The following is a 57,671-nucleotide window of genomic DNA, read 5'->3' as shown; positions in this document are numbered from 1 at the left end:
CCGCAGTGCCTGGCGCAAAAAAGGAAGAGGCTGTATCGCACATGCGATACAGCCTCTTTCAATTTCGACGCTCGAAAGAGGAGCGTTACCCGATATGTGTCTTGCTCGCGGCGTAGAGTTCGCGGAACGTGCGCCCTACGGGCGCCGGCATCTCGCGCGTATTCGTCCAGCCCGCGCCAAGTGGCAGCTTCGCAATCGACTTCCGGCTGCCGCCCATCCGCTCGAGAATCCGCACCGCGACCTTCGTGAAAAGACTGTACGCCGTCGGATGCATGGCCAGATAGCCCCAGACGGCGAGTCCGTAGCGCTCCTGCCACGGCCGCAGATGCCGCTCCACCTGGCGCTCGCGCAGCTTGCGCAGCAGATCCGACAGCGGAATGCCGACCGGGCATACGCTATTGCATTCACCGCATAGCGTCGCGGCCTGCGGAAGGTCGAGCGCCTTTTCGATGCCGACATAGCTGGGAGTGAGCACGGAGCCCATCGGCCCCGGGTAGACCCACCCATACGCGTGTCCGCCGACCTTCTGATACACAGGGCAATGGTTCATGCACGCGCCACAGCGGATACAGCGCAGCATCTCCTGAAAGTCGCCGCCGATCAGCCCGGTGCGCCCGCCATCGACCAGCACCACGTACATATGCTCCGGCCCGTCCTGGTCGCCCTCCCGGCGCGGCCCCGTCAGCACGGAGAAATAGTTCGACACGTCCTGCCCCGTCGCCGAGCGCGGCAACAGACGCATGGCCGTCGCGAGATCCTCGAGCGTCGGCAGTACCTTTTCGATGCCCGTGACCGCGACGTGCACGCGCGGCATCACCGTGCACATGCCTTCGTTGCCTTCGTTGGTCACAAGCGCGACCGAACCCGTTTCCGCGATCACGAAATTGCCGCCCGTCACGCCCATGTCGGCCGTCATGAAGTGCGGGCGCAGCATCTCGCGCGCCTCGCGCGTCATCTCGGGGATTTCGGTCAAACGCGGCTTCTGGTGCGTCTTTGCGAACAGGTCGGCGATCTCTTCCTTATCCTTGTGGACGACGGGCGCGATGATGTGGCTCGGCGGCTCGTTGTCGTTGATCTGCAGAATGTATTCGCCGAGGTCGGTTTCGATCGACTGCACGCCCATCTGTCCCAGCACCTCGTTCAGGCGCATTTCCTCGGACACCATCGACTTCGTCTTGATCACCTTCTTCACGTCGTGCTTGCGCGCGATATCAGCGACGAGCTTCGCGGCGTCTTGTGTCGATTCGGCGAACAGCACGGTGACGCCGCGCCGCGTCGCCTCGCGCTCGAAGGTTTCCAGCCAGACGTCGAGGTTCTCCAGCGCGCGGTTGCGGCGCTCCTTGAGCGCGGCGCGCGTGGCGGGGAAATCGATTGCCAGCATCGCCGACGCGCGCGCCGACACGAATTTCGTCGACAGCTTGGTGAGGTTCTGCTGAAGGCGCTGGTCGGCGAGTTTCTGGCCCGCGCGCGCCTTGAACTGCATCGTTTGGACTTGCATGACAGCCTTGGGGATCGGTTACAGGTTTGCGCTACCGCTTGCTGGCACTTATCAGGCAACGAACAACGTTCGACCGCGCTCAGGCGTCGCCTGCCAGAACCTGCGCGATGTGCAGCACGCGCGTGGTCGTATCGCCCGTGCGCCGCAGGCGCCCTTCGATATTCAACATGCAGCCGAGATCGCCCAGCACGACGGCTTGCGCGCCGCTCGCCTGAACATTGGCGCACTTCTCGTCGACGATCGCCGTCGAGATGTCGCCGAACTTCACGGCAAACGTACCGCCGAAGCCGCAGCAATGCTCGCAGTCCTTCATCTCGGTCACGGCGACGCCAGCCTGCGCGAGCAACGCGCGCGGCTGCTGTTTGACGCCCAGCTCGCGCAGCCCCGAACAGGAGTCGTGATACGTCACGGGCCCCTGAAATTCGCCCGGCGTCAGCTCGACCTTCGCGACGGTGGCGAGAAAATCGGTGAGTTCATAGACCTTCGGACGCAGCCGCCCGAAGCGGCCCATCAGTTCGGGGTCATCAGCGAACAGGTCGCCGTAATGTGCGCGGATCATCCCGCCGCATGAGCCCGACGGCACGACCACGTAATCGTATTGCTCGAACTCGCGCAGCGTCTTTTCCGCCAGGTCCCGCGCGATGCGCCGGTCGCCGGAGTTGTAGGCGGGCTGCCCGCAGCACGTTTGCGCCGGCGGCACGAACACCTCGTAGCCAGCGCGCTCGATCAGCTTGATCGCGGAGAAGCCGATTTCGGGGCGCATCAGATCGATCAGGCAGGTGACGAAAAAACCGACTCGCATGTGTGCTCCTCCGGGGAAACGTCCCCGATTATCCGCTGTTTGGCGCGCAATACCAACGCGTAACCGCCCCACTGCGCAATGAACCGCCAAATAGTGAGATTGGAGGATCATTTCCAATGGCGTTCGCTTTTTTCACAATACGAGATACAATCAGTTTCCGCTGTTTGACGCGTCAACCGTTTAGCCTTATGAGCGATACGAACCCGGACCCCAAGACGTCGATTCAGGTGATCGAGCGCATGATGCGCCTGCTGGATGCCCTCGCCGCGCATAGCGACCCGGTCAGCCTGAAGGAACTCGCGCAACGCACCGATCTTCACCCGTCCACCGCCCATCGCATCCTGAACGATATGGTGACCTGCCGGCTGGTGGATCGCTCGGACCCGGGCACCTACCGTCTCGGCATGCGACTGCTGGAACTGGGCAATCTCGTCAAGGCGCGCCTGTCGGTGCGCGACGCCGCGCTGATGCCGATGCGCGAGCTGCACCGGCTGACGGGCCAGACCGTCAACCTGTCGGTGCGTCAGGGCGACGAAATCGTCTACATCGAGCGAGCCTATTCCGAGCGCTCGGGCATGCAGGTGGTTCGCGCCATAGGCGGCCGTGCGCCGCTGCATCTGACTTCCGTCGGCAAGCTGTTTCTCGCCGCCGACGAATCGACCCGCGTGCGCGCCTACGCGACCCGCACGGGTCTGTCGGGCCACACGCAGAACAGCATCACCGATCTCACCAAGCTGGAACGCGAACTGTCGCACGTGCGCCAGCAGGCATGCGCGCGCGACAACGAAGAACTGGAACTCGGCGTACGCTGCATCGCAGCCGGCATTTACGACGATACGGGCAAGCTCGTCGCTGGCCTGTCGCTGTCCGCGCCGGCCGACCGTCTGCAGGACTCGTGGCTCGGCCAGTTGAGCAAGACTGCGCTGGTAATTTCCGAGTCGCTCGGCTATCACCCGCAGGTGCAGCACGCAAGCACTTCGGCACATACAGCATGATGCCCGCCCACACGCGCGAATAAAAAAGCCCCGCAATGCGGGGCTTTTTGTTGGGCAGAGCTTTCGCTCAGGTCCCGGCGCCGTTGGCGTCCGCGCTGGTGATGCGCTGTTCGCCGCCGTTGTCGAGCCACGTGCGCAGACGTTGCGCATCGGCGAAACGCGAGTACTTGCCCGATGAATCGAGCAGCACCATGATCATCGGACGATCGTGGATCGTTGCCTGCATCACGAGGCACTCGCCTGCTTCGTTGATGAAGCCTGTCTTCTGCAGGCCGATATCCCAAGTCGGGTTGCGCACCAGCGCGTTCGTGCTGTTGTAGGCAATCGTGCGCTTGCCCGTGTACACCTCGTAGCTGCGATCGGTCGAGAACCTGCGGATCAGCGGATACTGATACGCGGCGTTGACCATCTTCACCAGATCACGCGCGCTCGATACGTTCTGGCTCGTCAGGCCCGTCGGATTTTCGAAGTGGGTGTCGGTCATGCCGAGCGCCTTCGCCTTCGCGTTCATCGCGGCCATGAAAGCGGGACGACCACCCGGGAAGTAACGCGACAACGCTGCCGCCGCGCGGTTTTCCGACGCCATCAGCGCGATGTGCAACATGTCCTCACGCGAGAGCACCGAGCCGACCGACAGGCGCGAGCCGGTATTCTTCTCGTAGTCGCGATCTTCGTCGGTGACTTCGATCTGCTCGGTCATCGCCGCCTTCGAATCGAGCACGACCATCGCCGTCATCAGCTTGGTGATCGACGCGATGGGCACGACGGCGCGCGAGTTCTTGTCGAACAGCGACTCAGACGTGTTCTGGTCGACCACGTAAGCGACGCTCGAACGCAGCATCAGCGCGTCAGGCGTCTCGTGCAGGCCGAACGCCGTGCCGACGGACGGTTGACGCGGCTCGAACGCGACGCGGCGCACGACCGAGTGATGACGGCCGTTCACGGTGTACGAGACGCGGCGCTTCTTCGAAACGGTGCGGGGCTGATCGTCATCGTTCTTCGCGGCGGCCTTGACGTCCTTCGCGGCTTTCGACGACTTGCTGGAGACTTGCTCGGCGGCGGCCTTCTTCGAAGGCTTCTTACCGGCTTTCGCGGACGTGGCAGGCGCCGTGGCGGACGCGGCGAAGGCGTCCACCGGCGCAGCAAAAGCCGCTGCGATGACCACCGAGGCAGCCACCGACAGAGCGGTGCTGAGCGCCGCGCCGTGCATCACTTTCAGTGACGAAAACATGTCGGTTTTCATTGGTGTTCTGGTTGGAGCGGCGAGAGAGTTTTCGCCAGTGTAGTAAAACAGTTAAAAATTAGCAATATTAAGCACTTATCGACAGTCCTTAAACCGAGTTGTCAGACTCGATTGCGGAAATGCAATAAGTTGCAGGTGCATCATTGAAAATACCAATGACACGCCAGCAAGCCGCCCTCGCCAATTCGCTGAAAGACTCTCACTCGTTCAGCATATCGGCATCTTCGAACCAAACTTGATCAGGGGAAGTACGGTCGCGTACGCATGGCAATACGATCCTGCCGCAAGCATCCAGCGCGCGATGCCTGCCGCACCGAAGCACACATGCGGACGGGCGCGCCGGCCGACTCTTAAGCGACTACTGCGAAGCAGCATGCCGCGCGTTCGACCGGGATGGCGATTTAACGTTCCGCTACGGTTTTCGGTTTACCTGAGAATTTTACCTTTTTGCCCGAAAATTCGCCTTCGGCGCATCCCAAGCCCTTATCTGGCTTGAGAGACCACCTTTTTCACCGCACCACATCGGTGCAAACCCTAATGTGCACACGCTTCACCACAATGTCATAAACGCTACATAACGTCTTGTTTTATTAGTAATTTCTATGCGTTGTGCGTTGCACAAAAAAGTCCTTGACATCTATCGGCGTCGTCCTAAAATGGGAACCATTGCTGCGACGCACAATTGACAGCGGACCAGCGATTCCTAATTTGTTCTGCAGTTAACCCAACTCGGTCCGCGCCAGACGGGCCGGTAATCCAGGAGCGTAAACATGACTCTGCTGACCCCTGAGCAATTCGCCGCAGCACAGAAGGCCAACCTTGAAACGCTGTTTGGCCTGACTTCGAAGGCATTCGAAGGCGTCGAAAAGCTGGTCGAGCTGAATCTCCAGGTCGTCAAGTCGACGATCGCTGAAGGCCAGGAAAACGCACAACGTGCGCTGTCGGTGAAGGACGCGCAAGAACTGCTCGCGCTGCAAGCGAGCCTGACGCAGCCGGTGGCCGAGAAGGTTCTGTCGTACGGTCGTCACCTGTACGAAATCGCATCGGCCACGCAAGCTGAGTTTGCGCGTGTTGCTGAAGCGCAATATGAAGAACAGAACAAGAAGGTGCAGGCGCTCGTCGAGAACGTCGCGAAGAACGCACCGGCTGGTTCGGAAACGGCTGTCGCCGTGATCAAGTCGGCCATTACGGCCGCGAACACGACGTACGAAACGGTTCACAAGGCAACGAAGCAAGCTGTCGAAATCGCTGAAAGCAACTTCAACGCGGCTGCTACGGCTGCATCGAAGGCCGCTTCGCAAGCTGCTGCTCAGGCTTCGCGTACGGCAGCTTCGGCCAAGAAGGCTGCTGTCTGATAACGATGTAACGGCTTCAACGGATCGGGCTTCACCTGCGTGTCGACGGATGCCCCATCGTTTGTCGGCGCGCAGCCGCGAGATGCACTGTCGAAGTGACTGGCGGTATGAACAGCGCCGCATGGTCGAGACTTCAGTGGCCATGCGGCCAGACGCTCCGATACGTTAAACAGCGTATCGTTTCCCCGGTCTAGGCCGGGTTTTTTTTGCCTTTTTTTTGTTTTTTTGCCTGCGCGGCCGGCGGTCTGGTTTGGTTCGGTTGTTCGCGGTGGTATCCGTGAGTTGCCTGCGTGCCTCAGGCGTTGCAGTTCGGTGTATTTGACTTCGCGTTGGCATTCGCGGTTTACTTTTATTTTTGCTTTTGCTTTCGCTGGCATCCGCGAATTGTTAGCGTGCTTCAGGCGTTGCCCCTGTGCGGGGCGGCACCTACTTTTCTTTGCCGCCGCAAAGAAAAGTAGGCAAAAGAAAGCGGCTCACACCGCCAGCGCTAATTCTTGCCTGAGGGCCCCCAAAGGGTCTTACGCTTCACACGGCAATCACATGACCCACGTCCGTTGCCAACGCTCTGAATGAGCGCCTCACCCACTTCAAGCACCCGCGTTTCGGCATGCCTCACCAGACAGTCCACGGCCGCCCAGGTGGCAAACTGTGTGTCGGCCCTCGGTGCTCCACACGCTTCACTCCAGACCGATAGCGCGCGCGTCCCACCCGGTAAGAGCGCCAAGCCATACGACGCGACAACCGACACACAGTTTGCCACCTGGGCGGCACATACCATTCGCTGCCGCTGGCCCGGGTACGGGTAATTGAAGCGGGTGAGGCGTTTGTTCGAAGCGTTGGCAACGGGCACTAACCAAGGCGCTGGTGTGTGAACGATGGGGACGTTGGGGGCCCGTGGGTAAACGTCAAGAATTGGCGGTGTGAGCCGCTTTCTTTTGCCTACTTTTCTTTGCGGCGGCAAAGAAAAGTAGGTGCCGCCCCGCACAGGGGCGACGCCTGAAGCACGCTAACAATTCGCGGATGCCAGCGAAAGCGAAAGCAAAAGCAAAAGCAAATCGCGGATGCCAACACCAACCAAAGCACCCCCAAAAAAAACGGCGCACCCCTTCGCCAAAAAGGGCACGCCATCACCACGATAAATCCACCTCAGGTTACTTCTTCTTCTGCGGCGGCAAATCCGTACAAACACCTTCATAAAGCTCGGCAGCCATACCAATCGACTCCCCGAGCGTCGGGTGCGGATGAATCGTCTTCCCGATATCCGTCGCGTCAGCGCCCATCTCAACCGCCAGGCACACTTCGCTGATCAGATCGCCGGCATTCAGACCTACAATCCCGCCACCGATAACGCGATGCGTCTCCTCATCGAAGATCAGCTTCGTAAAGCCCTCGTCGCGACCATTCGCGATCGCGCGCCCCGAAGCGGCCCACGGGAACACCGCCTTGCCGTACTTGATGCCTTCGGCCTTGCACTGTTCTTCCGTCTTGCCCGCCCACGCCACCTCCGGATCGGTGTAAGCCACCGACGGAATCTGCAGCGCGTCGAAGTACGCCTTCTCGCCATGCGCCGCTTCCGCCGCGACATGGCCTTCATGCACGGCCTTGTGCGCGAGCATCGGCTGACCCACGACATCGCCGATCGCGAAGATGTGCGGCACATTGGTCCGCATCTGCTTGTCCACTTCGATGAAGCCGCGATCCGTCACAGCCACGCCCGCCTTGTCCGCGCCGATCTTCTTGCCGTTCGGGCTGCGGCCCACGGCAACCAGCACGAGATCGTAGCGTTGCGCCTCGGCGGGTGCCTTCTCGCCTTCGAACGACACGTAAATGCCATCCGGCTTCGCTTCCGCCGCCGTCGTCTTGGTCTTCAGCATCACGTTGGTGAAACGCTTGCTGTTGAATTTCTCCCAGACCTTCACGAGATCGCGATCCGCGCCAGCCATCAGACCGTCGAGCATTTCGACCACATCGATCTGCGCGCCGAGCGTCGCATAAACGGTGGCCATTTCCAGACCGATAATGCCGCCGCCGATCACGAGCATGCGCTTCGGAATCTGACGCAGTTCCAACGCGCCCGTCGAATCGACCACGCGCGGATCTTCCGGAATGAACGGCAGCTTCACGGCTTGTGAGCCGGCCGCGATGATCGCCTGCTTGAACTTGACGACCTTCTTGCCGCTCTCGCCCTGCACTTCCATGTGATGCGGATCGACGAACGTGCCGACACCCGTCACGACTTCGACCTTGCGCGCCTTCGCCATGCCGGCGAGACCGCCCGTCAGCTTCTTGACGACGCCCGACTTGAAGTCGCGCAGCTTGTCGAGATCGATCTGCGGCTTGCCGAACGAGATGCCGTGCGAGCCGAGGGCAGCCGCTTCGTCGATCACGAGCGCCGTATGCAGCAACGCCTTCGACGGAATACAGCCAACGTTCAGACACACGCCGCCGAGCGTCGCATAGCGTTCGACCAGCACCGTCTTCATACCGAGGTCAGCCGAACGGAATGCTGCCGAGTAACCACCAGGCCCGGCGCCAAGCACGAGCATGTCGCACTCGATATCGGCGGAACCGGAATAGCTGCCTGCTTGCGGCGCGGCCGCCGCTGCAGCAGCGGGCGCGGGAGCAGGCGCAGCCTTCGGCGCGGGCGCAGCCGCCGCGCCTTCGCCTTCGAGCAACAGCAGCACGCTGCCTTCCGAAACGTTATCGCCGACCTTGACCTTCAGTTCCTTGACGACGCCGGCGGCCGGGCTCGGCACATCCATGGTCGCCTTGTCGGATTCGAGCGTGACGAGCGACTGCTCCTTCTCGACGCGATCGCCGACCTTCACCGCGACTTCGATCACGGGCACATCTTTATAGTCGCCGATATCCGGCACTTTGATTTCCTGCACGCCACCACCGCCTGCTGCCGGCGCGGCAGCGGGCGCGGGTGCAGGCGCAGCTTTCTCAGGTTCCCTGGCGGCCTTCGCTTCGCCCGACGTTTCCACCGTGGCGATGACGGTGCCTTGCGAGACCTTGTCGCCCGCCTTGACGCGGACTTCCTTGACCGTGCCGGCCGCTTCGCTCGGCACTTCCATGGAGGCCTTATCGGTTTCGAGCGTCAGCAGCGACTGCTCTTTCTCGATGGTATCGCCCGGCTTGATATTGACTTCGATGACATCGACGTCCTTGAAATCGCCGATGTCCGGCACCTTCACTTCGACGAGACTCATAGTGTCCCCTTCTCTTATTGACCGTGTTGAACGATGAGCCGCTGAACCTTCGCCTCAAAAACCCGCAACGCCAAACGCAGACTCAATGCTGTCCGCCAAGGACGCGCCTTTCTGTTGCCTGCTTTTCTTTGGAAGACGCCCCGCAGGAAGTACTCTTGGGGTGCAAAGAAAAGTAGGGACCGCCCCGCACAGGGGCGACGCCAGAAGCGAGACGACAAAGCAGGTTCAACGACGAAGCATGAGCAACCACGAAAAGCTCACGCCTCGCCACGCGACAAACGCCCAACAATCAAAGAATCACACGCCGGAAATCGGCAAGAATCGACCCAAGATACGCATTGAAGCGCGCCGCTTCAGCCCCGTCGATCACCCGATGGTCATACGACAGCGACATCGGCAGCGTGAGACGCGGCACGAACTGCTTACCGTCCCACACCGGCTTCATCGCACTGCGCGACAGCCCGAGAATCGCGACTTCAGGCGCATTGATGATCGGCGTGAAGTTGGTCCCGCCAATACCACCCAGCGACGAGATCGAGAAGCAGCCGCCTTGCATCTGGTCGGGCTTGAGCTTGCCTTCGCGCGCGAGCTTCGACAACTCGGTCATTTCCTTCGCGATATCGACGAGACCCTTCTTGTCCGCATCGCGGATCACGGGCACGACGAGACCGTTCGGCGTATCGGCGGCAAAACCCACGTTGTAGTACTGCTTGAACACGAGGTTGTCGCCATCGAGGCTCGCATTGAACGTCGGGAACTTCTTCAGCGCGGCGACGACGGCCTTGATCACGAACGCAAGCATCGTGAACTTGACGCCCGACTTCTCGTTTTCCTTGTTCAGCTTCACGCGCAGTTCTTCGAGTTCGGTGATGTCCGCTTCGTCGTTGTTCGTGACGTGCGGGATCATGACCCAGTTGCGGTGCAGGTTCGCGCCGGAAATCTTCTTGATGCGCGACAGCGGCTTCGGATCGACCGGGCCGAACTTCGTGAAGTCGATCTTCGGCCACGGCAGCAGACCGAGTTCGCCTCCACCCGCAGCAGCAGGTGCAGCAGCAGCGGCGGGCGCGGCGCGCTGGCCCGTCATCACGCCCTTGACGAACGCGGTGACGTCGTCCTGCGTAATGCGGCCCTTCGGACCCGTGCCCGTCACACGCGACACGTCGACACCCAGTTCGCGCGCAAACTTGCGCACCGACGGCGACGCATGGCTCACGCGATACGCGCCGCCTTCGCCTGCCGGAATGACGGGCGCCTGCGCGAGCGCGGACGGTTGCGCCGGCGCTGGCGACGGCGCAGCGGGCGCGTCCGACGGCTTTTCTTCGGGCTTCGCGGCAGCGGGTGCCGGAGCGGGCGCAGCGGCGCCGCCGCTGTCGCCTTCGAGCAGCACGATCAGCGTACCTTCGGACACGCTATCGCCGACCTTGACCTTGATTTCCTTCACGATGCCGGCGGCGGGGCTCGGCACGTCCATCGTCGCCTTGTCGGATTCGAGGGTGACGAGCGACTGTTCCTTCTCGACGCGGTCGCCGACCTTCACGCCGACTTCGATCACGGGCACATCTTTGTAGTCGCCGATATCCGGCACCTTCACTTCCTGCACGCCGCCCGTCTTGCCGGATGCAGCCGCGGGGGCGGGTGCAGCGGCAGGCGCGGGAGCCGGTGCGGGGGTCGCGGCAGGCGCGGCCGCGCCGTTGCCTTGCGCGGGCTTTGCGGCACCGCCGCCTTCGCCGTCGAGCAGCACGATCAGCGTGCCTTCCGACACCGTGTCGCCAAGCTTGACCTTCACTTCCTTGACCGTGCCCGACGCGGGGCTCGGCACATCCATCGTCGCCTTGTCGGATTCCAGCGTGACGAGCGACTGCTCTTTCTCGACGGTATCACCCGCCTTCACCAGCACCTCGATCACAGGGATGTCCTTGTAATCGCCGATGTCCGGCACCTTGACTTCGATCGCTTGGCTCATTGTTTTCTGTCTCCAGGGCCGCGCGCGCCTCGTCCGCCCGCTTCGGGCGGCGAGGTGCGCATTGGGGCTCGCGGGTCGATGCCTTAGACGGTCATCGGGTTGGGTTTGGACGGATCGAGGTTGTACTTCTTCAGCGCGTCGGCCACGACCTTGCGCTCAATCGTACCCTCATCGGCCAGCGCGCTCAGCGCAGCGACCGTGGTCCAGTAGCGGTCCACTTCGAAGAAGTGACGCAGCTTCTCGCGTGTATCCGAGCGGCCGAAGCCGTCCGTGCCCAGCACGACGAAGCGTTGCGGCACGAACGCGCGGATCTGGTCGACCAGCGCGCGGACGTAGTCCGTCGATGCGATCACTGGACCCTTCGCGTCCTTCAGCAGCGTCTCGACGTGCGAGAGCTTCTTCTCTGCCAGCGGGTTCAGCAGGTTCTGACGCTGCACTTCGTGACCTTCGCGGGCCAGTTCCGTGAAGCTCGGTACGCTCCACAGATCCGACTCGACGCCCCAGTCGTTCTTCAGCAGGTCGGCGGCGGCGATCACTTCGTTGAAGATCGTGCCCGCGCCCATCAGCTGCACGCGCGGCGCCTTGGCGTTGTCCGCGCCCTTGCGGAACGCGTACATGCCCTTGATGATGTCCTTCGCGACGTGCTCGCCCTGCGGGATGGCCGGGTGCTCGTAGTTCTCGTTCATCACCGTGACGTAATAGAACACGTCTTCCTGCTCCTGCACCATGCGGCGCAGACCGTCCTGCATGATGACGGCGAGTTCGTAGCCGAACGTCGGGTCATAGCTGATGCAGTTCGGCACCGATGCCGCCCACAGCAGCGAGTGGCCGTCTTCGTGCTGCAGGCCTTCGCCGTTCAGCGTCGTGCGGCCCGCCGTGCCGCCCAGCAGGAAGCCGCGCGAGCGCATGTCGCCCGCGGCCCATGCCAGATCGCCGATGCGCTGGAAGCCGAACATCGAATAGAAGATGTAGAACGGAATCATGATCTCGCCGTGCGTCGAGTACGACGTCGCCGCTGCGATCCAGTCCGACATGCCGCCTGCTTCGTTGATGCCTTCCTGCAGGATCTGGCCCGTCGTCGATTCCTTGTAGAACATCAGCTGGTCGGAATCTTCCGGCACGTACTTCTGGCCGTCCTGATTCCAGATGCCGATCTGGCGGAACAGACCTTCCATGCCGAAGGTGCGCGATTCGTCCGGCACGATAGGCACGACGCGCTTGCCGATGACCTTGTCCTTCAACACGATGTTGAGGATACGGACGAACGCCATCGTCGTCGAAATTTCACGGCCTTCGCCCGTGCCCTTGAGCAGCGGCTCGAATGCTTCGAGCGACGGCACGGGCAGCGATTCCGCCTTCTGGCGGCGCGCCGGCAGATAGCCGCCGAGTTCCTGACGGCGGGCGCGCATGTATTCGAGTTCCTTCGAGCCTTCCTCGAAGGTCAGATACGGCACGTGCGCGATTTCGTCGTCCGAGATGGGCAGGCGGAACTGGTCGCGGAACTGCTTGAGCGACTCCACCTGCATCTTCTTCTGCTGGTGGGTGATGTTCATCGCCTGGCCGGCTTCGCCCATGCCATAGCCCTTGATGGTCTTGGCGAGGATCACGGTCGGCTGCCCCTTGGACTGCGTCGCTTCCTTGAACGCGGCGTAGATCTTGTGCGGATCGTGGCCGCCGCGGTTCAGGTTCCACACGTCGTCGTCCGACCAGTCGGCGACCAGCGCCTTCAGTTCCGGCGTGTTGAAGAAGTGCTCGCGAACGAACGCGCCCGATTCCGACTTGTACGTCTGATATTCGCCGTCGACGACTTCCATCATCCGGCGCATCAGCGCGCCCGATTTGTCGCGTGCGAACAGGGCATCCCAACGGCTGCCCCAGATGACCTTGATGACGTTCCAGCCCGCGCCGCGGAATTCGCTTTCGAGTTCCTGGATGATCTTGCCGTTGCCGCGCACCGGGCCGTCCAGGCGCTGCAGGTTGCAGTTGATGACGAACACGAGGTTGTCCAGACGCTCGCGGCCGGCCATGCCGATCGCGCCGAGCGATTCCGGCTCATCCGTTTCGCCGTCGCCGAGGAACGCCCACACCTTGCGGCCGTCCGTCTTCGCGATGCCGCGCGCCTGCAGGTACTTCATGAAGCGCGCCTGGTAGATCGCCATGATCGGGCCGAGACCCATCGACACCGTCGGGAATTGCCAGAAGTCCGGCATCAGCCACGGGTGCGGATACGACGAGATGCCCTCGCCGCCCACTTCCTGACGGAAATTGTCGAGCTGGTTCTGCGTCAGACGGCCGAGCAGGAACGCGCGCGCGTACACGCCCGGCGACGAGTGGCCCTGCACGAACACGAGGTCGCCGCCGTGATCTTTCGACGGCGCGTGCCAGAAGTGATTGAAGCCGACGTCGTACAGCGTGGCCGCCGATGCGAACGACGCGATGTGGCCGCCGACGTTGGTTTCCTTGCCGGCGCGCAGCACCATCGCCATCGCGTTCCAGCGCGTGTACGAACGGATGCGGTGTTCGACGTCCTGGTCGCCCGGAATCTTCGCCTGATTCGCGACGGGGATCGTGTTGATGTACGGGGTGTTGGCGGAGAAAGGCAGATGCTCGCCATGCACGCGGGCAAATTCGATCTGCTTCTCGATGAGGTAGTGAGCGCGGTCGGGTCCGACAGCAGAAATCACGCCATCTAGCGCTTCGAGCCATTCGGCCGTTTCTTGCGGGTCGTTGTCGTCTTTGGCGTTGGCGACGTATTTCAAGACTTCGTCAGGTACAGCGGACATGCTCGTCTCCTGGATATGGGAACGCTCTGTGAACAGGCGACGCGGACTAACGTCGAGGACGAACATCGGCCGCGGCAGCTTCCGGCCGATTGTAATAAGGCCCACATTGCCTGCGCAACAAAATTTTCAGATTACGAGAGAGTTTCTCATAATGCGAAAAATTGTTGCGACGCACCCTGGTTTGACTGCCCATCAGCAAGTACGTCGGCTAGTTTGCGCCGAATTGCGTGACTTTCACCGCTTTTTTGCGTCATTTGCATGTCAGGCGCTGCGCTACAATGCCAGCCATGTTGACCGATCGGCTTTTCGCACGCTCGGCGCGCTCTGCCGGACAGTCGGCGGATTCGTCGCCGTCCCGCTGGCACCACGGACCGTGGTGGTCGAATTCCTATTTGCTGACGCCGCTGCTGTCGATCCTCGTGTTCCTCGTGGTCATGAGTCTGATCCTGTGGAGCCTGAACCGGCGCGAGCAGCAGCAGCAGGAAGACACGCTTTACCGCAACGTCGCGTGGGCGCAGCAGCAGATCCGCCTGTCCATGACGGGCGCGCAGGAACAGCTTCAGGCGCTCGCCCGCGACCTCGTCTCCGGCCGCGCCGACCCGCATTCCTTCCAGGTGTCGACGGCCGACATCATGCAGGGGCATCCCGAGATCCTCTACATGAACTGGTACACCAGCGCGCAGCAGCCGCGCTGGCCGAACAACGCGCTGCCCGTGCTGGGCCAGCGTCTCGCCAAGCCCAACGACCAGCAGATGGACGAGGCCGTCAAGGCCGCCTTCGCGGAAGCGAAGAACACGCGCCGCCAGGTCTACTCGCCGCTGATGTACGACGACGTCGGCAATGGCTACATCACGCTGCAAACCCCCGTTTATCGCGACCGCGACTTCCTCGGCACGGTCGCGGCCGTGTTCTCGGTCGAAGGGATACTGAAGCGCGACATCCCGCCGGAGCTATCGGCGAAGTACAAGATTTCGATCATCGACATCAACAACCGCGAGCTGGCCACCACGTCCACGCGCCCGCGCCTGCCGCGCGACGCGTATTACGACCTGCCGCTCGATCCGCCCGGCCAGGGCGTGTCGGTGCGCGTGTACGCGTACCCGCAGATGACCAACTTCACGAACAACACGCTCGTGTGGCTGGTCGCGGGGCTGTCGTGTTTCGTGCTGTGGAGCTTGTGGAGCCTGTGGAAGCACACGCGCCAGCGCTTCGAGGCGCAGCAGGCGCTGTACGCCGAAGCCTTCTTCCGCCGCGCGATGGAAAACTCCGTGCTGATCGGCATGCGCGTGCTCGACATGCACGGCCGCATCACGCACGTGAACCCGGCGTTCTGCCGGATGACGGGCTGGGACGAAAGCGATCTGGTCGGCAAGAATGCGCCGTTCCCGTACTGGCCGCGCGACTCCTACCCGGAGATGCAGCGCCAGCTCGACATGACCTTGCGCGGCAAGGCGCCCTCTTCCGGGTTCGAGCTGCGCGTGCGCCGCAAGGACGGCTCGCTGTTCCACGCGCGGCTGTATGTGTCGCCGCTGATCGACAGCTCGGGACGGCAGACGGGCTGGATGTCGTCGATGACGGACATCACCGAGCCCAAGCGCGCGCGCGAAGAACTCGCCGCCGCGCACGAGCGCTTCACCACCGTGCTCGAAAGCCTCGACGCCGCCGTGTCCGTGCTCGCCGCCGACGAAGCCGAGCTGCTGTTCGCGAACCGCTATTACCGGCACCTGTTCGGCATCCGCCCGGACGGCCATCTTGAACTGGCGGGCGGCGGCGGCTTCGACAGTTCGGCGGCTTCGTCGGATTCGATCGATATGGTCGACGCCTTCGCCGGCCTGCCCGCCGCGGCGCTCACGGAAGGCTCCGCCGACGCGCAGGAAGTCTACGTGCAAGGCATCCAGAAGTGGTTCGAAGTGCGCCGCCAGTACATCCAGTGGGTGGACGGCCATCTCGCGCAGATGCAGATCGCGACCGACATCACCACCCGCAAGCAGGCACAAGAACTGGCACGCCAGCAGGACGAGAAACTCCAGTTCACCAGCCGCCTGATGACGATGGGCGAAATGGCGTCGTCGCTCGCGCACGAATTAAACCAGCCTCTCGCGGCCATCAATAACTATTGCTCTGGAGCCGTGGCGCTGGTTAAATCTGGTCGGACAACTCCCGACAACCTGTTACCAGTTCTCGAAAAGACGGCGCAGCAGGCTGTGCGGGCCGGCATGATCATCAAGCGCATCCGCGAATTCGTGAAACGCAGCGAACCGAAACGCCAGGCCACCCGCGTCGCCGACATCGTCGCCGATGCCGTCGGCCTTGCCGAGATCGAAGCACGCAAGCGCCGCATCCGCATCGTGACGGATATGCGCCAGCGTCTGCCCGTCATCTATGTCGATCCGGTGCTGATCGAGCAGGTGCTCGTGAACCTGCTGAAGAACGCGGCGGAAGCGATGCACGACGCGCGGCCCAATGCCGTCGACCCCGTCATTCGCCTCGTCGTCAAGCTCGATTCCGGCTTCGTATGCCTCAGTGTCGTCGACCAGGGGCCGGGCGTCGACGAAGCCACGGCCGAACGTCTCTTCGAACCGTTTTACAGCACCAAGTCCGACGGCATGGGCATGGGGCTGAACATTTGCCGTTCGATCATCGAATCGCATCGCGGACGCCTGTGGGTGGTCAACAACGTCGAATCCGACGGCCACATCACGGGCGCCACTTTCCATTGCAGTCTGCCTATTGGAGAGCCTGACGGCCCGAGCAACGGCGGGTCAGAGGCGCCGACACCACAAACCGTTACGGGAGAGCTATGAACACCCCAGTTACCACACAGGAAACCGTGTTTGTCGTCGACGACGATGAAGCGGTGCGAGATTCGCTGCGCTGGCTGCTGGAGGCGAACGGTTATCGCGTTCAGTGCTTCTCCAGCGCCGAGCAGTTCATCGACGCATGGCAGCCGCATCAGCATCCCGGCCAGATCGCGTGCCTGATTCTCGACGTGCGGATGTCGGGCATGAGCGGGCTCGAACTGCAGGAACGCCTGATCGCCGACAACACGCTGCTCCCCATCATCTTCGTGACGGGTCACGGCGACGTGCCGATGGCCGTGTCGACGATGAAGAAAGGCGCAATGGACTTCATCGAAAAACCGTTCGACGAAGCGGAACTGCGCAAGCTGGTCGAACGCATGCTCGACAAGGCCCGCAGCGAAAGCAGCAGCGTCCAGCAACAGCGCGCCGCCGCCGAGCGCCTCGGCAAGCTCACGGCGCGCGAGCATCAGGTGCTCGAGCGCATCATCGCAGGCCGCCTGAACAAGCAGATCGCCGACGACCTCGGCATCAGCATCAAGACGGTCGAAGCGCACCGCGCCAACATCATGGAAAAGCTCAACGTGAACACGGTCGCCGATCTGCTGCGTCTCGCGTTGTCTAACAAGCCACAACAGGCGCAGTAATCCCACCGTAGTCCGCGTTGCGGCCGTCATCACGCGATGGCCGCGATCGTCGCCTGCGCTTCGTTGCGCAGGCGCATGAAGCAACGTCGGCGCCCGCTGAGGCCGTCGCGCGGCGCAGTCTTTAGCGCCATTCCCCCCTTCTCTTGCGCACGATTCTTCGTCGCGCGCGGCGCTCCCATTTCATTAGCAATCCCAACTGACTCGCATGGCATCCGTCGGCCCGTCTCGCACCGCGAGCGCGACCGGTTCGGGCGCCCGCGTTGAAGTTTGATATCGCGCATTGACAGTCGCGGCCCCGCTTTTTAATTTACCTACCAGATCAACCGAAAAAGCGACCCATGCCCGACACGTGCAACGCGGGCCGCGACGCGTGCATCGCTGGCCACGATGCGTGCCGCATGAAGCGCTCTCGCCGCGAACGACGCCGTGGCTACAGATTGCCCTTGCGCGTCCCGCCCACTTCCATTATCAGTCGCCCTACACCGTCGTCCGCTTGTCGCTCCATTGCCACAAGACCGCGTGGCGGCATGCCGGCCCGGGCCGGCAGCCGCTGTGCTCACAACGCAGCAAGGAGGTTTTCATCGTGAAACGTTACGGACCCTACGGGCCGCGCGCGTGGCTCGTCTGCGCGGCGCTGGCAGGCATGCCGCTCGCTGCGGGCCTCGTCGCGCCCACTGGCGCCGTCGCGCAAACGCCCGCGAAAGTCTCGAACCAGCAACTCGATTCGCTGACCGCGCCCATCGCGCTCTATCCCGATGCGCTGCTCGCGCAGGTGCTGATGGCGTCGACGTTCCCGCAGGACGTGACGGCGGCCGCCGCGTGGTCGAACGCGAACTCGCAGTACAAGGGTGACGACGCCGTGAAAGCCGTCGCATCGGAGCCGTGGGACCCGAGCGTGCAATCGCTGGTGGCGTTCCCTCAGGTGCTCGCGACGATGGCCTCGAAGCCCGACTGGGTGCAGCAGCTCGGCAACGCGTTCCTCGCGCAGCCCAACGACGTGATGGACTCGGTGCAGCGGCTGCGCAAGCAGGCGCAGTCGGCGGGTAATCTGAAATCGAGCGAGCAGCAAAAGGTGATCGTCGAGCAAAGCACGATCCAGATCGTGCCCGCCAATCCGCAGGTGGTCTACGTGCCGACCTATAACCCGACCGTCGTCTACGGCACGTGGCCCTACCCGGCCTACCCGCCCGTCTATGTGCCGCCGCCTCCCGGCTACGCGATCGCAACGGGATTCATGACGGGGCTCGCATTCGGCGCGGGCGTGGCCGTCGCCAATTCGCTGTGGGGCGGGTTCAACTGGAACAATCACGACGTGAACATCAACGTCAACCGCTACAACAACATCAACGTCAACAACCGGATCAACTCGAATACCTCGACCGCGAACTGGAACCGCAACGAGAGCATCAACCGCAATAATGCGAACTTCAATCGCAACAACGCCAATGTGAACAGCAGTAACCTCGCTGCGCAGCGCGACCAGTTTCGCGGACGCGACGCCTCGCGCGCGCAGGCGCAGCAGACGCTGCAGAACCGTACTGGCCAGAACCTGAGCGGCAACGCGAGTCAGCGGGTGCAGAACATCCATCAGGGCGGTGCCAGCGAGGGCAATCTCCGCAACAGCGCGCAAAACCTGAACCGCGACAACGCGTTGCGCGGCTCGGGCGACGCGGCGGGCTCGCGGCAGGAGTTGCAGCGCGGTCAGGCGAGCCGCCAGTCGCTGGCGAACAACGGCGGCGCAAGCAACCGGCTCGGCTCGGGCGGCGGCGGACAGCAGTTCAATGGCGCGCAGGCGGGCGGCGGGCGGCTCGGTGGCGGAGGTGGGGGCGAAGGCGGTGGAGGCTTCCAGCATGGCGGCGGGGGTGGAGGATTCCAGCATGGCGGCGGAGGCGGAGGATTCCAGCGTGGCGGCGGGGGTGGAGGCTTCCACCGCCGCTAGAAGAACGATCGACAGCAACCATCTTGGATCGGACCAGAACCGGCCGCTCGAGCGCCCGCTCTGGTCGACAGGAGTCAGTCATGACCGGCAACTCAATCCGCGTATCAACCCGTCATTCGATTCGCACCGCCACTGGCAGCACGCGGCGCGCCGCGCTTTCGCACGCGCTCGCCGCAGCCGCCGCCATCGCGATGTTCGCGGCAGCGCAGCCCGCCGCCGCGCAGGCCGTCTACCCGACGCCCGACGCCGCCGCCAGTGCGTTCGCGAATGCGCTCGCGACCAACGACCATCCCGCGATGGAAAAGGTGCTCGGCAAGAACTTCGGGCGCTACATCCCGACCACCGACATCGGCGAGGACGACATCTACGCGTTCCTCGGTCAATGGGCGAAAGGCCATCGGATCGTCGACGACCCGGCGCCCCACGCCGGCCGCAAGAGCGTGCATCTCGAGGTGGGCGACGGCGGCTGGACGCTGCCGATTCCCATCGTGCAGACGGCGCGCGGCTGGCAGTTCAACACGCCCGCAGCCACGGATGAAATGCTCACGCGCCGTATCGGCCGCAACGAACGCGCGGCGATTCTGACCTCGCTTGCGTATGTCGACGCGCAAAACGACTACCGCAAGCAGATGCAGCACTACGCGCAGAAGTTCATCAGTTCGCCCGGCAAGCAGGACGGTCTGTACTGGCCGACGGCAGCCGGCCAGCCCGAAAGCCCGCTCGGACCGCTCGCTGCGACCATGCCGCATCAGATCGCGCCAGGCGAAGCGTATTACGGCTATCACTACCGCATTCTCACGTCGCAAGGCGCCAAGGCCGACGGCGGCGCGCAGAACTACGTGCAGGACGGCGTGCTGTCGAAGGGCTTCGGCCTCGTCGCGTGGCCGGCCGAATACGGCAAGACGGGCGTGATGACTTTCATGGTCAACCAGAACGGCCAGGTCTATCAGAAGGATCTCGGGACGCAGACGCCGCGTGCCGCGTCGGCGATCACCACATTCAATCCCGACTCCTCCTGGCAGGCGACGCAGCCTTGAGCACGCGCTGAAGCTGCGCCGGGTGATGCGGGCGGCGTCCGTCACTCCGACGGCGCCGCTGTTGCCCGGTTTCGTCCGGCATCACGGTTGGTCATCGGTTGGGTTGCCTCAACGGTATAATGTCGAACTTCGCTGCGGCGCGGTTTTCGCGCCGTGCGCTTTCCGGCATGCGACCCGTTCCTGCCGTCGAGCGCCATCCGTGCGTTTTCGCGGTGTCCGCCTCGAGCGCGCGCCGCAAGCGCATGCGCAGCAGCACGACGCGCGGCATGCGCGGCAACGTGATCACACGCCCCGCGCCTGCCTGCCCCGCCCGCATTCCGAAACGCCCATTCTCGACCGACCATGACAGCCAAACTGATCGACGGCACCGCCCTTTCCAAGACCTTGCGCGCCGACGTCGCCACGCGCGCCGCCGCCCTCACCGCCCGCGGACACCAGCCGGGCCTCGCCGTCGTGCTCGTCGGCGACAATCCGGCGAGCGAGGTCTATGTCCGCAACAAGGTGAAAGCGTGCGAGGACAACGGCCTGTTCTCGTCGTACGACCGCTATCCCGCGACGATGACGGAAGCGGATCTGCTTGCGCGCATCGACGCGCTCAACCGCGATCCGAAAATCCACGGCATTCTCGTGCAATTGCCGCTGCCGAAGCACATCGACAGCCACAAGGTGATCGAAGCCATCGCGCCCGAGAAAGACGTGGACGGCTTTCACGTCGCGAACGCCGGCGCGCTGATGACGGGCAAGCCGCTGTTCCGCCCGTGCACGCCGTACGGCGTGATGAAGATGTTCGAGGCGTACGGCATCGAGCTGAAGGGCGCGAACGCCGTCGTGATCGGCCGCTCGAACATCGTCGGCAAGCCGATGGCGCTGCTGCTGCTCGAAGCGAACGCGACGGTCACGATCTGCCACAGCAAGACGCGCAATATCGCCGCCTTCACGCGCGACGCGGATGTCGTCGTGGTCGCGACGGGCCTGCGCAACACGCTGACAGCCGACATGGTGAAGCCGGGCGCGACGGTAATCGACGTCGGCATGAATCGCGACGAGAACGGCAAGCTGTGCGGCGACGTCGATTTCGCGAACGTCAAGGAAGTGGCGGGTCATATCACGCCTGTGCCCGGCGGCGTCGGCCCGATGACGATCACGATGCTGCTCGTCAATACGATCGAAGCGGCCGAGCGAGCCGCAGGCAACGCCTGAGCAAACGGCTCGACGCGCTTCTGGCGCGTAGTCAACAGCCGCCCGGCTCGTCGCAACGAGCCGGGCGCGTGCCATCCGCAGATCCAGCGCAATCACCCGGTTGTCAAAGCGGCGGCCAGCGGACCGCGAGGTCGGCCGCGCGCATCGGCGCCGGTTCGGGCGCGTTCCGGCGTTCGTGCTGACGCGCTTCGCTGCGCGCGATGCGCGCGCGGACCCAGCGCATTGCCGGCCGCTCGATCCACCGCGACGAGAACGCCGCCAGCGCGAGAATAAACGGCGCGCTGACGACGATCGACAGCATCGGAGGCATGCTTGGCGCGAGCGCCGCCACACCTTGCTGAACCATGAATCCGTAGAGGTAGATCGCGTACGAGTAGTCGTGACGCGGCACCCAGCGGCGCAGCATCGGCGTCACGCTCACCCAAAGCAGCCCATAGACGAACGCGATATAGAACAGGGCCTGCGCGCCCGCCGTGTCGCGAAACACGAGAAACACCAGCAGCAGCCCGCACGCCCTCAGACCGCTGAGTTCGATGCGCTCGCGCCATCCGTACAGCAGCATGCCGAGAAAGAAGAACGGCTCTGGGAAGAACGCATAGCCGCCTGCCTTGTCCGCGAAATCGCGCCAGCCGATCTGCAGATCGGGCAGACGCACGCGCACCGAAAGCACGGCGGCCGCGATCAATACGGCGATCACGATGCGCCAGCGCGTCGACAGCAAGCCGACCATGCCCATGACCAGCACGAGCAGATAGCAATGCACCTGAAGCGGCAGCGTCCACAACGGCGCGCCGATGTCGCGTCCGAAACGGTTGTGCTCGAACACACCCGGCAATGTCCAGCCGCGCTTCATCACGAGTGTCGAGAAATAGTCGAGGTTTCGCCATGTGGCGCCCGACGCGAAATAGTCGTGCAGCGCGAGCGTCGTGAAAATCGGGCCGACGACGAAGATCGCCACCAGCGACGCGCCGACCACGGCGGGCAGCAAGCGCGCGAGCCGCAGCGCGACGAAGCGCGGCACCGAGCGCTGCCGCTCGAAGCTCGCGCTGACCAGCAGTCCGCTTATCAGAAAGAACGCATACACGCCGAGATGGCCCGCGCCGCCGAAGCCGAGCGCCGCCGCGACGGCATCGCCGGCATCCGTCTGCTGGATCGCATACGCATTGCAATAGACGACGGCGCACGCGGCGACCAGTCGCACGAGATCGAAGTTGTTCGCGTCGCGCGCAAGCGCGCCCGACAGCGACTGGGGATGTGGAGTCATCGCGAGAGGCACCTGATGCTGGCGGGCCGCTGAGCTCACGCGTACGGCCACCGAAGGATAGGAAAGCCGCGCGCCATGCCGGCCTGCGCGCGGACGTCTCAACGATGCGCGAGAACCCGCGCCGCGACCGTGCGCTTGCCCACCCTCCTGTTCTGGTACAAATACGTCTGAGCCCGCTACGCATGCGCACGAGCAGCAGTTCTGATAATTTGTGCTGCAACCGGCTGCAGATTGGCGGATATCAGCTGATATCAGTTGGAAACGCCGAACGGCGCCCCAATATGCATGTTGCAGGGCGCCGGACAACCCGCGCGAACGCGCCGCATGCTGTGCGCGTCGTGCACGCCGCTCAGGTTTCAGGCCCGGATGTGCGTCATCCGGGCGTTTATTTACCGCGTCAGACAGGAAGCATCATGTCCACCTCTCAATCGACATCCGACAATCCGCTCCTCGATTTCTCCGATCTGCCGCGCTTTGGCGAGATCCGCCCCGAACATGTGACCCCTGCCCTCGATGTGCTGCTCGCGAATGCGAGCGCCGCCGTCGACCGCGCGGCCGAGCCGTCGACGCCGGCGTCGTGGGCCGACGTTATCGAGCCCGTCGAACGCGCGACGGAGCCGCTGTCGCGCGCCTGGGGCGTGATCGGCCACCTGAACGCCGTCGCCGATACGCCCGAACTGCGCGCCGTGTACGGCGAGAACCTGCCGCGCGTCACCGAGTTCTGGTCGAGCGTCGGGCAGAATCTCGCGCTGTACGAGAAGTACAAGACGATCGCCGCCGCCGATGATTTCGAATCGCTGACAGGCGAACGCAAGAAGATCCTGAACAACTCGCTGCGTGACTTCAGACTGTCGGGTGCCGAACTGCCAGAAGACCAGAAGCCGCGTTTCGCGGAACTGCAGGAGCGCCAGGCTGCGCTGTCGAAGGCCTTCTCGGATCACGTGCTCGATGCGACGAATGCGTATGCGTTCATCGCCGAAAGCAAGGACGAACTGGCCGGGTTGCCCGAAGATGTGATCGAAGCCGCGCGCGAAGCGGCCGAGCGTGAAGGCAAGAGCGGCTGGAAGTTCACGCTGCATTTCCCGTCGTACTTTCCCGTCATGCAGTATTCGGAGAACCGCACGATGCGCGAGACGATGTATCGCGCGTATGTCACGCGTGCATCGGAACTCGGGCCGCAATACGGCAAAGGCAATGCCGACTGGGACAACACGGGCATCGTCGCCGACGCGCTGAAGCTGCGCGAAGAGGAGGCGCATATGCTCGGCTTCAGGAACTTCGCCGAGGTGTCGCTTGCGCCGAAGATGGCCGAGTCGCCGGAACAGGTGATGGCGTTCCTGGAAGACCTCGCGACGCGCGCGCGTCCGCACGCCGAGCACGACTGGAAGGAACTGCGCGAGTTCGCTGCGAGCGAGCTGGGTTTCGCCGAACTCCAGCCGTGGGATGTCGCGTTTGCCGCCGAACGCCTGCGTGAAAAACGCTATTCGTTCTCCGAGAACGAAGTGAAGCAGTATTTTCCGGAAGACACGGTGCTCAAGGGCCTGTTCAAGGTCACGGAGACACTGTTCGGCGTGAAGATCCGCCGCGACGAAGCGGCGACGTGGCACCCGGACGTGCGCTTCTTCCGCGTCGAGAATCAGGACGGCGGCCTCGTAGCGCAGTTCTATCTCGACCTGTACGCGCGCGAAGGCAAGCGCGGCGGCGCGTGGATGGACGACGCCCGCTCGCGCCGCAAGCCCGTCAACGGCGCGGTGCAGACGCCCGTCGCGTATCTGACCTGCAACTTCTCGGCGCCCGTCGGCGGCAAGCCCGCGTGCTTCACGCACGATGAAGTGATCACGTTGTTCCACGAGTTCGGCCATGGCCTGCATCACATGCTGACGCGCGTCGACGAGCTCGGCGTGTCGGGCATCAATGGTGTCGAATGGGATGCCGTCGAACTGCCATCGCAGTTCATGGAGAACTTCTGCTGGGAGTGGGACGTGCTGAGCGACATGACGTCGCACGTCGATACGGCCAGGCCGCTGCCGCGCGAGCTGTTCGACAAGATGCTTGCCGCGAAGAACTTCCAGAGCGGACTGGGCACGCTGCGTCAGATCGTGTTCTCGATGTTCGACATGAAGCTGCACGTCGACTTCGACACGTCCGGCGCGAAGAGCGCGAACGACCTGGCGCGCGAGATCAACGAACGCTTCCACGTGATTCCGCAAGCATCGTTCTCGCGCTGGCCGAATACGTTTAGCCACATTTTTGCGGGTGGGTATGCGGCGGGCTACTACAGCTACAAGTGGGCCGAAGTGCTGTCCGCCGATGCTTACGCCGCGTTCGAAGAAGCCGCGCAGGCCGGCAAAGGCAGCGTGCTTGATGCGGCGACGGGCACGCGGTATCGCAAGGAGATTCTCGAAGTGGGCGGCAGCCGTCCCGCGATGGAATCGTTCAAGGCGTTTCGCGGCCGCGAGCCGAATATCGATGCGTTGCTGCGGCATAACGGCATGGCGCCGGATGTGGTGCCGGGGGCGGCGCATTGAGGGTGTTGATGCGTTGGAACGCAGGTTCGTAGGGGCTGGTATTCGATCTGCGGTATTGCCGGGTTAAATGAAAGAGCGGGTTCGGGTTGCCGGGCTCGCTTTTTTTTTGGTTTGCTCGCATCCGCGATTTGTTTTTGCTTTTGCTTTTGCTTTTGCTTTCGCTTTCGCTTTCGCTTTCGCTGGCATCCGCGATTCGTTAGCGTGCTTCAGGCGTCGCCCCTGTGCGGGGCGGCACCTACTTTTCTTTGCCGCCGCAAAGAAAAGTAGGCAAAAGAAAGCGGCTCACACCGCCAGCTCTTGACGTTTTCCCACGGGCCCCCAACGTCCCCACACTTCACCCGGCAACGCCCTTGTTCGTGTGCGTTGCCAGCGCGCTGAATAAGCGCCTCACCCACTTCAAACACCCGTACATGAGCCAGCGTCAGCGAATGGTATGCGCCGCCCAGGCGGCAAACTGTGTGTAGGCCGCAGTGCCTCACACGCCTCACTTCGGACCGATAGCGCAGGCGTCCCACCCTGTAAGAGCGCTACCCTATACGACGCGACAACCTACACACAGTTTGCCACCTGGGCGGCCGTGGACTGTTTCGCACGGCATGCTGAAACGCAGGTGCGTGAAGCGGGTGAGGCGTTCATTCAGAGCGTTAGCAACGAACGTGGGTCATGTGGTTGCCGTGTGAAGCGTAAGACCCTTTGGGGGCCCTCAGGCAGGAAGAAATGTTGGCGGTTTGAGCCGCTTTCTTTTGCCTACTTTTCTTTGCGGCGGCAAAGAAAAGTAGGTGCCGCCCCGCACAGGGGCGACGCCTGAAGCACGCTAACAATTCGCGGATGCCAGCGAAAGCAAAAGCAAACCGCGGATGCCAGCGCAAAGGCATGAACACCGACCAGCGGCGCCAGAACCACAAAAAACATATCGCGGATGCCAGCGAATGCCAAACACACCAAACGGCGTAGCCCGCGCCTCGGAGGCACAACGCGGCTGCCAGCGCAAAAAAACCGCCCCCCTCACCCACGATGCAGCTTGAAGTCCACTTCCCTTGCCCGCCCTTCCAACGACAACATCGCCCGCGCCGCCGGCGCACGGCTCACCACTTTCCCTCGGCTCACCACGACCAGCCGCGCCGCGCGCAAGCGTATCGCCTCCACAGCATCGCGTGCGTCGAGCACAACGAGATTCGCGTCGCAACCCGGCTCGATCCCGTAACGTTCGAGCCCGAGAATACGCGCCGCGTTCACCGTGACGGCATCGAAGCATGCATGCATCGCGTCAATACCCGTCATCTGCGCGACGTGCAAGCCCATGTGCGCCACTTCGAGCATGTCGCCAGAACCGAGGCTATACCACGGGTCCATCACGCAATCGTGGCCAAACGCGACGTTGACGCCCGCCGCAAGCATCTCCGGCACACGTGTCATGCCGCGCCGCTTCGGATAAGTATCCGAACGACCTTGCAACGTGATGTTGATAAGCGGATTCGCGATCGCCGCCACGCCCGATTCGCGCATCAGCGGCAGCAGCTTGCTGACGTAGTAGTTGTCCATCGAATGCATCGACGTCAGATGCGAGCCCGTCACGCGCCCATGCAGTCCGAGTCGATGCGTGTGAGCCGCGAGTGTTTCGATGTGACGCGACAGCGGATCGTCCGATTCGTCGCAATGCATGTCCACGCGCAAGCCTTTCTCTGCAGCGAACTCGCATAGCAATCGCACCGACTCCGCGCCGTCTGCCATGGTCCGCTCGAAATGCGGAATGCCGCCGACCACATCGACACCCAGCGCAATCGCACGCTTGAGGTTGTCGAACGCACCCGCACTGCGCAGCAGCCCGTCTTGCGGAAACGCCACCAGTTGCAGGTCCATATAAGGCGCGACGCGGCGCTTCACTTCGAGCAGCGCTTCAACCGCGAGAAGGCGCTCGTCGCACACATCGACATGCGTGCGGATGGCGAGCAGACCCCGCGCGACAGCCCAGTCGCAATACTGCAGCGCGCGCTCGACGAGCGCTTCCTGCGTCAGATGCGGCTTCAGCTCGCCCCACAGTGCGATGCCTTCGAGCAAGGTGCCCGACGCGTTCACGCGCGGTAACCCATACGACAGCGTCGCGTCCATGTGGAAGTGCGCGTCGATGAACGGCGGCGTGACGAGCGCACCCTGCACGTCGATCTCTTCACGTCCGCCCGCAGCCAGGTTCGGCGCGACGGCGACGATGCGCCCACCTTCGATGCCGATATCGACGGGGCCATTCTGTTTCGGGGCACTGCGCGGCAATACGGCATTGCGGATGATCAGATCCATGGGCGGCTCCTTTGCATGACTACGATTCTATCGGCGGAAGAAATCCATGGGGAAGCATCCTGATGGCATAGGACAAAAGACCGTACCGTACTGGCCAGCCGCGTGCGATCCGTACTGCTCACCCCGGCGGCTCGCAGCCTATACTCGACGCGATCAACCGGTACGGGCAAGAACGCAAGATGAAAACGATAGGCGTGATCGGCGGGATGAGCTGGGAATCGTCGGCCGAGTATTACCGGCTGCTGAACCGTTATGCGAAGGCGCGTCTCGGCGGTCATCACAATGCGCGCAGCGTGATGGTGACCGTCGACTTCGCACCCGTCGAAGCCAACCAGCGCGCAGGCGACTGGCACGCGCTCGGCGTCCAGATGGCGGATGCCGCGCGGCAACTGGAGCGCGGCGGCGCCGACATCGTGCTGCTCGCGACGAACACCATGCATCGCGTGCACGAAGCGATCGAAGCGGCGATCACAGTGCCCTTCCTGCATATCGCCGATCCGACGGGCGAAGCGCTGCGCGCAGCTGGCATCGGGCGAGTCGGCTTGCTGGGCACGCGCTATACGATGGAGCAGACCTTCTACGCGGGACGCCTGCGCGAGCGCTTCGGCCTCGATACGCTCATTCCCGGTGACGATGGCCGCGCGCACGTTCATCGGATCATCTACGACGAGCTGTGTCACGGCATCATCGAGCCGTCATCGCGCGCGATCTATCAAGACGTGATTGAAGACCTGAAGGCGCGCGGCGCGCAGGCCGTCATTCTCGGCTGCACGGAAATCGCGCTGTTGATCCGCCAGGAAGACTCTGTTCTGCCTGTGTTCGACACCACTGCGCTGCATGCGAAACACGCTGTCGACTGGGCGATCGAAACCGGCCGTTGATGAGATGCAATACCTCGCCGCGAACGCACAACACAATAAGATGAAAAAACTTCGTTCAAATGTTTGACGCATGGCGAAGGTGTCCGTACAATTCGCCTCTCTGACGCGGGGTGGAGCAGTCTGGCAGCTCGTCGGGCTCATAACCCGAAGGTCACAGGTTCAAATCCTGTCCCCGCAACCAGTTTCAAAGGCATCGTGTCCTGCTCCACACGGCCTCGAGCAGTACAAGCAGTGTTACGCATCCAAAGCCCGCATCGCCCAAAGCGTTGCGGGCTTTTGCGTTTTTGCCTATGCAGGTTGCCGTACTGAGCGGCGCTGCCCGATCGCGGTAAGATTCCATCCAGCACCTGATACAACGAGAACGAGCGATGAAATTAGCCACGTGGAATGTGAACTCCCTGAAGGTTCGTCAGCAGCATGTGATCGACTGGCTCGAACTCAGCCAGACCGACGTGTTGTGTCTTCAGGAACTGAAGCTGCCCGACGAAAAATTTCCGCGCGCCGAGCTCGAGGAAAAGGGTTATCGCAGCTGGTTCGCCGGTCAGAAGACGTATAACGGCGTCGGCATTCTCGTGCGCGACGGCGTGAGCGTCGACGAAGGCAGCATCATGCGCAACATACCCGGCTTCGAGGATCCGCAGCAGCGCGTCATCGCGGCCACCATCGAAGGCGTGCGCGTGGTCTGTGCCTATTTCCCGAACGGCCAGGCGCCCGGCACTGACAAGTTCGCCTACAAGCTGCGCTGGCTCGACGCGCTGCACGACTGGATCGCCAGCGAACTCGCGCAGCATCCAAAGCTCGCGCTGCTCGGCGATTACAACATCGCGCCTGAAGACCGCGACGTGCACGATCCGAAGGCGTGGGAAGGACAGAACCTCGTTTCGCCGGAAGAGCGGGCGCAGTTCAACCGCCTCGTCGAACTGGGTCTCGTCGATTCGTTCCGGCTCTTCGAGCAGCCCGAGAAGACTTTTACGTGGTGGGACTATCGGATGCTCGCGTTCCGCCGCAACGCGGGCTTGCGCATCGACCACATTCTGCTGTCGAAGCCGCTGGCCGCAAGCTGCACACATTGCGACGTCGACAAGACGCCACGCAAGTGGGACCAACCGTCGGACCACGCGCCTGTCGTCGCGCTCACCGAATAACTCGCGGCAGAAACACAAGCGTATTAGCAAAGAAAAAGCGGCTCGATAGCGCATCGCGCCATCGAGCCGCTTTACTTTGTCGCGTGCAACCACAGCACCACCCGCGCACGCCCCGAAGCATCAACGCTTACGGTTCGAGATTCAGCTCCTGAATCTTGCGCGTGATCGTATTGCGACCGATGCCGAGCCGCTCGGCCGCTTCGACCTTGCGCCCGCGCGTAAAGTCGAGCGCTTCGCGAATCACGGCCGCTTCGAAACGGCGCGACAGTTCGTCCATCACATCGGCGGCGTTCTCGCGCAACAGCTTCGCGACTTCCGTGCGCAGCCCGCTCTCCCACGCCGCGACAGGCGACGGAATCACCACGCCGCCGGCCGCGACGGGTGCACTCGTGCCCGTGGCCACGCCGTTCGTGACGCCCCCGTTGCCCACTGCGCCGTCGATCGGCAGCGATCCCGCAGACGTCGCGAATTCCGCCCCGGCCTGCTGCGTCGAGACGAGATCGGGCGGCAGGTCCTTGATCTCGATCGTCTGCGCCGGCGCCATCACGGTCAGCCAGTTGGCGAGATTTTCAAGCTGACGCACATTGCCGGGAAACGGCAGCGACGTCATATACGCCAGCGCCTCTTCCGACACACGCTTGGGTTCGACGCCGAGATCGCGCGCACTCTTCTGCAGGAAATGGCGCGTCAGCAGCGGGATGTCCTCGCTACGCTCGCGCAGCGCCGGCAAGCGCAGACGGATCACGTTCAAGCGGTGATACAAGTCCTCGCGGAACAGCCCTTGCCGCACACGTGATTCGAGATTCTGGTGCGTCGCGGCGATCACGCGCACATTCGCGCGCAACGGGTTATGTCCGCCGACGCGATAGAACTGCCCATCCGACAACACGCGCAACAGACGCGTCTGCAAGTCGAACGGCATATCGCCGATTTCATCGAGAAACAGCGTGCCGTTCTCAGCCTGCTCGAAGCGGCCCTGGCGCATCGCCTGCGCGCCCGTGAACGCGCCGCGCTCATGGCCAAACAGTTCGGATTCCAGCAGATCTTTCGGAATCGCCGCCGTGTTCAATGCGATGAACGGTCCGTTCGCGCGTGGGCTATGTCGGTGCAAGGCGCGCGCGACAAGTTCCTTACCGGTGCCTGATTCGCCCGTAATGAGCACGGTCGCGGCCGAATGCGACAGACGGCCGATCGCGCGGAACATGTCCTGCATCGCGGGCGCCTGACCGAGCATCTCGGGCGCTTCGGCAACGCGGTCGTCCCATGTGTGCTCGCCGCGCATGCTTTCGTCGACGGCGCGGCGAATCAGTTCGACGGCCTTGTCGACGTCGAACGGCTTGGCGAGGTATTCGAAGGCGCCGCCCTGAAACGCGGCCACGGCGCTATCGAGATCCGAGAACGCCGTCATGATGATGACGGGCAAGCCCGGCACGCGGTCGCGCACGGTCTGCAGCAGTTCGAGCCCGGAGCCGCCAGGCATTCTGATATCGGAGACCAGCACCTGAGGGCTGTCGTGTTCCAGTGCGCCCGCGGCTTCGCGCACATTCGCGAAGCTGCGCGTCGCGAAGTTCTCGCGTGCGAGTGCTTTTTCGAGCACCCAACGGATCGATTGATCGTCGTCTACTATCCAGATCGGCTTCATATAGGTCCGTCAGAAGTCTTGTCTTGCGTGTGGTGTGACCAGTCGAGTATCAGGCGTCGAGCGGCAGCAGGATCTGAAACTCGGTGTGACCCGGACGGCTCTCCACTTCGATCATCCCTTCGTGCTGCTGCACGAAAGTCTGCGCGAGCGTCAGGCCAAGACCGCTACCGTCTTCCCTGCCCGATACGAGCGGATAGAAGATGCGATCGCGTATGTCTTCGGGAATGCCGGGCCCGTTGTCGACGATATGCAAGTCCAGTGCCAGCTTGCAAAGACGTTTCGCGATCGTCACCTTGCGCGCCACGCGCGTGCGCAACTCGATGCGCGCATCGCCTTGCGAGATGCGTTCGCGCAGCGCCTCGGCCGCATTGCGCACGATGTTCAGCAGCGCCTGGATCAGCTGCTCCTTGTCGCCGCGCAGATCGGGCACGCTGACGTCGTAGTCGCGTTCGATCGTCAGACCGCGCGGAAACTCAGCGAGAATCACCGCGCGCACGCGCTCGCAGACTTCGTGGATATTCACGTCGCCGACGATATGCGGATGACGATGCGGTTCGAGCAGGCGGTCGACCAGCGTCTGCAGCCGGTCCGATTCCTTGATGACGACCTGCGTGTATTCACGCAGTTCGTCGCGCTCGCGCGCGCCGAGTTCGAATTCGAGCAGTTGCGCCGCGCCGCGAATCCCGCCGAGCGGGTTCTTGATCTCATGCGCGAGATTGCGGATCAGCTGCTTGTTCACGGCCGTCAGATCGTGAATGCGCTCTTCGCGATCGGATCGCAAATGGCGCTCGTTCTCGAACAGTTCGAGCAGCACGTAGTCCTGCGCGCTCTCCAGGAAGCCGACGATCGCATGCACGTGCAGCGGCTCGTGACCGCCGCGTTCGAGCACGGCGTCCAGATGCGTGGCGTGGAAACGGTGAGCGGCGATTGCGGCGATGGTCGCCGTCAGTTCTTCGCCGTTCGTGAAGATGTCGGGCCAGGCCATTTGCGTAAGCTGCCGGCGCGACATTTCGAGCATCGACTCGGCCGACGGATTCGCGAACGCGACACGCAGCGTCCGCTTGTCGAGCACGAGCACGACGGTGGGCAGCGCCTCGAAGCCCGGCAGCAAACCGGATTCGACGAGTTGCGCATCATCCGACAATGCGTCGGTGTGCCCTTTTCTGGCCTTGATCAGGTTCTTCAATACCATCTTGCAGTCGGGTCTCGATAGCCTTGCATGGGACGGGAGCCAGCGCCAACGCGCGAACTTCCGTCGACAGGAGATGGTGAGCGCGCTTCATCGCACGCGGTTCAAATCAGGTCGATCACCAGCAACGACACGCTGCAGCAGCCGTTCCGCAACAAAAACGTCACAGCTTTCGATCCAACGAAAAAGGGACGGCGCCGCCGTCCCTTCGTGACCGATCGCAGCGTCGGGGCGGACGCTTCGCCGCATTTCGCGAACGAAGCGCAGCGCCACCTGGAGCGATTACAGCGAGTAGTACAGTTCGAACTCGACCGGGTGCGTGGTCATACGCACGCGTTGCAGCTCGGTTTCCTTCAGTTCGAGGTAAGCGTCGATCATGCCGTCGGTGAACACACCGCCGCGCGTCAGGAACTCGCGGTCTGCGTCGAGCGCTTCCAGTGCCTGGTCGAGGCCGGCACACACGGTCGGGATCTTTGCATCCTCTTCCGGCGGCAGGTCGTACAGGTTCTTGTCGGCGGCTTCGCCCGGATGGATCTTGTTCTGCACGCCGTCCAGACCTGCCATCATCAGTGCCGAGAAGCACAGGTACGGGTTCGCGAGCGGATCCGGGAAACGCGTTTCGATACGGCGGCCCTTCGGGTTCGCAACGTGCGGAATACGGATCGATGCCGAGCGGTTACGTGCCGAGTAAGCCAGCTTCACAGGCGCTTCGAAGTGCGGCACGAGACGCTTGTACGAGTTCGTACCCGGGTTTGTGATCGCGTTCAGCGCGCGTGCGTGCTTGATGATGCCGCCGATGTAGAACAGCGCGAATTCCGACAGCCCAGCGTAGCCGTTGCCCGCGAACATGTTCTGGCCGTCCTTCCAGATCGACTGGTGGACGTGCATGCCCGAACCGTTGTCGCCGACGACGGGCTTCGGCATGAACGTCGCCGTCTTGCCGTACGTGTGCGCGACGTTGTGAACGATGTACTTCAGCTGTTGCGTCCAGTCAGCGCGCTGAACCAGCGTCGAGAACTTCGTGCCGATTTCGTTCTGGCCTTGACCTGCCACTTCGTGGTGGTGAACTTCGACAGGGATGCCGATCTGTTCGAGCAGCAGACACATTTCCGAGCGGATGTCCTGGAACGTGTCGACAGGCGCGACCGGGAAGTAGCCGCCCTTCGTGCCCGGACGGTGACCCGTGTTGCCGCCTTCGAATTCCTTGCCCGACGACCACGGTGCTTCTTCCGAGCCGATCTTGACGAAGCAGCCCGACTGGTCGGCGCTCCACTGGACCGAGTCGAAAATGAAGAATTCCGGTTCCGGACCGAAGAAGGCCGTGTCGCCCAGACCCGTGCTCTTCAGATACGCTTCGGCGCGCTTTGCCAGCGAGCGCGGGTCACGTTCGTAACCTTTGCCGTCAGCCGGTTCGACGACGTCGCAGGTCAGCACGAGGGTCGACTCTTCGTAGAACGGGTCGATGAAGGCGGTGTCGGCGTCCGGCACGAGCAGCATGTCCGACGCTTCGATGCCCTTCCAGCCAGCAATCGAGGAACCGTCAAACGCATGGCCGCTTTCGAATTTGTCTTCGTCGAATGCCGACACCGGCACCGAAACGTGTTGCTCCTTGCCGCGCGTGTCGGTGAAACGGAAGTCGACAAACTTGACGTCCTCGTCCTTGACGAGCTGCATGACGTCGGCCACGGATTTACTCATAACCTATCTCCTGATTAACGAATTCGGCGGGTTCAGCCGCCGCCCAATCTAGCTGACCAGCCTCGATGCGTCCACCCCTGGGATAGCGGCAACCGCGGAAATCTGCTGCTGGCATCGGGCCAATCTGATCGGCACCAATAAAGCAGCTTCCATGCCATGTTTTCGTTCCGCATGCGCCAGGCCGTTGCAGCCCCAATGCCGACGCGCCTTCGCAGGGAATTTGCATACGCCGTTTGCGGGAGTCGCCGGAGGCGACGGGACGCATACGCACCATAATCGTGCGTTCACGTAGTCTGCGCCCGCTTAACATTCCGTTTTGGTGCATGCCTCCCATTTTGCACCATTAACGGGCGCACCCGTCTATTCCCGAATTTCGCGCCGTGCATGGCGGCGCGACGTGCGCCGCTCCGGCAGCTTGCTAGAATGTTTTTTTGGCCCCTAGGAGATTTGCTGTCATGAGTACGCTCGAACAGTTGTACAGCCAGGCTGAAAAGCGCCGTGTCGACAACCAGCTCCCCTACGCGGGCGCCGTCACGCCTGCCGAGGCATTCGAGCTTCTGCAACTCGACCCGCGCACCCGTCTCGTCGATGTGCGCACGCGCGCCGAACTCGACTGGGTCGGACGTCCGGTGGTCGGCGACGGCCAGTATGCGCATGTCGAATGGACGCGCTACCCGGGCGGCGTGCCGAATGCCGAATTCATCGACCAACTCCGTCAGGTCGCAACGCCCGACACGCCCGTGCTGCTGCTGTGCCGCAGCGCGGCGCGCTCGAAGCTGGCGGCCATCGCGGCGACGCAAGCCGGCTTCACGAAGGCACTGGATCTGCTGGAAGGCTTCGAAGGCGACAAGGATGGCCAAGGGCATCGGAAGACCGTGTCGGGCTGGTGTTTTCGCGGCTTGCCGTGGATCGGCGCTTGACGGATCGCACGCTGGCATAAGAAGCGCTACCGTCGCTTCCCGGATACGCGGCGCACGGTGAACACCGTGCGCCGTTTTCATCTGGAATGGTCCGCGTGCGATGTGACAGGCGGATGTTGCTACCCGAACGGAACGCGTTGCGCCCCTTCCGCCCCGCTCAGCGATGCGGCTGTGCGTGCGCTGCCGCTTCCGGCTCGACGATATCGCCGCCGAGCAGATGCACGCCTTCACGCAGCTTCACGAATGCTGCGGCGACGGCTTCCGGCTCGCCCTTCACGCCCAGATCGATATGCCGGCGCGCATAGATGCCGCCGCGCTCCGCATCGCCGACGCTCGGCAGGCTGAACACGCGCACGCCCGGAAAGTCATGCTCGATCTTTTCCATCAGCGGCGTCAGCGTCGACTCGGGCAACTCGAAGACGAGCAGAGACCTTTCCGCGTGCGGCGTCGAATGATGCAGATGCTGGTATTTCGTATCCAGCACCCACTCGATCATCGGCCAGGCCATGACCGGAAAGCCCGGCACGAAGTGATGATCGCCGACAGAAAAACCAGGAATCTTGTTGTAGCCGTTCGGAATGATCGACGCGCCGCGCGGATACGTGCCCATGTTCAGACGATGCAAATTATCCGGCGTGTTGAAATCGACGGGCGCGGACGAACTGGCGGGATGCATGTCGCGGATGCGCTCCTGGATCAGCGCCTTTGCCTCGGGATGCAGTTCGAGCGGCACGGCAAGCGCGGCGGCCGCGCATTGGCGCGTGTGATCGTCCGGCGTCGCGCCGATGCCGCCCGTCGAAAACACGATGTCGCCCGAGGCGAACGTGCGGCGCAAGGTCGCCGTAATGCGCTCGGGATCGTCGCCGATATATTCGGCCCACGACAGCGACAGGCCACGCGCGCTCAAAAGCTGGATGACTTTCGGCAGATGCTTGTCGACGCGTCTGCCGGACAGGATTTCATCGCCGATGATGATGACGCCAAATGCCATTGAAGCCTCTCGTATCAGTAGGAGACAGGCGCTGTGCCGCGCGCGCCGTGGGGACCGTGGTGACCGTTCCCGCCATGCTCGCCGGCGCGCATCCGCTGCAGTGCGCGCAGGCAGTAATAGCCGAACCACAGCGCCGTGAACACGAGGATGAAAGCATAGATCCAGATGGTCACGGCAGTCATCACAGGAAACAGCACGATCAGCCACACGGACGACGCCCAGATCAAGGTGGGCAGCGAGCCAAGCAGCCCGCTCGCCACGCCGATCAGCAGTAGCGGCAGGCGATGCTGGCGCACCAGCGCGCGCCGCTCTTCGCTGCTGGCGTGCAACGACAGCGCATCGTAGGTCATCACGCGATAGGTGAGCCAGCCCCATAGCAGCGGCGGGATCAGTGCGAAGAACGGCGGAATCAGCCACAGCGGCAGCGTGATCACGAGCACCAGCAGGCACACGAGCGTCGTCCATATCGAATGCACGAGGCTGCCGACGAAGGTCCCGCCGCGCCGCATTTCCAGCGTAGCGAACTGCCGCTTCGACAGATGCCTGATGACGGCGGGCATCGACAGCGTCGCGATCAGCAGCAGCACGGTGACGACGATCAGCGGAATCGCGACGGCGATCACGATGAACGGCGCCACGGCCGCATGCAGCGACGAGAAGCCGAGCCAGTCGAATAGCCCGTAGAGCGTGGTCGTGAGCGGCCAGCTTTCGAGCCAGCTGCGCGTCGCACCGATCAGGGTCTGCCAGGAAAACCACAGCGCCACGCCCCACACGATCGTGGCCGCCGCGAACGGCATGAACGTCAGCCGCAGCATGCGAGGATGCAACACGGAAGAAAGCGCGCGCCCGAACGAGCGCAGGAGATCATTCATGCGTAGTCGATGACGTGATGGGAATGCAGGAAAAGGGAGGAAACGTGGACAGGATAAACCACGCGGGGTGTCAGCGTCGAAAGTGCGGGCGGACGCTGATGAATGCGTCTGCAAGCGAGTGCGCGAGCGTCGCCGCGCAGCCGGTGATCGTCAGACGCGAGCCCTGCCGTAAGACGCGTCGAAAGCGAAACGCAACGAAGACGCGCTTACGCCGCGCCCCGCTGCTTCTTGCCGGCGATGCGCTGCCCAATGCGCACGAACGCGAGCCAATGCTGCGCCCAGAAACCCTCGCCGTAATGACGGCCGCTGAGCTGATCGCGAATGCCCGTCGGCTCCATTTCGCGGCTCCACGACGCGCTGCCGAACAGCATGTCCCACCACGGGAAAAGCACGCCGAAATTGCAGCCGTACTTGAGGCCTTCGTGACCATAGCCAATGGCGTGATGGCGGCGATGGAACGTCGGACTGACGAGCAGGCGCTCGCCGAGCCAACCGAAATGCAGACGGATGTTCGCGTGCTGCACGCTCTGCGCGAGGTTCGTGATCGCGACGAGCACGACGAACTGCGACGGCGGCACGCCAATGAACAGCGCGATCACGGCGAAGAAACACGCCTGCAGCAGATCGTCGAGCAGATGATTGCGGTCGTCGGCCCACAGCGACATCTGCTGCTGGCTATGATGCACCGCGTGCAGTTCCCACCAGACGCCGATCCTGTGCTGCCCGCGGTGATACCAGTAGCCCGCGAAGTCGAGCACCAGCAGATACATGACGAACGTCACGAACGGCTGCGTCGTGACGCCCGGCCACAGATTGTCGAGTTCGATATTCGCGATGCCCTGCAGGCGCAGCCAGCCCTGCACCGAATCGAAAAACGGCTGCAGCGCGAAGAAGAAAAACAGATTGAGAATGCCGAGCTTGGCGATCCACGTGTAGAGCACGTCGACCCGCACCGCCTTGCGGTCCTTCCACTGCTCGACGGGCCGCAACGCTTCGAGCGGGCGCAGCAGCGCATACATCGCGCACACTTCCAGCACGCCGACGATCACCCAGTACAGGCTGTCGTACGTGTCCTCGTCGTAGTCCATCAGGTTGAAATGGAACAGCAGTGGTTGCACGACGTCGACGTACAGCAGCGTCTGGATCGACGAAACGAAGCTATCGAGGCTGGAGGCGATCAGGTGGAACATGGTGCTCTTTAGGCGTCGCGGTTCTGCTTCACTGCGCAATTCACGGCGCGCCGGCGAGGCGCGCCATCTGCGTTATCAGGCCCCGTTCGGCGCGGTGACAGGCGCGCGGTTGAAGAAATAGATGCCGTGCGGCGAACGGCCGACAGCGATCGTCTGGATCAGCTTGTGCGTGGTCAGGTCGATAACGCCGACATGCTTCGCGAAGCGGAACGTTACCCACAGATAGCGTTTGTCGGCGGAAAGTTCCATGTCGTCGGGGCCCGGCATCAATCCCGTGATGTCGCCGACGTTGGTGAGCGTGTCCTCGTCGAGGATGCTGATGGTGCTGGCCACGCGGTTCGACACGGCCACATGCTTGCCGTCCGCGAGCGAGCGGAAGTTGTGCGCGCCCTTGCCCGTCGTGATCGTCTTCACGATCTTCTGGTTGCGCCAGTCGACGACGGCGACATAGTCCGCACCCGTCATGCCGATCAGCAGATATTTGTCGCCCGGCGTCATCCACAGGCCGGCCGGCACCTTGCCGACTTTCATCTTCCACTTGACCGTCTGCGTGGCGAGATCGACGGCGGCGAGTTCGCCCGACACCTGCAGCGTGACGAACACCGTCTTGCTGTCGTTCGTGAACGCCATGTGGCTCGGCATCACGGCAAGCGGCAGGCGGCTCGCGAGCGTCATGTTGTGGCCGTCGTAGTGATAGATGTCGAGGCGATCGAGGCGCAGGCCCGTCGTCACGAGCCACTTGCGATCCGGCGAGAAACCGATCTGATACGGATCTTCGATGTTCTCGACCCAGCGCTGCGGCTTACCCGTTTTCGGATCGACGAACATCAGATTGTTCGACACCGAATTCGCGACGATCAGCGACGAATTGTCCGGCGTCGGCATCAGGTGATGCGGTTCCTTGCCGGTCGGCACCGTGTCAACGACCTGACGCGTCGCTTCGTCGATCAGGCTCAGCGTGGCTTCGCCGGAATTGAGCACGATCACGTTGTTAGCGAGAACTGACGGGGAGAAGAAGCTTGCTGCCGCGACGAGCGCCGCGCCTGCTGCAAACGTGCTGGTCAAACCGGGAAGGGAAAATTTGCGCATGAAAACTCACATCAGGGGGTAATCGCCATTGTAGAACGTTTGCGTGTCGCTTCGGTTGACGGCGGCAAAGGAAAAGCGGGACGTTGCGGCGCGGTGCCGCAGGGTGCGCCGGACGGCTTTCGGGTGGCTCTGCGCGCGCAGCCCCGGCCGCACCGCTGGTCGCACGAAACGATGCGATTAAACCATTTATGTATCAGACGCCGTTAGATGCCAAATAATATCAATCGAGAAAATCGCGCGATTATCCGGCGTCTGATTCCGGTATTTAAGAACGAAATTTCCGAACATTATTAATTAAGAATTACCTCATATCGCATCAAACTCCGCACGCCAAGAATTCGTGGACGCACTACCCGCTTCGACGTTTGCCAGCAGGTGGAAGCGCGCCGGTCCGCGCTGACTGAATGTGTCCGCGCCTCGACACACATCTTTCCCAACTACGAAAGCGGGTTTTGCCAGTTTCGATGCTTTGTCGTGTCCGGCGTTTCCGAGTATTTGCTGTCCAGTTTTACCGGAGTTTGAGGCATGAAAATAATGAATGAGATAGCGCAAGAACCCATTGCAATCCATCGCGCCATATTGAATGAGCGCAAGGCGCCGCGTGCGGCGCGCGCTTCGACCATCGCGCCGCTGGCGATCGCGGGTTTCGTGTCGCTGTTCGCGGCAGTCGGTGCCCATGCGTCCGTCATCATGGGCAACGGGGCAAGCGCTCTGACCATGACGGGCGTTGCGGCCGGTGACACGTCGTTCGCCGGCGGCAACGACGCGACGGCTGTGGGCGATACGTCGACTGCCAGCGTCGGCAACACCACGGCCATCGGCGCGCACTCTCGCGCGATGGCGGAGTCGGCCACGTCGCTGGGCGACACCGCACAGGCAATCGCCGCGCAGTCGCTCGCACTCGGCGCCAATTCCATGGCGAGCTTCGGCAACAGCGTGGCGCTTGGTTCAGGCTCCGTGACGCTGTATGGCGCGCAAACGGGCTACACCGCGTTCGGGTTGAACGCGCCACAGACCTCTGTCGGCGAAGTCAACGTCGGCAACCGGACCATCAGCGGCGTGGCGGCGGGCCGCGCCGACCAGGACGCCGTGAACGTCGCGCAACTGAAGGCGGTGGCGGGCAGAATCGACGGCAGTGTCATGTACGACCGTCATCCCGACGGCTCGATCAATCACGACAGCGTCACGCTCCAAGGCGACACGGGCAATGGCGGCACACTGATCCACAACGTCGCCGACGCCGTCGACACGCACGACGCCGTGAACCTCGGCCAGTTGTCCGCGATGCTCGGCAATGCGGTCGGCAATATCACCGTCAACACCTCGAATCCGATGTTCAGCGCCGAGGGCTCGCCCACCACCGAACCGGCGCAGGCAAGCGGCGCGCACTCGATCGCAGCGGGCGCGAATGCACAGGCAGGCGGCGCCAATGCGGTAGCGCTCGGCGCCGGCTCGAACGCAAGCGCGGACAATTCAGTGGCGCTCGGTCAAGGCTCGATCGCAGATCGCGCGAATACGGTCTCGGTCGGCGCTGCAGGACAGGAACGACAGATCACGAACGTCGCCGCGGGCGTTCAGGGCACGGACGCCGTCAACGTGAACCAGCTGAACCAAGGTATGAGCAGCGCTGTCGGCCAGGCGAAAGGGTATACCGACAACCAGGTCCGCTCGGCACGCAAGGACGGTTATGGCGGCGCGGCGGCGGCGATCGCGATGGCGGGCCTGCCGCAAGCCGTGCTGCCGGGGCGCGGGATGGTCGCGATGGCGGCCGGCACGTATGGCGGCCAGTCGGCAATGGCGCTCGGCGTGTCGAAACTCTCGGACACGGGCAAATGGGCCTACAAGCTACAGGGGACGGCCAGCACGCGCGGCGAACTGGGCGGGTCCATCGGGGCCGGCATGCACTGGTAACGCGCAGCAGCAACAATCACGGGGTGTAATTCCCGCGTGCGACGCGCCAAAAGCGCCGAGCTTCGCCGCGCCGGCGGTTTGCAACGCGTATTGCCGATAGCGGCAATACCCGGGCGCGCGCAGCGAAGCGCGCCCGCATCGCTCAACGCTGCATCGACTCCCACACCTTGTGGAGACGCTTGACGGAAACAGGCATCGGCGTGCGCAGTTCCTGCGCAAACAGCGACACGCGCAGTTCCTCCAGCAGCCAGCGGAACTCGGCAAGCCGGGCATCCGGCACGCCGCCCCGCTGCGCGAGCGCTCGCTGGTAGTTCTGCGCGAGCGGCTGAAACTCTGCGAACTGACGCGCGTCGCGTGTCGAGTCCGCTTTCAGTTTGTCGATGCGCAGCGCGATGCCCTTCAGATAGCGCGGGAAATGACTCAACTGCACGTACGGCGTATCGACGATAAAGCGTTTGCCGACCAGCGCATCCAGCTGGTTCTGCATGTCGGCAAACGCAGCGGCGAACGGCTTCGCCTGCGCGAGTTTCTTCACGACGGCCGAATACTCGCCAAGAATCTGTCCGCCCAGGCGGGCAATCTCTTGCGCGAGCAACGTCAGCCGGCTGCGGCCTTCGTCCTTGCGCGCGTGGAAACTCGCGTCGTCGTCGGGCAGCGGGTCTTGCAGGCACGCGCGGTCGAGCGCGGTGTCGATCAGTTGATCGCGCAGTTCTTCCTGCGTGCCGCGCGGCATGAACTGCATCGCCATTTCGCGCAAGCCCGGCAGATTTTTTTCGAGGTATTTGATCGGCTCGCGCAACTGCAGCGCGAACAATCGGCGCAAGCCCGCTCGATGAATACGCGCCGCCTCGTCCGGCGAATCGAACACTTCGACGTCGCAATGCGTGCCGCGATCGACGAGCGCCGGATAGCCGAACAACGTATGCCCGCCGCGCCGGATTTCCAGAAGCTCGGGGAGCTTGCCGAAGTTCCACGTCGTCAGGTTTTCGTAGAGGGCTGTCGCGGGCGCCGCCGCTTCGCCTGCAGCGGGCGTGTGTGGCGCGGATGACGCGCCACGTGCGCCCCCGCCATTCGCGCCGCGCGCCGCGCCGCCCGCAGTTCCGCCCGCAGTTCCGCCCGCGGTCCCGCCCGCAGTTCTGCCCGATGCGCCGCGCGCAGCGACATCGCTGCCGCCCGAGCCCGCATTCGCGAGCGCCGCGCCCGCCGCGCTCGACGCGATTTTCTGAAACTGCTGTTGCGCCTGGCCGCCCAGCTCCGCGCGTAGCTGCGCGAGATTGCGGCCCATCGCGAGCTGCCGGCCGTGCTCGTCGATCACCTTGAAGTTCATGAACAGGTGCGGCGCGAGCGTTTCGAGCTTGTAGTCCGACTGCTTCGTCGCGATCTGCGTCTGCTCGCGAACGTCGGCGATCACCGTGTCGAGCAGACCGCCCGCGCCGAAGCGCGGCCCGCTGTGCCGCTCGACGAAACCCGCCGCGTACTCCGGCAACGGCACGACGTGACGGCGCAGCTTCTGCGGCAACGATTTGAGCAGCAGTTGCGTCTTTTCCTTCAGCATGCCGGGCACGAGCCACTCGACGCGCCGCGCATCTACCTGGTTCAGCGCGTACAGCGGCACGGCGAGCGTCACCCCATCGCGCGGCGAGCCCGGTTCGAAGTGATAGGTCAGCGTCATGTCGACGCCCGCCATCGTCATCCGCTTCGGGAACAGGTCGGTCGTGACGCCCGCCGCCTCGTGGCGCATCAGATCGTCACGCGACAGATACAGCAGACGCAGCTTGTCTTCCTGCTGCCCGCTCTTCTTCACTTCATCGCGATACCAGCGCTCGAACGCGGCGCCCGTATGGATACCGTTCGGCACGGCCTGATCGTAAAACGCGTAGATCAGTTCGTCGTCGACGAGAACGTCCTGGCGGCGCGACTTGTGCTCGAGCTGTTCGATATCGGCGAGCAGCTTGCGGTTGTGCGCGAAAAACGCGAGCTTCGTGTCGAACTCGCCTTCGACCAGCGCGCCGCGGATGAACAGTTCCCGCGCGCGCGCCGGGTCCTGCTTGCCGAAACTGACGCGCCGCCGGTGATACACAGGCAAGCCGTACAGCATCGCGCGCTCGAACGCCGATACTTGCGCTGCGCGCTTTTCCCAATGCGGCTCGGAGAGCGACTTCTTCAACAGATGCGCGCCGACCCGCTCGATCCACTCCGGCTCGATCCTGGCGATGCAGCGCGCGTAGAGCCGGCTCGTCTCGACGAGTTCCGCCGCCATCACCCATTTGCCCGCCTTCTTCACGAGCGCCGAGCCGGGCCACAGATAAAACTTGATGCCGCGCGCGCCCAGATAGTACGGCTCGTCGTCGGCCTTCAGGCCGATATTGCCGAGCAGGCCCGTCAGCAGCGCGAGATGAATCTGCTCGAAGGTCGCTTCGCTGTCGTTCACGCGCCAGCCATGCTCGCGCACCACCGTCAGCAGTTGCGAATGCACGTCGCGCCACTCGCGCAGGCGAAGATGGGACAGGAAATTCTGCTTGCACGCGTCCGTGAGCTGACGGTTCGACTTCTTGTGCGCGATGGCCTCTTCGAACCACGCCCAGATTTTTAGCCATTGCAAAAACTCGGAGCGCTCGTCGGCGAACTTGCGGTGTGCCTGGTCGGCCTGTTCCTGCGCGTCGATGGGGCGGTCGCGCGGGTCCTGCACGGACAGCGCGCTCGCAATGATCAGCACTTCGCGCAGCGCCTGCTGGTCGCGCGCGCCCAGAATCATCCGGCCGACGCGCGGATCGAGCGGCAGGCGCGCGAGTTCGCGGCCGAGCGGCGTCAGCGCGTTGTCGTCGTCGACGGCGCCGAGTTCGTTCAGCAACTGATAGCCGTCGGCGATCGCGCGGCCGGGCGGCGGCTCGATGAACGGGAAGGTTTCGATCGCCGTCAGATGCAGCGACTTCATCCGCAGAATGACGGAAGCGAGCGACGACCGGAGAATCTCCGGGTCGGTGAAACGCACGCGCGACTGGAAATCGGCTTCGTCGTAGAGGCGAATGCAGATGCCGTCGGCGACACGCCCGCAACGCCCTGCCCGCTGGTTCGCCGCCGCCTGCGAAATCGACTCGACCTGCAGCTGCTCGACCTTGTTGCGATACGAATAGCGCTTCACGCGCGCGAGGCCCGTGTCGACCACATAGCGGATACCCGGCACCGTCAGCGAGGTTTCGGCGACGTTGGTGGCGAGCACGATGCGCCGCGCGTTCGACGGACGGAACACGCGTTCCTGCTCCGCCGCCGAGAGCCGCGCGAACAGCGGCAGGATTTCCGTGTGCGGCGGATGGTGCTTGCGCAGCGCTTCGGCCGCGTCGCGAATCTCGCGCTCGCCGGGCAGGAACACCAGCACATCGCCGGGGCCTTCGCGGCACAACTCGTCGGCGGCTTCGACGATCGCGTCCATCAGATCGCGGTCGGTCTCGCGCTGCGTTTTCGGACGATCCGGACGATCCGTGCGATCGCCGCGCTCGCGGCCCGCATTGCCTTGCGCCGCCTTCACCGCCGGCGAATCTTCCGCGACGGGACGATAGCGGACTTCGACGGGATACAGCCGCCCGCTCACCTCGATCACGGGCGCGGGTTTGTCTTCGGAGCCGAAATGACGCGCGAAGCGGTCGGCGTCGATGGTCGCCGACGTCACGATCAGCTTCAGATCGGGCCGCTTCGGCAAAATCTCTTTCAGGTAGCCAAGCAGAAAATCGATGTTCAGGCTGCGCTCGTGCGCTTCGTCGATGATCAGCGTGTCGTAAGCCTTCAGCAGCGGGTCGGTCTGCGTTTCCGCGAGCAGAATGCCGTCCGTCATCAGCTTGACGGACGCACCTGGCGCGAGATTGTCGGTGAAACGCACCTTGTAGCCGACCACTTCGCCGAACGGCGTGCCGAGTTCCTCGGCGATCCGCCGGCCCGTCGCCGATGCCGCGATCCGGCGCGGCTGCGTGTGGCCGATCAGGCCGCTGCCGCCCGCGCCGAGCCCGCGTCCGAGCGCGAGACAGATCTTCGGCAACTGTGTCGTCTTGCCCGAGCCCGTCTCGCCGCTCACGATCACCACCTGGTGGCCCGCGATCGCCCGCGCGATTTCCTCGCGGCGGCCCGAGACGGGCAGCGCCTCGGGGAACGTGATGGGCGGAATGGGATTCGGCTCGACGACGCGCGCGGGCTTGCGCGGCTCACGCGGCGTGTTGCGCTGCTTCTCGGCGCCCGGCTCGCGCGACGCATTGCGCTGCTTCTCGGCGCCCGGCTCGCTGCCGGCGCGTGGGTTGTGCGGTTTGCCTTGCGAGTCGAGCGGCCGCTTGCCTTGCGCACGCGGCGCCTGTTGCTGGCGGGCGCCGCCCGCCTGATCCGGCCCACGCTTGCCCTGCGGCTCCCGCGGCCGGTTCGGCGCGCTGTTCTGCTGCCCGCGCGCACCGCTTTTCGCCGCATCTGCGCCTTGCTGTCTGGTCGCATCGCCGTGCGCCGAAACGCCCGGACGCGGCGCATTCGCAACATTCACGGAAACGTCACGACGCGAGGCGTCGCCGCGCGCGTCGCGTGCCGCATCCTGATGGCCGCGCGGCGCGGGGCTCGCGGCATCTTTCGCGGCAGCGTCAGCCGCGTTTTTCGTATCGGCTCCAGCGGAGCTTTTGGGTACATTCGACATGGGGGCGCATTATAATCCGGGGCATGAATTCCCAAACCGACCTCGTCCCCTCGCCCGTTCCTTCACCGGCATCGTCCGGCGACTCGGAAGCCCTGCTGCAGCACGCGCAATTCGTCGACTGGATGCGATCGGTCGCGCCGTATATCCACGCGTTCCGAAACAAGACATTCGTGGTCGGCTTCGGCGGCGAGGTCGTGCATCAGGGGCTGCTCAACGCGCTGGTGTCCGACATCGCGCTGTTGCAGGCCATGGGTATCCAGATCGTGCTCGTGCATGGCTCGCGTCCGCAAGTGGAAGAGCAAATGAGCCTGCACGGCGTCGAGTCCGAGTTTTCGCACGGCATGCGCATCACCAATGCGCGGGCGCTCGAATCCGCGAAGGAAGCGGCGGGCGAAGTGCGTCTCGACATCGAGGCCGCGATCAGCCAGGGCTTGCCGAACACGCCGATGGCGCACGCGCACATCAGCGTGGTGTCGGGCAACTTCGTGACGGCGCGGCCTGTCGGCATTCTCGACGGGGTCGATTTCCAGCATACGGGCGTAGTGCGCAAAATCGATGCCGAGTCGATCCGCCATTCGCTCGCGAGCGGCAAGATCGTGCTGCTGTCGCCGCTCGGCTTCTCGCCGACGGGCGAAGCGTTCAATCTATCGATGGAAGACGTCGCCTCGGCTGCCTCGATCGCGCTGCGCGCCGACAAGATCGTGTTCCTCACCGAAACGGAAGGCCTGCTCGACGAAGAAGGCGCGCTGGTCCGCGAACTGTCGCTGGACGACGCGTACCGCCTGCACGAAAGCGGCGCGGTGACAGGCGACGCCGGTTTCTATCTGAAGCACTCCATTCGCGCCTGCCGTGGCGGCGTCGCGCGTTCGCACATCATTCCGTACGCGCTCGACGGCAGCCTGCTGCTGGAACTGTTCCTGCACGATGGCGTCGGCACGATGATCTCGTACGAGAACCTCGAAAGCCTGCGCGAAGCGACGCCGGACGACGTCGGCGGCATTCTCACGCTGATCGAGCCGCTCGAAAGCGACGGTACGCTGGTGCGGCGCGGGCGTCACCAGATCGAGCGCGACATCGATCATTTCTCGGTAATCGAGCACGATGGCGTGCTGTTCGGCTGCGCGGCGCTGTATCCGTATCCGGCCGAGCGCATCGGCGAGATGGCGTGCCTGACGGTCTCCCCCGAAGCTCAAGGTTCGGGCGACGGCGAACGGCTGCTTAAGCGCATCGAACAGCGCGCGCGGGCACGCGGGCTGACGCGTATCTTCGTGCTGACGACGCGCACCGAACACTGGTTTCTCAAGCGCGGCTTCGTGAAGGTCACGGTCGACGACCTGCCTGAAGACCGCCGCCGCCTCTACAACTGGCAGCGCAAGTCGCTCGTGCTGATGAAACAGCTCTGAGCGCGCACAATAGCGCGACGCCGTACCCATCGATTACAGGAGAAGCACAGCATGACTCGCATGGTTCAATGCACGAAGCTCGGCAAGGAAGCCGAAGGTCTCGATTTCCCGCCACTGCCGGGCGAACTCGGCAAACGGATCTACGAGAGCGTTTCGAAGGAAGCATGGCAGCAATGGCTCAAGCAGCAGACCATGCTGATCAACGAAAACCGCCTGAACATGGCCGACCCGCGCGCGCGCCAGTATCTGATGAAGCAGACGGAGAAGTTCTTCTTCGGCGAAGGCGCCGATCAGGCAACAGGCTACGTGCCGCCCTCGGAAGGCTGAGCGCCCGTCGCTGCCGTTCGCGACAGACGATGAAAAATCCGCGCCCGGTGCGCGGATTTTTTTCGCCTGTTTCCGGCTGCCGGGCCAATCCGCTTCGACCGGAAAATTGAACGAAACCGTTAATCCCGAGCTGCTTTTTCTGCACCCGCCGAATTCCCGCAATCCCCCGCCAGGCAACGGATTGCGCGCCCCCATCCGGCCCGCGCCGGACCAGTGGTTTGCACGATCCTCGCTTATCGTGCTATCATGTTCTTCGTTCTAACAGCATTAACCCTTCATTCGCGTTCAGTTTGCGCCTTGGCCGCCGTGCGTGCCCGGTTCGGATTGAATTGTTTTTATACAAGAAGGCTTGTCGGTTGTTTCGTTGCAAGTCGCGTCGGTCCGATCGGCGCGATCCAGAGCGACGCCTCGCCGGCCTTTTTCGTTTCAAGCCTTTTCAAGCGGCATCAGCGCACCGCGTGCGTGGATGTCCTCCGGTATCTGCCCCCCTGCAAGGCCACGTGGGTACCAACGTTTAGCAGCAACTAACAAGTGCAATTTCGCGACGACCTTCGCGATGCACGGGCGTTACTTTTTCTGCGCAAGGTGCTCATACACCGCTGCGCAGGTCGCCTTTGCGTGGTCCGTGCGAGGCGCTACGCCTGTTCGCATCGACCGCTCGCGAAACTGCACTTTCCAGCAATCCGTGGCGGAGCGCTTTTTGCGTTCGGCCGCAGTCATAGGAGCTTGTACCTTGACCGCTTCCAGCAACGGTTTCTGGCGACATAACAACAAAGACAACAGCCTGACTCTCGACGACATTACCGTCGTCGACAATTCGCTTCTCAAACGTGCCGTCGGCGCCATGGCGCTCGGCAACGCCATGGAATGGTTCGACTTCGGCGTGTACAGCTATATCGCCGTCACGCTCGGCAAAGTGTTCTTCCCGTCGAGCAGCCCGTCCGCGCAATTGATCGCGACCTTCGGTACGTTCGCCGCGGCGTTCCTCGTGCGCCCGATCGGCGGCATGGTGTTCGGCCCGCTCGGCGACCGCATCGGCCGACAACGCGTGCTCGCGATGACGATGATCATGATGGCCGTCGGCACCTTCGCGATCGGCCTGATTCCGAGTTACGGCTCGATCGGCATTCTCGCGCCCGCGCTGCTGCTCGTCGCACGTCTCGTGCAGGGCTTTTCGACGGGCGGCGAGTATGGCGGCGCCGCTACCTTTATCGCCGAGTTTGCGACGGATCGCCGTCGCGGCTTCGCGGGCAGCTTCCTCGAATTCGGCACGCTGGTCGGCTATATCCTCGGTGCGGGCACGGTTGCCGTGCTGACGGCGACGCTGTCGCAGGAAGCGCTGCTGTCGTGGGGCTGGCGTGTGCCGTTCTTCATCGCCGGTCCGCTGGGTCTCGTGGGCCTGTATATCCGGATGAAGCTCGAAGAAACGCCCGCGTTCAAGAAGGAAGCGGAAGCACGCGAAGTCGACGAGATGTCGCGTCCGAAGCAGAGCTTCATGGAACTGCTCGCGCAGCAATGGAAGCCGTTGCTGCTGTGCGTCGGCCTCGTGCTGATCTTCAACGTCACCGACTACATGGCGCTCTCGTATCTGCCGAGCTATCTGTCGGCGACACTGCACTTCAACGAATCGCACGGTCTGTTCCTCGTGCTGCTCGTGATGGTGCTGATGATGCCGATGACGCTCTACGCAGGCCACCTGTCGGACAAGATCGGCCGCAAGCCCGTCATGCTGCTCGGCTGCGTGGGTCTGTTCGTGCTGTCGATTCCGGCGCTGCTGCTGATCCGCATGGGCACGGTGCTGCCCGTGTTCAGCGGCCTGCTGATTCTCGGCGCGCTGCTGTCGACGTTCACGGGCGTGATGCCGTCGTCGCTGCCCGCCCTCTTCCCGACGAAGATCCGCTATGGCGCGCTGGCAATCGGCTTCAACGTGTCGGTGTCGCTGTTCGGCGGCACGACACCGCTGGTGACGGCATGGCTGGTCGATCGCACCGGCAATCTGATGATGCCCGCATACTATCTGATGGGCGCGTCGATCATCGGTATCGTATCGGTGCTCGCGCTGCGCGAGACGGCTCGCAAGCCGCTGCTCGGCTCGGGCCCGTGCGTCGCGACCCGCGCCGAAGCGCACGCCGTGCTGCGCGGCGAGCGTGAAGCCGAGGAACTCGACGAAGCATATGCAGCCGCCGTGACGGCGCGCGCATAAGCAGCGCAACGCATTGCATTGCATTGCACTATTGCACTGGAACGGGTCAGCTTCGGCTGACCCGTTTTTTTATGGCGTCAGCGTCTGCAGCGTGGCCTGCACATGGGCGCCGTCGATCGTCAGCATGCCCGCTGAGATCGGCAGCTTGAAGCGGCGCGGCCCCGCGCTGCCCGGATTGACGAACAGCACGCCGTCGCGCTCGGCGATCAGCGGCTTGTGCGAATGCCCTGTCACGACGACGCGCACGCCCTCTTCACGCAGATTGCGCGGCACATCGGCGATATCGTGAACGACGAAGATCTTGACCTGTTGCACGTCGAGCGTCGCGTGTGCCGGAATCGACGCAGCCCAGGCGCCCGTGTCGTTGTTGCCGCGCACGACCGTCAACGGCGCAATGGCCGCGAGCGCATCGAGCACCGCCTGATTGCAGATGTCGCCCGCGTGAACGATTGCATCGCATCCCGCGAGCCACGCCAGCGCCTCGGGACGCACGAGATTGTGCGTGTCCGAAATCAGGCCGATACGGCAAGATTGCGTGCGGCGCGTCGTCATCGTGCGTTCCTGGAGAATCTCAATCGAGCGCACCCAGCGGCGCGCGCGGCTTGCGCGACATCGCAAGCAGCCGCTTCGTCGCACCTTGCACCAGCACCGACACGACGGCGCCGCATGCGAACGCGGACAGCATGCCGAGCGTCGGCAGCGTCAGCGCGACAACGGCGAAGAACGCCGCGAACGACGCACGTCCGATCACCATCCCGCGCATCAGCAGTGCAACGAAGCTCGCGCCATGCGCGCGTTGCGCCGACACCGCAAGCACGATGCCAAGTAACGGGAAGACGGACAGCATACCGCTCCACGCCGCGCCCAACGACGCGGAGAGCGTCGTCACGGCAAGCGTCAGCAGTGCGCCCGCGAGCATGCGCAACGCGAGATCGATGACACCGACGCGTGCCGCCGGCACCGCACCTTCGACGCGCGGCAACCCGGCTTGCGAGACAGCCACGGCCACACACGCCGCCGCCAGCGACCATGCAAGACTTGCCGGCAAGTGGGTGAGCAGCACGGCGATCAGCGCCCACGCGACAAGACCCGCGCCCAGCGCCACAGGCCCGCGAGCGAAACGGCACGTCCATGCGTACGCGAAGTTGAACGCCTCCGACGCGGCAATGGCCGCAATCGATGCCGCCGACGCCTGCGCCGCGAACGCCGTGCCGCGCTCCATCGCGAGCAGCAAGACGATCGGCCCGGCGACGACGGGCAATCCCGCCAGCCAGCCCGCCACCGACGGTCCCCACACGCGCCCCGCCATCGTCAGCCCGGCGAGAAAGCCGGGCACGAGCGCGAGCTTGAGCGCGAGCATCGGGGCTATTCCTTGACGAGCTGTTCGATGCGGCTGTCGGGCACGAGCCACATCAATGCGCAGAACGTATAGAGCGCCACCGACACCCACGGTGCGATAAACGCGAACACCACGCCCGACAGATAGATCACGACGGACAGCTTGCCCTTGCGGTCACGGCCGAGCGCCCGCGCCAGCGTCGAGTCCGGGCCGTGATAACGGATCAGCACATGCGCCAGAATGAAGTACGCAATCGCGCACATGAAGAGATCGAGGCCGTATAGCGCGGTCGGCCACGCGGCCAGATGGCTTTCGCCGATCCAGTGGGTAATGGCGGGCATCAGCGACAGCCAGAACAGCAGATGCAGGTTCGCCCACAGCACGCCGCCCGTCACTCTCTGCACGGCATGGAACATGTGATGATGGTTGTTCCAGTAGATGCCGACGTAGAGAAAGCTCAGCACATAGGCGAGAAAGACGGGGATCACGGGGCGCAGCGCTTCGAGATCGAAGCCCTCCGGCACTTTGAGTTCGAGGACCATGATCGTGATGATGATTGCGATCACGCCATCGCTGAAGGCTTCGATTCGTCCTTTACCCATCTGCCCGGTTCCTGTTGCGGATTGATTTGTCATCGACGCAAGCGAGGCCGTACGCCTGCGCTAGTCGCCGCTGCCGATTATCCGCGATCACAGCCCGGGCTGTCGATGATGGTCACATGCGCCGCCTGTTTCGATGCAAGGTTCATGGTTCGTAATAGATCGCCAGCCAGACGGTCTGCTCCGCCTCGTGCGTCCATGCAACCCGATGCCGGCAATGCGGGTCGATCAGCACATAGTCGCCGGGACGCATGTCGTGCAGCGTCGCGTCTTCTTCGAATTCCAACACGGCCGCGCCCGACAGCAGCACCACCCATTCGGCGCGCGAGTCGTCGTACCAGAAGCCATCGGGACTCGTATGCCCCATCGACACGATGCGCTCCACGTTCAGGCGTTGTCCCGTAACGAGCATGTCGATTCGCTCTTCGCCGTCGCGCTTCGCTTCTCCGCTGAACAGATTGCCCGTTTGCAGTTGCATGTTCGGCTACCTCACTTCAGCGGTGCAAGGCCGTCGAGCAGCGTTGGGACCAGCTCGCTGATCGTCGGGTGGATATGCATCGCGAACTGCAGCGTCGTGTATGGCGCGCGCGCCGTCATGATGTCGATGAACGTGTGAATCGCTTCGTCGCCGTCGACGCCATAGATCGTCGCACCGAGTATCTGCTTCGACGCATTGTCGACCAGCACTTTCATGAAGCCGTCCGTCTCGCCCTTCTCGCGTGCCCGGCCGACGCGGGTCATCGGCATCGTCGCGATCAGGGCGTCGCGGCCGCTCGCGCGCACCTCGTGCTCGGACATGCCGACGCGCGCGAGCGGCGGATCGACGAACACGGCATACGCCATGATCCGGTCGTCGACGCTGCGCTTGCCGCCGTCGAACAGATTCGCCGACACGATCTGATAATCGTCGTAAGACGTATGCGTGAACGCGCCGCGCCCGTTCGCGTCGCCGATCGCCCACACGCCGGGCACGTTGGTGCGCAACTGGCCGTCGACGGGAATCGTGCCGTGCTTATCGACATTGACGCCGGCCGCGTCGAGACCGAGATCGTCGGTGTTCGGGCGGCGGCCTGTTGCGAACAGCAGATGCGATGCTTCGAGCGGCGCGGCATCGGCGCCGAAGAACACACGCACGCCGTCACCGCTCTCGTGCAACGGCTCGACACGCGAGGGCTCGGCGCCGAAGCGGAATTCGATGCCCTCGCGCGTGAGCACTTTCTGCACATTGCGAGCGAAGTCTTCGTCCTCGCGCGCAAGCACGCGATCGCCACGCACGATCACCGTCACGCGGCTGCCGAAGCGGCGGAACACCTGCGCGAATTCGAGCGCGATATAACTGCCGCCGACGACGGCCAGATGCTCAGGCAGTTCAGTCAGATCGAGCAGCGTCGAGTTGGTGTGATAGCGGATGCGCTCGAGTCCTTCGAGCTTCGGAATGACGGCGCGCGTGCCCGTATTGATGAAGATTTCGTCGGCCTGCAGTTCGGCCAGCACGTTGCCGCTTTCGGGATCGGTGACGGTGAGCGCATGCGCGCCGGTGAAACGCGCATGGCCTTTAAAGACGGTGACATTGCCCGTATTGCGCAGCCACTTTTCGACGCCGTCGCGCGACTGGCCAATGATCTTGTCCTTGCGCGCCTTCACCTGCGCCAGATCGACGCTGACGTCGCCCGCGATACGCACACCGTAATCGGCCGCGCGGCGTGCGACGTGCGCAGTGCGCGCGCTCGCCACATAGGCCTTGGTCGGCGTGCAGCCGACGTTCACACAAGTCCCGCCGAACTTGTCGCGTTCGATGACGGCCGTGTTGCGGCCGCTTTGGGCAAGACGCACGGCGAGCGGCGAGCCGCCCTGTCCCGTGCCGATCACGATGGCGTCGAAATGCTGTGGCATGGCAGATCTCCCGAATCGCGTGTGCGAGTCGGACATCTTACGCCTGCCGTGTGTTTCTCGAAGTGGTGAGTCCCGGTGGTGGATCGCGGGTCGAGGATGTCGTTCAGCGCGTCATGCCGTGCGAATCATGCATCGCAATGATGCAGCGAGCAGATCAGTTCGCGCGAGCGTTGCAGCGCGGCGCGTGCACCGTTCGTCGCGACGACGAAACCCGCCTGGCTCAGATTGAAGTCGACCTGCACCATGATCTGGATGAGCGACACCATCGGCAGCACCACTGCCGGGTGATAAAGCTGTCGTTCGATGATCGCTCTCATGGCTACCACTCCCATCAATGACGCCGCGTATCGGGCACGGCGTCTGTCTGCATACAAGTTTCGATGGGTGGATTGTAGAGAGCGAAGTGTTAGGGATAAATGAGCTAATCGCGAAGATAGTTGTCGACGGAGCAGAACAATCCCGCAACGCCTTGCGCCGTATGGTTTTGGGCCCGGTGTAGCCCGTCGTGCGGGCCTTTCCCGAGCCACAAAAGCACGGTCATTCGAGCGGCGTGGCGACGAATTCCGGCAACGCTTCGGCACGCTTCGAGAAGGCGGCCAGCGCCGGGTAACGCGCGGGATCGACGAGATCGGGCAGCATGAACTGCTGGAATCGCCACGTGACGGCCAGCGTGATGTCCGGCTGCATCAGACGATCGCCGAGCAGCCAGCCGTTTCCTTCGCGGCCCGCGATGGCCGTCTCCAGATGGTCGTATGCGGCGAACAGCTGCGTCTGGACACGCTCGATCCACGGCTGATGCTGGCGCTCGGCGGGACGCAGGTTCAGCTCGTAGACGTTTTGCATCGCCTTTTCGCAGGCGGCGAGCGCGAAGCCGATCAGGTTCAGTGCCTTCAGGCGCTCACCTGGGGCGGCGGGCATCAGGCGCCTGTCGGGCGGGCTTAGATGCTCCAGATAATCGAGGATCAGCGACGAATCGATCAGCAGCGTGCCGTCGTCGGCGATGAAGGTCGGCGCCTTGACCACGGGATTGATCGTCGCGAACGTGTCGAAGTGCCGGAACACCGATACGCTCTTGTGCTCGAACGGCAGGCCGAGCATCGCGAGTGAAATAGCGACGCGCCGGACATACGGCGAATCCATCATGCCGATTAGTTGCATGCTGCTTTCTCCCGTTGGGGTTGGTCTCAGCGGGATACTGTAGACGAATGGGCGGGGGATGGCGATGGCTGGGTGCTGTGGGCCGCCTATTGGCCGTTTATCGGCCGTTTATCGGCCGTTTATCGGCCGTTTATCGGCCGTTTATTGGCCGCTTATGTTGGGCGCGGCACACGGCCGGGCTGGAACGGAGCCATCATGACGTGCGCAAGGTCCGCAATGCATTGATCGGAATGCGACCGGTCACCCGTCGCTCTCATCCCTGTCACATCAGTTGATCGCAGCACCCGCTGAAGAAGGTCTCGATGCGATCTTCCTGATCCTGTCGCGCGCAGGCGTCTCGATGAGCCTGGATCGTGCCCCGTCAACTGGTTGAAGCGGAGAAGGAAACAGCGAGCAGATCACATACACGCACTGCCCAGTGGCAGGCGTGAGGGGCGCGAATGAAGCTCTCCGAATATATCGCACGGCTGCAATCGATCCTGGAAGCCGAGGGTGATCTGCCCGTGGTCCGGACTAGCCCGAAGGCGGCGGCACGTTCGCGCGGCTTTGAGTTCGGCACTGTCACGCAGCCAACCGTTTGCCGCGTTCGCGACTACTACGGTGCAAAACTCATCATGACCGGCGACGAGCGCAACGTTAGAGAAGTCGGGCGTGTCGTGTGCTTTGGCGAGCGAGGACCACTCGCACCATGCGAAGTCTCCTCATCCACCGCGCCCCTGGTCAGTTCGAACAGGCGGCGTCCATAACGGGCAGACGTGCCAGGACACCATCACGGAGGCGCCGCAATCTGTTCCGGCGTCGCCCGGTAGGTAGCGCTCCTGTAGGAATCTCAGATCGTTGTGACCGCTGATGCTCGCGAGCGTCGTCATGTCGAGCTGGCGAGAATGTTGGGAGAACGGGTGGTGCCGGGGACCGGACTCGAACCGGCAAGCTGTTAAGCGGCGGATTTTCGTCACACTACGTCTTTCGACGCCGTCTGCTTCAACCAGAAAAGCAAACGTTCGTGCGCTGGACTATGCCTTCGCCATCGCGATGCGCGTATTGCACGCCCATCGCCTAAGGCGCCCCCCGTCTAGTCTCTACACCTTCCGCGCCTTCCGTCCCACATCGGCAGGAAAGAAAACGGGCTTGGCTCGGCGTTGCCTCGTCGCACGAGTCTGGACGCGTGCATTCAGGGGTTTCGCCGAATTTGAAGGGTTCTGCACCGGCCGTTTCCGGCTGGGCACTCAATGCTTTAAGTCCGCTATGTTTACCAATTTCATCACCCCGGCAGGGCGGACGCGATTCTACCATCGCGCCGCAACCTGACCAAACCGGCGCGAATCCCAGTTTCGCCCCGTCCGCGATCCGACGCGCCTTCATCGACCCGTCACAAACGTTCCCGATAATCCGCCCCACGAAAACGTTTACAACGACGCACGCCCCTCGAAACGGCGCGCGGCACACGCTGACGGGAACCCAACGATGACGCCCACGATCAAGGATGTCGCCGCGCATGCGGGCTTTTCGATCGCGACCGTCTCGCGCGCGATCAACGCGCCGCACACGGTCAACCCCGTGACCCTCGAAAAAGTGCGTCAGTCGATCGACGCCCTCCACTTCCGCCCGAGCCCGCTCGGCCGCCAGTTGCGCGGCGAGCGCTCGCGCCTGATCGGCGTGGTGCTGCCGACGCTCGCCAATCCCGTGTTCGCCGAATGCCTGCAAGGCATCGACGAACTGGCGTCCGCGCAAGGCTACCGGCTGATGCTGATGACCACGCAATACGACGCCGACCGCGAACGCCACGCCATCGAAACGCTGCGCGCACAGCGCGTCGAAGGCCTGATCCTGACGGTGGCCGACGCCGACACCCACCCGCTGCTCGACGAACTGGACCGCGACGGCATGCTGTACGTGCTGATGCACAACGACACCGTGCGCCGCCCCTCCGTGTCCGTCGACAACCGGCAAGCCGCCTACGACGGCGTGCGCATGCTGATCGCGCACGGCCATCGCCGCATTCTGATGCTGGCAGGCACGCTCGCCGCGTCGGACCGCGCGCGGCTGCGCCATCTCGGCTACACGCAGGCGATGCAGCAGGCGGGCCTCGCCCCCGCGCCCGCGCTCGAAATCGATTTCAACGCGGACGAGCTCGCGCCCGCTGTGCTCAACCATCTGACGACGGGCCCGAACCGTCCGACGGCCCTCTTCTGCTCGAACGATCTGCTGGCGATGGTGGTGATGCGCGGCCTGCGCCGCGCGCGTCTGCAACTGCCCGGCGACATGTCGATTCTTGGCTTCGACGGCCTCGCGATGGGCGAGCTGCTGTCGCCGCCGCTCGCTAGCGTGTGTGCGCCGAACCGCGAGATCGGCTGCGCGGCGTGGCGGCGGCTGATCGCGCGTGTCGACGGCTCGCAGCCGTCCCGTGTCGACGACGCGCTGCACGCGCCGTCGCCGTCGCTGTCGCAGACCTTGCCGCACACGCTGCGCGAGGGCGCGACGATCGCGGCGATCTGCGACACGTCGGGCGCACCGTCGAGCCGCATCGTCCGTTCGACGGCCTGATCCGCTTCAAAAACCAACCTTTTCCACTTCCGGAGATCTGTCGTGAACTGCCGTTCCTCCATCGCTATTGCAGCGTTGCGCGTGGCGCGCGCCGCATTGGTCGCATCGTCGTTCGTGCTGACGCTGGCCGCACCGCAACTCGCGCACGCCGAAGAAACCGCGATCTGCTACAACTGCCCGCCCGAATGGGCCGACTGGGCGAGTCAGATCAACGCCATCCAGCAAAAGACGGGCGTGCACGTGCCGTTCGACAACAAGAATTCCGGCCAGTCGATCGCGCAATTGATGGCCGAGCAGAAGAGCCCGGTGGCGGACGTCGTTTATCTGGGCGTGTCGTCGGCCTTCCAGGCGAAGGACAAGGGCGTGATCGCGCCGTACAAGCCCGCGCACTGGAACGACATTCCCGCCAACCTGAAAGACCCGCAAGGCTACTGGTTCGCGATCCACTCGGGCAC

The 57,671-nt window shown here is 63.4% G+C and carries 42 protein-coding genes and 1 tRNA gene (1 of these 43 only partly in view); 19 read left to right on the top strand and 24 right to left on the bottom strand.

Translation table 11 applies throughout. The annotated features are described in order from the left end of the window. Nucleotides 1-85: 85 nt before the first annotated feature. Nucleotides 86-1,498, bottom strand: a complete 1,413-nt coding sequence (locus tag C2L66_RS05840; protein ID WP_054934373.1) for a LutB/LldF family L-lactate oxidation iron-sulfur protein — start codon at nucleotides 1,496-1,498, stop codon at nucleotides 86-88. Nucleotides 1,499-1,577: 79 nt separating this feature from the next. Next, entirely contained in the window at nucleotides 1,578-2,300 is a 723-nt protein-coding gene (locus C2L66_RS05835) for a (Fe-S)-binding protein (protein ID WP_054934372.1), read from the bottom strand. A gap of 188 nt (nucleotides 2,301-2,488) precedes the next feature. Between C2L66_RS05835 and C2L66_RS05830 the strand changes: the two genes are divergently transcribed. Next, nucleotides 2,489-3,295, top strand: coding sequence for an IclR family transcriptional regulator (locus tag C2L66_RS05830; RefSeq protein WP_054934371.1), 807 nt, complete (start codon nucleotides 2,489-2,491; stop codon nucleotides 3,293-3,295). A 67-nt stretch (nucleotides 3,296-3,362) separates the two neighbouring features. Here the strand turns inward: C2L66_RS05830 and pbpG are convergent, their stop codons facing one another. Next, nucleotides 3,363-4,538, bottom strand: a complete 1,176-nt coding sequence (gene pbpG / locus C2L66_RS05825; RefSeq protein WP_054934370.1) for a D-alanyl-D-alanine endopeptidase — start codon at nucleotides 4,536-4,538, stop codon at nucleotides 3,363-3,365. A 770-nt stretch (nucleotides 4,539-5,308) separates the two neighbouring features. On the opposite strand from pbpG, the gene C2L66_RS05820 reads away from it, so the two are divergent. Then, nucleotides 5,309-5,893: a phasin family protein gene (locus C2L66_RS05820; protein ID WP_035990605.1), complete on the top strand. Its 585-nt coding sequence runs from the start codon at nucleotides 5,309-5,311 to the stop codon at nucleotides 5,891-5,893. On the opposite strand, the gene C2L66_RS40540 is transcribed toward C2L66_RS05820, so the two are convergent. The 4 genes from C2L66_RS40540 to aceE form a co-directional block, all read right to left on the bottom strand. Beyond that, on the bottom strand, nucleotides 5,848-6,270 hold the full coding sequence (locus C2L66_RS40540; protein ID WP_148654579.1) for a hypothetical protein: 423 nt from the start codon (nucleotides 6,268-6,270) through the stop codon (nucleotides 5,848-5,850). The genes C2L66_RS05820 and C2L66_RS40540 overlap by 46 nt on opposite strands. A gap of 774 nt (nucleotides 6,271-7,044) precedes the next feature. Further along, nucleotides 7,045-9,105, bottom strand: a complete 2,061-nt coding sequence (lpdA, locus tag C2L66_RS05815; RefSeq protein WP_082670352.1) for a dihydrolipoyl dehydrogenase — start codon at nucleotides 9,103-9,105, stop codon at nucleotides 7,045-7,047. A gap of 289 nt (nucleotides 9,106-9,394) precedes the next feature. Further along, the gene (gene aceF / locus C2L66_RS05810; RefSeq protein ID WP_060601407.1) at nucleotides 9,395-11,068 is read right to left on the bottom strand and encodes a dihydrolipoyllysine-residue acetyltransferase; all 1,674 of its coding nucleotides are present in this window, start codon (nucleotides 11,066-11,068) and stop codon (nucleotides 9,395-9,397) included. An 83-nt stretch (nucleotides 11,069-11,151) separates the two neighbouring features. Then, entirely contained in the window at nucleotides 11,152-13,851 is a 2,700-nt protein-coding gene (aceE, locus tag C2L66_RS05805) for a pyruvate dehydrogenase (acetyl-transferring), homodimeric type (protein WP_060601408.1), read from the bottom strand. 287 nt (nucleotides 13,852-14,138) lie between these two features. Here aceE and fixL point away from each other — a divergent pair, with 287 nt between their 5' ends. The 5 genes from fixL to folD all read left to right on the top strand — a co-directional run bounded on the left by fixL (nucleotide 14,139) and on the right by folD (nucleotide 21,472). Next, complete coding sequence (gene fixL / locus C2L66_RS05800; protein ID WP_035990599.1) at nucleotides 14,139-16,655, top strand: oxygen sensor histidine kinase FixL; 2,517 nt, start codon at nucleotides 14,139-14,141, stop codon at nucleotides 16,653-16,655. Then, nucleotides 16,652-17,296, top strand: a complete 645-nt coding sequence (gene fixJ, locus C2L66_RS05795; protein WP_007586834.1) for an oxygen response regulator transcription factor FixJ — start codon at nucleotides 16,652-16,654, stop codon at nucleotides 17,294-17,296. The genes fixL and fixJ overlap by 4 nt, the downstream gene beginning before the upstream one ends. Nucleotides 17,297-17,879: 583 nt before the next feature. Then, the gene (locus C2L66_RS05790) at nucleotides 17,880-19,235 is read left to right on the top strand and encodes a DUF3300 domain-containing protein (RefSeq protein ID WP_060602727.1); all 1,356 of its coding nucleotides are present in this window, start codon (nucleotides 17,880-17,882) and stop codon (nucleotides 19,233-19,235) included. An 80-nt stretch (nucleotides 19,236-19,315) separates the two neighbouring features. Next, complete coding sequence (locus tag C2L66_RS05785; RefSeq protein ID WP_060601411.1) at nucleotides 19,316-20,272, top strand: DUF2950 domain-containing protein; 957 nt, start codon at nucleotides 19,316-19,318, stop codon at nucleotides 20,270-20,272. Nucleotides 20,273-20,614: 342 nt separating this feature from the next. After that, nucleotides 20,615-21,472 (top strand): bifunctional methylenetetrahydrofolate dehydrogenase/methenyltetrahydrofolate cyclohydrolase FolD, encoded by an 858-nt coding sequence (gene folD, locus C2L66_RS05775; RefSeq protein ID WP_054934363.1) that lies wholly within the window; start codon nucleotides 20,615-20,617, stop codon nucleotides 21,470-21,472. Between the two features lie 103 nt (nucleotides 21,473-21,575). Here folD and C2L66_RS05770 read toward each other — a convergent pair whose 3' ends face one another. Continuing rightward, nucleotides 21,576-22,736 (bottom strand): acyltransferase family protein, encoded by a 1,161-nt coding sequence (locus C2L66_RS05770; RefSeq protein WP_060601418.1) that lies wholly within the window; start codon nucleotides 22,734-22,736, stop codon nucleotides 21,576-21,578. A 413-nt stretch (nucleotides 22,737-23,149) separates the two neighbouring features. Between C2L66_RS05770 and C2L66_RS05765 the strand changes: the two genes are divergently transcribed. After that, entirely contained in the window at nucleotides 23,150-25,264 is a 2,115-nt protein-coding gene (locus C2L66_RS05765; protein WP_054934361.1) for a M3 family metallopeptidase, read from the top strand. Nucleotides 25,265-26,269: 1,005 nt separating this feature from the next. Here C2L66_RS05765 and C2L66_RS05760 read toward each other — a convergent pair. After that, on the bottom strand, nucleotides 26,270-27,559 hold the full coding sequence (locus C2L66_RS05760; RefSeq protein ID WP_060601422.1) for an amidohydrolase family protein: 1,290 nt from the start codon (nucleotides 27,557-27,559) through the stop codon (nucleotides 26,270-26,272). 179 nt (nucleotides 27,560-27,738) lie between these two features. On the opposite strand from C2L66_RS05760, the gene C2L66_RS05755 reads away from it, so the two are divergent. The 3 genes from C2L66_RS05755 to xth all read left to right on the top strand — a co-directional run bounded on the left by C2L66_RS05755 (nucleotide 27,739) and on the right by xth (nucleotide 29,585). Further along, nucleotides 27,739-28,440, top strand: coding sequence for an aspartate/glutamate racemase family protein (locus C2L66_RS05755; protein WP_060601425.1), 702 nt, complete (start codon nucleotides 27,739-27,741; stop codon nucleotides 28,438-28,440). Nucleotides 28,441-28,544: 104 nt separating this feature from the next. Continuing rightward, nucleotides 28,545-28,621, top strand: a tRNA-Met gene (locus C2L66_RS05750). 187 nt (nucleotides 28,622-28,808) lie between these two features. Further along, a complete protein-coding gene (xth, locus tag C2L66_RS05745; RefSeq protein ID WP_054934358.1) occupies nucleotides 28,809-29,585 on the top strand; it encodes an exodeoxyribonuclease III in 777 nt (258 codons plus the stop codon). 127 nt (nucleotides 29,586-29,712) lie between these two features. On the opposite strand, the gene ntrC is transcribed toward xth, so the two are convergent. From ntrC to glnA, 3 genes are all read right to left on the bottom strand, one after another. Continuing rightward, a complete protein-coding gene (gene ntrC / locus C2L66_RS05740; RefSeq protein WP_054934357.1) occupies nucleotides 29,713-31,227 on the bottom strand; it encodes a nitrogen regulation protein NR(I) in 1,515 nt (504 codons plus the stop codon). Between the two features lie 49 nt (nucleotides 31,228-31,276). Next, nucleotides 31,277-32,419, bottom strand: coding sequence for a nitrogen regulation protein NR(II) (glnL, locus tag C2L66_RS05735; protein ID WP_054934356.1), 1,143 nt, complete (start codon nucleotides 32,417-32,419; stop codon nucleotides 31,277-31,279). Nucleotides 32,420-32,698: 279 nt separating this feature from the next. Then, on the bottom strand, nucleotides 32,699-34,114 hold the full coding sequence (gene glnA, locus C2L66_RS05730; RefSeq protein ID WP_054934355.1) for a type I glutamate--ammonia ligase: 1,416 nt from the start codon (nucleotides 34,112-34,114) through the stop codon (nucleotides 32,699-32,701). A 455-nt stretch (nucleotides 34,115-34,569) separates the two neighbouring features. Between glnA and C2L66_RS05725 the strand changes: the two genes are divergently transcribed. Next, nucleotides 34,570-35,034: a rhodanese-like domain-containing protein gene (locus C2L66_RS05725; RefSeq protein ID WP_035990574.1), complete on the top strand. Its 465-nt coding sequence runs from the start codon at nucleotides 34,570-34,572 to the stop codon at nucleotides 35,032-35,034. Between the two features lie 157 nt (nucleotides 35,035-35,191). Here the strand turns inward: C2L66_RS05725 and C2L66_RS05720 are convergent, their stop codons facing one another. From C2L66_RS05720 to C2L66_RS05705, 4 genes are all read right to left on the bottom strand, one after another. Next, on the bottom strand, nucleotides 35,192-36,025 hold the full coding sequence (locus C2L66_RS05720; RefSeq protein ID WP_060601427.1) for a competence/damage-inducible protein A: 834 nt from the start codon (nucleotides 36,023-36,025) through the stop codon (nucleotides 35,192-35,194). 14 nt (nucleotides 36,026-36,039) lie between these two features. Next, nucleotides 36,040-36,897 carry an EI24 domain-containing protein gene (locus tag C2L66_RS05715; RefSeq protein WP_060601430.1) on the bottom strand — a complete coding sequence of 286 codons (858 nt, stop codon included), beginning with the start codon at nucleotides 36,895-36,897 and terminating at the stop codon, nucleotides 36,040-36,042. 206 nt (nucleotides 36,898-37,103) lie between these two features. Beyond that, nucleotides 37,104-38,087 carry a sterol desaturase family protein gene (locus tag C2L66_RS05710; RefSeq protein ID WP_054934352.1) on the bottom strand — a complete coding sequence of 328 codons (984 nt, stop codon included), beginning with the start codon at nucleotides 38,085-38,087 and terminating at the stop codon, nucleotides 37,104-37,106. Nucleotides 38,088-38,162: 75 nt separating this feature from the next. Then, on the bottom strand, nucleotides 38,163-39,176 hold the full coding sequence (locus C2L66_RS05705) for a YVTN family beta-propeller repeat protein (RefSeq protein WP_060601433.1): 1,014 nt from the start codon (nucleotides 39,174-39,176) through the stop codon (nucleotides 38,163-38,165). Nucleotides 39,177-39,701: 525 nt separating this feature from the next. Between C2L66_RS05705 and C2L66_RS05700 the strand changes: the two genes are divergently transcribed. Further along, nucleotides 39,702-41,087: a YadA family autotransporter adhesin gene (locus C2L66_RS05700; protein ID WP_060601436.1), complete on the top strand. Its 1,386-nt coding sequence runs from the start codon at nucleotides 39,702-39,704 to the stop codon at nucleotides 41,085-41,087. Between the two features lie 142 nt (nucleotides 41,088-41,229). On the opposite strand, the gene hrpA is transcribed toward C2L66_RS05700, so the two are convergent. Further along, nucleotides 41,230-45,750 carry an ATP-dependent RNA helicase HrpA gene (gene hrpA / locus C2L66_RS05695; RefSeq protein WP_060601440.1) on the bottom strand — a complete coding sequence of 1,507 codons (4,521 nt, stop codon included), beginning with the start codon at nucleotides 45,748-45,750 and terminating at the stop codon, nucleotides 41,230-41,232. Nucleotides 45,751-45,773: 23 nt separating this feature from the next. On the opposite strand from hrpA, the gene argA reads away from it, so the two are divergent. From argA to proP, 3 genes are all read left to right on the top strand, one after another. Beyond that, complete coding sequence (gene argA, locus C2L66_RS05690; protein WP_054934348.1) at nucleotides 45,774-47,153, top strand: amino-acid N-acetyltransferase; 1,380 nt, start codon at nucleotides 45,774-45,776, stop codon at nucleotides 47,151-47,153. Nucleotides 47,154-47,204: 51 nt separating this feature from the next. Next, the gene (locus C2L66_RS05685; protein WP_035990557.1) at nucleotides 47,205-47,480 is read left to right on the top strand and encodes an oxidative damage protection protein; all 276 of its coding nucleotides are present in this window, start codon (nucleotides 47,205-47,207) and stop codon (nucleotides 47,478-47,480) included. Between the two features lie 733 nt (nucleotides 47,481-48,213). Further along, the gene (proP, locus tag C2L66_RS05680) at nucleotides 48,214-49,683 is read left to right on the top strand and encodes a glycine betaine/L-proline transporter ProP (protein WP_060601443.1); all 1,470 of its coding nucleotides are present in this window, start codon (nucleotides 48,214-48,216) and stop codon (nucleotides 49,681-49,683) included. Between the two features lie 69 nt (nucleotides 49,684-49,752). Here proP and C2L66_RS05675 read toward each other — a convergent pair whose 3' ends face one another. The 7 genes from C2L66_RS05675 to C2L66_RS05645 all read right to left on the bottom strand — a co-directional run bounded on the left by C2L66_RS05675 (nucleotide 49,753) and on the right by C2L66_RS05645 (nucleotide 54,672). Then, nucleotides 49,753-50,235 carry a metallophosphoesterase family protein gene (locus C2L66_RS05675; protein WP_060602730.1) on the bottom strand — a complete coding sequence of 161 codons (483 nt, stop codon included), beginning with the start codon at nucleotides 50,233-50,235 and terminating at the stop codon, nucleotides 49,753-49,755. Nucleotides 50,236-50,254: 19 nt separating this feature from the next. Continuing rightward, nucleotides 50,255-51,043, bottom strand: coding sequence for a hypothetical protein (locus tag C2L66_RS05670; protein WP_060601446.1), 789 nt, complete (start codon nucleotides 51,041-51,043; stop codon nucleotides 50,255-50,257). A 5-nt stretch (nucleotides 51,044-51,048) separates the two neighbouring features. Then, nucleotides 51,049-51,624, bottom strand: a complete 576-nt coding sequence (locus C2L66_RS05665) for a TMEM175 family protein (RefSeq protein ID WP_054934345.1) — start codon at nucleotides 51,622-51,624, stop codon at nucleotides 51,049-51,051. Between the two features lie 142 nt (nucleotides 51,625-51,766). Beyond that, the gene (locus tag C2L66_RS05660; protein ID WP_054934344.1) at nucleotides 51,767-52,099 is read right to left on the bottom strand and encodes a cupin domain-containing protein; all 333 of its coding nucleotides are present in this window, start codon (nucleotides 52,097-52,099) and stop codon (nucleotides 51,767-51,769) included. Between the two features lie 11 nt (nucleotides 52,100-52,110). Beyond that, nucleotides 52,111-53,514: an FAD-containing oxidoreductase gene (locus tag C2L66_RS05655; RefSeq protein WP_060601448.1), complete on the bottom strand. Its 1,404-nt coding sequence runs from the start codon at nucleotides 53,512-53,514 to the stop codon at nucleotides 52,111-52,113. Nucleotides 53,515-53,639: 125 nt separating this feature from the next. Further along, nucleotides 53,640-53,831, bottom strand: coding sequence for a hypothetical protein (locus tag C2L66_RS05650; protein ID WP_007585578.1), 192 nt, complete (start codon nucleotides 53,829-53,831; stop codon nucleotides 53,640-53,642). Nucleotides 53,832-54,051: 220 nt separating this feature from the next. Continuing rightward, nucleotides 54,052-54,672 (bottom strand): glutathione S-transferase, encoded by a 621-nt coding sequence (locus tag C2L66_RS05645; RefSeq protein ID WP_054934342.1) that lies wholly within the window; start codon nucleotides 54,670-54,672, stop codon nucleotides 54,052-54,054. Nucleotides 54,673-55,112: 440 nt separating this feature from the next. On the opposite strand from C2L66_RS05645, the gene C2L66_RS40535 reads away from it, so the two are divergent. From C2L66_RS40535 to C2L66_RS05630, 3 genes are all read left to right on the top strand, one after another. Then, nucleotides 55,113-55,418 (top strand): hypothetical protein, encoded by a 306-nt coding sequence (locus C2L66_RS40535; RefSeq protein ID WP_148654580.1) that lies wholly within the window; start codon nucleotides 55,113-55,115, stop codon nucleotides 55,416-55,418. A 718-nt stretch (nucleotides 55,419-56,136) separates the two neighbouring features. Continuing rightward, nucleotides 56,137-57,216 carry a LacI family DNA-binding transcriptional regulator gene (locus C2L66_RS05635; protein WP_054934340.1) on the top strand — a complete coding sequence of 360 codons (1,080 nt, stop codon included), beginning with the start codon at nucleotides 56,137-56,139 and terminating at the stop codon, nucleotides 57,214-57,216. A gap of 42 nt (nucleotides 57,217-57,258) precedes the next feature. Next, nucleotides 57,259-57,671 carry the start of an ABC transporter substrate-binding protein gene (locus tag C2L66_RS05630; protein ID WP_060601450.1) on the top strand. The gene runs 634 nt beyond the window's last position, so the window shows 413 of its 1,047 coding nt (coding positions 1-413); its start codon is at nucleotides 57,259-57,261; its stop codon lies off the right edge, out of view.

It is taken from the genome of Paraburkholderia caribensis, from assembly GCF_002902945.1.
GTDB classification, from domain to species: Bacteria; Pseudomonadota; Gammaproteobacteria; order Burkholderiales; family Burkholderiaceae; genus Paraburkholderia; species Paraburkholderia caribensis.
Note: the sequence above shows the minus strand (reverse complement) of the source record. Positions and strands in the feature narration are given on the sequence as shown.

Bases quoted from the DNA above. Each gene is read 5' to 3' on its own strand.
- C2L66_RS05840 (WP_054934373.1), bottom strand. From the start codon at position 1,498: ATGCAAGTCCAAACGATGCAGTTCAAGGCGCGCGCGGGCCAGAAACTC.
- C2L66_RS05835 (WP_054934372.1), bottom strand. From the start codon at position 2,300: ATGCGAGTCGGTTTTTTCGTCACCTGCCTGATCGATCTGATGCGCCCC.
- C2L66_RS05830 (WP_054934371.1), top strand. From the start codon at position 2,489: ATGAGCGATACGAACCCGGACCCCAAGACGTCGATTCAGGTGATCGAG.
- pbpG (WP_054934370.1), bottom strand. From the start codon at position 4,538: ATGAAAACCGACATGTTTTCGTCACTGAAAGTGATGCACGGCGCGGCG.
- C2L66_RS05820 (WP_035990605.1), top strand. From the start codon at position 5,309: ATGACTCTGCTGACCCCTGAGCAATTCGCCGCAGCACAGAAGGCCAAC.
- C2L66_RS40540 (WP_148654579.1), bottom strand. From the start codon at position 6,270: ATGCCAGCGAAAGCAAAAGCAAAAATAAAAGTAAACCGCGAATGCCAA.
- lpdA (WP_082670352.1), bottom strand. From the start codon at position 9,105: ATGAGTCTCGTCGAAGTGAAGGTGCCGGACATCGGCGATTTCAAGGAC.
- aceF (WP_060601407.1), bottom strand. From the start codon at position 11,068: ATGAGCCAAGCGATCGAAGTCAAGGTGCCGGACATCGGCGATTACAAG.
- aceE (WP_060601408.1), bottom strand. From the start codon at position 13,851: ATGTCCGCTGTACCTGACGAAGTCTTGAAATACGTCGCCAACGCCAAA.
- fixL (WP_035990599.1), top strand. From the start codon at position 14,139: ATGTTGACCGATCGGCTTTTCGCACGCTCGGCGCGCTCTGCCGGACAG.
- fixJ (WP_007586834.1), top strand. From the start codon at position 16,652: ATGAACACCCCAGTTACCACACAGGAAACCGTGTTTGTCGTCGACGAC.
- C2L66_RS05785 (WP_060601411.1), top strand. From the start codon at position 19,316: ATGACCGGCAACTCAATCCGCGTATCAACCCGTCATTCGATTCGCACC.
- folD (WP_054934363.1), top strand. From the start codon at position 20,615: ATGACAGCCAAACTGATCGACGGCACCGCCCTTTCCAAGACCTTGCGC.
- C2L66_RS05770 (WP_060601418.1), bottom strand. From the start codon at position 22,736: ATGACTCCACATCCCCAGTCGCTGTCGGGCGCGCTTGCGCGCGACGCG.
- C2L66_RS05765 (WP_054934361.1), top strand. From the start codon at position 23,150: ATGTCCACCTCTCAATCGACATCCGACAATCCGCTCCTCGATTTCTCC.
- C2L66_RS05760 (WP_060601422.1), bottom strand. From the start codon at position 27,559: ATGGATCTGATCATCCGCAATGCCGTATTGCCGCGCAGTGCCCCGAAA.
- C2L66_RS05755 (WP_060601425.1), top strand. From the start codon at position 27,739: ATGAAAACGATAGGCGTGATCGGCGGGATGAGCTGGGAATCGTCGGCC.
- xth (WP_054934358.1), top strand. From the start codon at position 28,809: ATGAAATTAGCCACGTGGAATGTGAACTCCCTGAAGGTTCGTCAGCAG.
- ntrC (WP_054934357.1), bottom strand. From the start codon at position 31,227: ATGAAGCCGATCTGGATAGTAGACGACGATCAATCGATCCGTTGGGTG.
- glnL (WP_054934356.1), bottom strand. From the start codon at position 32,419: ATGGTATTGAAGAACCTGATCAAGGCCAGAAAAGGGCACACCGACGCA.
- glnA (WP_054934355.1), bottom strand. From the start codon at position 34,114: ATGAGTAAATCCGTGGCCGACGTCATGCAGCTCGTCAAGGACGAGGAC.
- C2L66_RS05725 (WP_035990574.1), top strand. From the start codon at position 34,570: ATGAGTACGCTCGAACAGTTGTACAGCCAGGCTGAAAAGCGCCGTGTC.
- C2L66_RS05720 (WP_060601427.1), bottom strand. From the start codon at position 36,025: ATGGCATTTGGCGTCATCATCATCGGCGATGAAATCCTGTCCGGCAGA.
- C2L66_RS05715 (WP_060601430.1), bottom strand. From the start codon at position 36,897: ATGAATGATCTCCTGCGCTCGTTCGGGCGCGCGCTTTCTTCCGTGTTG.
- C2L66_RS05710 (WP_054934352.1), bottom strand. From the start codon at position 38,087: ATGTTCCACCTGATCGCCTCCAGCCTCGATAGCTTCGTTTCGTCGATC.
- C2L66_RS05705 (WP_060601433.1), bottom strand. From the start codon at position 39,176: ATGCGCAAATTTTCCCTTCCCGGTTTGACCAGCACGTTTGCAGCAGGC.
- C2L66_RS05700 (WP_060601436.1), top strand. From the start codon at position 39,702: ATGAAAATAATGAATGAGATAGCGCAAGAACCCATTGCAATCCATCGC.
- hrpA (WP_060601440.1), bottom strand. From the start codon at position 45,750: ATGTCGAATGTACCCAAAAGCTCCGCTGGAGCCGATACGAAAAACGCG.
- argA (WP_054934348.1), top strand. From the start codon at position 45,774: ATGAATTCCCAAACCGACCTCGTCCCCTCGCCCGTTCCTTCACCGGCA.
- C2L66_RS05685 (WP_035990557.1), top strand. From the start codon at position 47,205: ATGACTCGCATGGTTCAATGCACGAAGCTCGGCAAGGAAGCCGAAGGT.
- C2L66_RS05675 (WP_060602730.1), bottom strand. From the start codon at position 50,235: ATGACGACGCGCCGCACGCAATCTTGCCGTATCGGCCTGATTTCGGAC.
- C2L66_RS05670 (WP_060601446.1), bottom strand. From the start codon at position 51,043: ATGCTCGCGCTCAAGCTCGCGCTCGTGCCCGGCTTTCTCGCCGGGCTG.
- C2L66_RS05665 (WP_054934345.1), bottom strand. From the start codon at position 51,624: ATGGGTAAAGGACGAATCGAAGCCTTCAGCGATGGCGTGATCGCAATC.
- C2L66_RS05660 (WP_054934344.1), bottom strand. From the start codon at position 52,099: ATGCAACTGCAAACGGGCAATCTGTTCAGCGGAGAAGCGAAGCGCGAC.
- C2L66_RS05655 (WP_060601448.1), bottom strand. From the start codon at position 53,514: ATGCCACAGCATTTCGACGCCATCGTGATCGGCACGGGACAGGGCGGC.
- C2L66_RS05650 (WP_007585578.1), bottom strand. From the start codon at position 53,831: ATGAGAGCGATCATCGAACGACAGCTTTATCACCCGGCAGTGGTGCTG.
- C2L66_RS05645 (WP_054934342.1), bottom strand. From the start codon at position 54,672: ATGCAACTAATCGGCATGATGGATTCGCCGTATGTCCGGCGCGTCGCT.
- C2L66_RS40535 (WP_148654580.1), top strand. From the start codon at position 55,113: ATGAAGCTCTCCGAATATATCGCACGGCTGCAATCGATCCTGGAAGCC.
- C2L66_RS05635 (WP_054934340.1), top strand. From the start codon at position 56,137: ATGACGCCCACGATCAAGGATGTCGCCGCGCATGCGGGCTTTTCGATC.